This is a genomic window from Microbacterium gorillae (assembly GCF_000826185.2).
GTDB lineage: Bacteria > Actinomycetota > Actinomycetes > Actinomycetales > Microbacteriaceae > Microbacterium > Microbacterium gorillae.
Map to the genome: position 1 here is coordinate 508,759 of NZ_LN648875.1, position 56,295 is coordinate 565,053.

A 56,295-nucleotide genomic window follows, 5' to 3' on the forward strand; every position below is an offset into this window, starting at 1 on the left:
GGGCGCCCAGAATGGACGCCCTCATCGACCTCGCATGCGGTGTGACGTCAGTCCCGCGTGACGTCGAGCTCGACGACGGCCCAGGACAGCGCGGGCAGGCGAACGGAGAGGGTCTCCCCCTCCACGGTGACCTCGCGCAGCGGCGTCAGACCGACGCGGTCGGCGTCTGCCCCGACGCTGGTCAGGAAGCGGTCGGCGCCCTCAGGGATCGTCAGCACCTCGGCGCGGACCACCTGTCCGGGCTGGAGTCCGCGCACGGCGACGGTCACATCGGCCGCCTCATCGAGGCCGCGGTTGACGAGGAACAGCGCCACGCGACCGGTCTCGTCGTCGTACGTGCCCGCGGCGTCCACCGTGTCAACGTCGCCGAAGCGGTTGGTCTCGTGGCGATCGCTGGACACCGCGAGCCGCAGGATCTCGCCACGCGCGAGCTCGGACATGCGCGCGAACGGCCAGAAGATGCTCTGCCGCCAGGCCGCACCGCCCTCCTCGGTGAGGATCGGGGCGATCACGTTCACGAGCTGAGCCTGATTGGCGATCGCCACGCGATCGCCGTGACGCAGCAGGGAGTTCAACAGCGTCCCGACGACCACGGCGTCGGTGACGTTGTAGTGGTCTTCGATGACGCGCGGGTGCTCGTACCACCCGCCACGGGCCTCGATCGTGCTCGGCATGTCATCCCCGTCACGCCGGGCGTACCAGACGTTCCACTCATCGAAGGAGAGGTTGATGCGCTTGCTGTGCTTACCGCGAGCGCGCACCGCGTCGGCGGTCGCCACGACCGACTCGATGAAGTGGTCCATGTCCACGGCCGAAGCGAGGAAGCTCGCCGCATCGCCCTCGGTCTCCTCGTAGTACGCGTGCAACGAGATGTAGTCCACGACGTCGTACGTGTGACCGAGGACCGTGCTCTCCCACTCGCCGAAGGTCGGCATACCGCTGTTCGAGCTGCCGCAGGCGACCAGTTCGATCGACGGGTCGACCAGACGCATGGCCTTGCCCGCCTCCTGCGCGAGACGGCCGTACTCGTCGGCCGTCTTGTGCCCGATCTGCCACGGACCGTCCATCTCGTTGCCGAGGCACCAGAGCTTGATGTCGAAGGGCTCCTCCGCGCCGTTGCTGCGGCGCAGGTCGCTGTAGTAGGTGCCACCGGGGTGATTGGCGTATTCCACCAGCGCACGGGCGGCGTCCACCCCGCGGGTGCCGAGGTTGATCGCTTCCATGATCTCCACGCCGGCCTGCTTCGCCCAGCCGGCGAACTCGTGCAGTCCGAAGGCGTTGGTCTCGAGTGTGTGCCACGCGCCGTCCAGGCGCCGGGGACGCTCGGCGACGGGGCCGACACCGTCCTCCCAGCGGTACCCGGAGACGAAGTTCCCGCCCGGGTAGCGCACGACGGTCACGCCCATCTCCGACACGAGCTCCAGGACGTCACGGCGGAAGCCGTTCTCATCCGCGCTCGGGTGGCCGGGTTCGTAGATCCCGGTGTAGACGCAGCGCCCCATGTGCTCCACGAACGAACCGAAGATTCGTCGCGGGACGGGACCGGCGGTGAAATCGCGGTCGAGGGTGATGGTCGCGCGGGTCATGGAACTCCTCGTCAGATGGTCGGTCGACTGCCGTCGCAACGTTCGGCTCGACCGCGCCGTTGCAACACCTGCGGACGAGATTACATCGTTGGAATACAAAAGCAAGAAATCGCACCGCGAACGTTCGGCGCTCCCCGACACGGGCCGGTCCGTTACCCCCTCGCACCCCGGAGAGGGCGGACTCTAGCCCTATCGGGGGCAAGAAATCTAGTGTTGCCCGTCCTCTGCGCGATGCTACGGTTACCACGTTGTAATGGGCCTGCGCCCACACATCCGTCCGCGGACATTCCGCTCGGCCCCACGCCGCGCGGAGGATGCGGCTTTCGTGACGAGGAGGTCAGCGAAACGATGAACGACCGCACACCAGGTCTGACCCGAAGAGGGTTCCTCGCCGCCGCCCTCGGCGCGGCGACCGTCCCCTTGCTGGCCGGCTGCTCCGCAGGTCCCGTCGCGGCGGGACTGTTCGGCAGTTCGCTGTCCGAAGAGACGTTGGTCTTCTGGAACCTCTTCGCCGGCGGCGACGGCGCCCGCCTCCAGATCATGCTGGACAAGTACGTCGCTGAGCACGGACCCAATTCGCTGCAGGCGACGACGTTCGCCTGGGGCAACCCGTACTACACCAAGGTGACGCTGGCGACGGTGGGCAACAAGCCACCCGATGTCGCGGTCGCCCACCTCACCCGCGCGAAGCCTCTGGCCGCGGGTGGTCTGCTCGAGACGATCACCGACGCCGATCTGTCCTCCGTGGGCCTGTCCGCGTCGGACTTCGCGAAGCGCCCCTGGGACACGCAGGTGACGGACGGCAAGAACATCGCCATTCCGTTCGACACGCACCCCTTCGTGATGTTCTTCAACACGGACGTGTGCGAGAAGGCCGGCCTGATCGAGTCAGGCGGCAAGCTGAAGACCATCAAGGGCGTCGACGAGTTCGAAGCGGCGCTCGCGGCGATCAGCGCGGTGACCGGCGGCGTGGCCATCACCAGCGCCAACGTCGGCGGCGAGACCGCGACGCCGTGGCGTCTGTTCTGGTCGCTCTACAACCAGCACGCCGACGCCACCCCCTTCCTCTCCGACAACGGTGCCAAGCTCACGGTCAACAAGGACGTCTTCCTGTCCCTGATGGATCGCATCCAGACCTGGGTGAAGAACGGGTGGCTGAACAAGGGCCTGGACTACGCCACCTCGGAGTCCTACATGTTCACCGGCAAGGCCGGTCTGTACCTCCAGGGTGAGTGGGAGATCACCACGGCCCAGTCGATCAAGGACCTGCGCTTCGGCATGGTGCAGATCCCCACGATCTTCGACAAGCCGGCGAACCTCGCCGACTCCCACGCGTTCATCCTGCCGCGCATGGAACGCACACCGGAACAGCGTCTGCGAGCGATGACGTTCATCAAGTCGATGCTGGACCAGAGCATGACCTGGGCTGAGGGCGGCCACATCCCGGCCTACCTGCCGATCGCGGAAAGCAGCGCGTACAAGGCGCTCGAACCGCAGGCCGACTACGCCTCGGCGGCGGACGCGGCCGTCTACGACGACCCGGCCTGGTACGGCGGATCGGGCTCCACGTTCGAAGGCATCGTGGGCGCGCAACTCGGGCTCGTTCAGCAGCTCTCCCAGTCTCCGCAGCAAGCGCTGACGGCGATCACCGATCAACTCGGGGTGTATCTGAACACCCCCAGTCCGCTCTGATATCGGAGGTACAAGGACGTGACCACCGCAACCCTCGTCGTCCCGCGCACCACGCGCAAACGGGCCGAGTCTTCTCTCCGATCCGGGCGCAGCGCCGGCTCTGAATCCCGCGGCGCCTGGTGGTTCCTGGCACCGTTCGGAATCTTCTACCTGGCCTTCCTGCTCGGCCCGACCATCTACATGATGGTCATGAGCTTCTTCAACACCTCGACGGTGCGCGCCGGCCTCGGCTCGTTCGCGGGGTTCGCCAACTACGCCGAGATGCTCGGACGTGCGGAGTTCTGGAGCTCGCTGTGGCACACGCTGCAGTTCACGCTCTACACCACCCCGCCCCTGGTGATCCTCGCGTTCGTGTTCGCCGTCCTGACCAACCGGATGCGGCGCGGACAGTGGTTCTTCCGCCTCGCCTTCTTCCTGCCGTACATCCTGCCGTCGGCGACGATCTCCCTCATCTGGGTGTTCATCTTCACGCCGACGACCGGACTGTGGGCGACCGTCGAGTCCTGGCTCGGTCTCACGCCGGGTGCGGGCATCCTGTCGGACCCGAACACGGCGATGATCGGCATCGCGCTGGCCACGCTGTGGTGGACGATCGGATTCAACTTCGTCCTCTACCTCGCCGGCCTGCAGGAGATCCCGCGGGAACTGTACGAGGCCGCCGCCGTCGACGGCGCCAGCACGTGGCAGCAGGTGCGCCACATCACCATCCCGCTGCTCGGACGCACCACCACGATGGTCGTGCTGCTGCAGATCATCGCGAGCCTGAAGATCTTCGACCAGGTCTACCTGATGACCGGCGGCGGGCCGGGCATCTCCACGCAGGTGACGCTCGGACTCGTCACGAACACCGCGTTCACCGATAACCGCCTCGGTGCGGCCTCGGCGGCGAGCGTCCTGCTGTTCATCGTGATCGTGATCATCGCCGTGATCCGCCAGCTCCTCGAGCGGCGCACGGCACGACGGGAGGCCTGAGATGACCGCCACCGAGACCGTCACCGCCCCGCGCGGATCGCGCCTGAGGACCGGTGTCAGCGGGGCCGCCCCCGCCGCGCGGCCGCGCAAGCCGGTCAACAGCCGCACGTTCAACATCGTCGCCGGAATCGTCCTGGGCGTTTTCGCGGTCCTGTGGTTGATCCCGAGCATCTTCGCGCTGAAGACCTCACTCACCGACAACGGCACTGCCGCCATCGGTGCCGACGCGATCCTCCGGGACTGGAATCCGACGCTGTACTCGTACATCGAGCTGCTCGGCGGCAGCGACATCTGGAACTGGTACGTCGCGAGCGGCATCACCGCGGTGATCACGTCCGTCCTCACCGTCCTGCTGGCTTCGATGGCGGCGTACGCGCTGTCGCGAATGCGCTTCCGAGGCTCGAACGTCGCGATGCTGCTCATCATCCTCGGGATCATGATCCCGGGTCAGGTGCTGATCGTCCCGATCTTCCAGCTGCTGAACGCGATGAACCTGTTGAACACCTACTGGGCCGTGATCTTCCCGCAGGTGCCGGCCGTGATCGCCGTGTTCATCTTCAAGCAGTTCTTCGACGGCATCCCGCGGGAGCTCGAAGAGGCCGCGGTGATCGACGGCGCGAGCCGCTGGCGGATCTACTGGTCGCTGATCATGCCGCTGTCCAAGCCCGTGATCGCGGCTGTGACGATCCTCACCTTCGTCGGCGTGTGGAACAACCTGCTACTGCCCCTGTTCGTCCTGTCCAACCCGGACCTCATGACGATCCCGGTCGGACTGGCGACGGTGCAGGGCTCGTTCGGCCAGCGCTACGCCGACATCCAGGCGGGCGCGATCCTGGCCGCGCTGCCCCTGGTCATCCTGTATCTGATCTTCCAGCGTCAGATCGTGGAAGGCGTCACCGGCAGCGGCCTGAAGGGCTGAGCCGAAGCAGAAGGCGGGCGTCGCATGCGGCGCCCGCCTTCGTCATGCTCGCCGAGTGCTGGCCCGGACGACGATGCGGTGTTCGACAGGGATCACGACCGGTGCGTCCTCGGCGCCGTACGGTGCGGAGATGCGCCGCGCCAGTCGTTCCAGGGCCGCCGCTGCGAAGCGCGGTTTGTCGAAGGAGACCGTGGTCAATGGCGGCGACGCGTACTCCCCGTCGGCGACGTCGTCGAACCCGCTGACCGAAACGCCCTGGGGCACCGAAATGCCGCGTCGCGACAACTCGCTGAGAACCCCGATCGCGAGCGAGTCGGTGAAGCAGAAGATGGCGTCCGGGGTCCGGGACGAATCGAGGAAGGCTCTGACGGCGACCGCTCCGCCGTGCGGGGTCCAGTCATCGCAGGCGATCTCCAGCACCGGATCGTGGACGAGGCCGGCCGCGGCCAGCGCGCGCCGGTACCCCCGAGCGCGGAGCACGGAGGTCATGAATTCGGTGTCCGCACTGGTGCCGACCACGGCGATGCGCTCATGACCGGCCTCGATCAGGTAGGTCGTCATGTCGAACGCCGCCTGCTCGGAGTCCACGCACACCTGATCGAACACCTGGTGCGCGACCTCCCCGATCACGACCGTCGGCGGCATCTGGTCCAGCGCCTCGGTCAGCGGCAGTTCGTCGACGACGGTCGGGTTGAGGATCAGCCCGTCGACCATGCGAGCGCGGGCACGGCTCAGCAGGCTGGCCTCACGATCCGGCCGGCCGCCGCTCTCCTCGATCTGCACACCCCACCCTCGCTCGTGGGCTGCTTCGACGAAGTGGTGAGCCATCTCGGCCGAATACGGCGTGGACAGATCCGGAAGAGCGAGCGCGATCACACCGGACCGGCCACTGCGCAACCGGCGAGCGCTGAGATTGGGCACGTAGTCCAACTCCGCGACCGCGCGCTCCACGCGCTCCCGAACGGGGGCACTGACGCCGACGAGACCGGAGAGCACATTCGAGACCGTCTTCGGCGACACCCCGGCGCGAGCCGCGACGTCCTTGACGGTTGCACTCATCGTTCCTCCTCGAATCCTCAGCCTACCGGCGGCTTCCTGACCCGGGACGGAGCGCGGGGCGGACCGGAACGTCAGGGCGGGGCGGGCGTGTGACGAGCACGCACCGCCCCGCGGTCGGCGCTCGCGGAAGGCGAACCGCCGGGCGATCCGGCTGGGGACCGGACCGCGGTCTGAGAAGGAGGGAGTGGTGGGGCCCATCGGGCGGGCCCCACGTTCGGCGACGTCTCGCCATCCCTCGCACCGGCTGCTGCGGTATCCCCACGATCCGCATACGGTGTCACTGGAGAGACGGGCACGACACCGTTCTATGACGCGGTTTCACGGATTTTCCTCAATTTTTTTCGTGCGCCTGCCGTAACGTCCGCGCAATAAGCTCTTGACCAGGCATTTCGTCTCACGCCGGACGAGGCGACCGAAACGAGGCCGGACTTCCGGTCACATTCCGCGCGTGACAGTCTGAGCCCATGAAGACCTGGATCGTGCGATTCGTCTCCCTGTACGTCTTCGACGTGCTCGTGCTGCTGGTCATCGGCTGGACGATGCCGGCTGTGCGCGTCGGGTGGCACGCCCTGTGGGCAGCGGTGATCCTCACCGCTGCGACCGTGTGGGTCAAACCCGCCATCGGCGGTTGGTTCCGCTCCCTCGCCGAGCGCGGCGGCTCCACGCGCAGCACGGGAGCGCGAAAAGTGACGGAGTACGCGATCGTCTTCGTCGTCGCCCTCGTCGTCTGGGTCCTCACGGTGCTGCTGTCCGGTGTAGACGTCCGCGGATGGTTCTGGGGTTACATCCTGCCGCCGGTGATTCTGCTGATCGCATGGTTGATCTATGACGTCATCGACGACGCGGTGGAGAAGCGCACCGGGGAGGTGTACGACCGTGCCGCCGCTCGACTCGGGGGCGCCGGGTCGACACCGGCAGCCACCTCGGAGCAGCCCACCCCGCAGCAGCGGACCGCGCAGGCCGAGGGCCGGCGCGAACTGAACGACGGCCTCACCGACGAGGAACGCAAGATGTTCGACGACCTGAGTTGAGCCGAGCTGAACTCGTCTGACCTGACCTGACCTGGCCTGACCCGACCCGACCGGAACTGAACTGGTCTGAACTGAGCCGACCTTCGCCGATTCAACCGGCGACGGATGGACGCTCCCCTTCGCCACCCGTCGCCGGAGTCTTCTTCACGCGTCCGAGACGCTGACGTGCGGTGTTGCGTCCGGCGCCGATCTTGACGTGCGCGGTGGCGCGAGCCAGCCCGAACAGCGGCATGTCGCCGTACACCGACTCCGCGTCGCGCACCGGCACCTGGTACGTCTCGTGATAGATCCCCACGTCGCCGGACCCGCTGAACAACTTCATGTACTCGCGCCAGGGGCCGAGGTGCGGCGCGTCCCGATCTGCCGCGAACGCCTGGATGTGTTCAGGCGAGCGCCAGTACGAGACGAGGATGGTGGTTCGCCCGAGCCACTGGTGATAGCCGAGCATGCCGGCCTCCGGATTGCGCGCGAGGTGGGCGAGGCACTTCGGCATCGTGGCCGCGACGCGCAGCACGCGCGGCAGCTTCCACCATCGGTTGGCGCGCATGCCGATGAGGAAGACGGTGACGGTCTCGGTGTCAGGATCGGCGGTGTACCGCCCCGGGAAGACGTCCGACATGATCACTCCTATTCGTAACGCTGTTACGCAACAACGTTACGGTATAGTTTCGCCTATGGCAAGACCCGCGATCTACGACGACGCCCTGCGCGAGAGGCTCCTCGAGGCCACAGCCGAGCTCGTGGACCGACACGGACCGGACGCGGTGTCGTTGCGCGAGGTGGCGCGGGCCGCCGGCACGTCCACCTCCGCGATCTACGCGCTGTTCGGCAACAAGGACGCTCTTCTGACCGCCGTCATCACGGATGCGTTCGCGTCCTTCACCGCCGCGCAGGCCGCAGCCGAGCCCGCCGGGTTGCGCCAGCTCGGCGTCGCCTACCGCGCGTGGGCACTGGCGCACCCGACGCGGTACCGCCTCATGTTCGGCGGGACGCTCTCGTCCGTCGTGCCCGCCGATCACGCGGCGGACGAATCCCGGAGCCCGCTCGAACGCGCGGTGGCCGCCCTGATGCCGGACGCGACGGCGGACGAGCGCGCCATCGAGGTGACCGCCATCTGGTCCCAGGTGCACGGTGCGGTGAGCCTCCAGTTCACCGACCTGCCCCTGTCACCGCAGAGCTGGGATGCGGCCTACGAGGTGATCCTCGACAGCGTCACCGCGCGGCTGCACGCCTGACCGCGATCACTCGGCGGTGTGCGCGGAGCGCAAGCAGAGCGCCACCAGCACGGCCAGCGCGCTCGCCCCCGCGACCACCCAGAACAGCACCGTGAATCCCCCGAGGCCGGCGGCCGACGCGATCAGCAGCGCCGCGACCGGGCCGCCGAAGGCGGAGCCCGCCGTGCGCACGACGCCGTTGACACCGAGCAGTCCGCCGATCTCGCCGGCCGGCGCGGAGACCGCGATCAGGTCACTGACGACGGCGAAACCGATGCCGTTTCCGAAACTCAGCACGCAGTAGAACACCATCATCCACAGCAGCGACTGCGCGGTGAACACCATGCCCAGTCCGCCGACGGCCATCAGACCCATCGCGAGCGCCGCGACGTACGGCGAGCGCATCCGGCGCAGCAGCAGCGGGGCGACGCGACCGCCGGCGAACACCGCGACGGCGGTCGGGAACAGGACGAGTCCGGCCGTCTGCGAGTCCAGGCCCGGGCCGACCGGGGACTGCGCGATCAGGAGGTACGGCACCCCCACGTAGAGCAGGTAGGGAACGAACCCGAGGAACAGCGCGATGACGTTCGAGAGCAGGATGGCCGGACGAGCGAGCACCGGGAAATCCAACAGCGGCCGAGCCACCCGACGCTCGACGACGACCAGCGTGATGAGCGCCAGGACCGCGACGATGGCCACGCCGGCGACCAGCGGAGACCCGATCCCCCACGACGACGCCTGCGACACGATCAGCAGCACCGCGCTCAGGAACAGCGCGAGCAGGCCGATGCCCGCGAAGTCCACGCGCGCGACGACCTCCGGGCGAACGCCATCGCGCGGGACGACGAGCGCGACCGCGACCGCGGCGGCGACACCGACGCCGGCTCCGAACCAGAACAGCGTCTGCCACGGGGCGTACTGGACGATCACGCCACCGAGAACGAGTGCGACACCGGCACCGAGGCCGAGCGTTCCGCTCAGGAGACCGACCGCGGCCTGCCGCCGCCGCCCCTCGAGCTTCCGCCCCGCGATCGCGAGCGCCAGCGGCAGTGTCGCCGTGGACGCTCCCTGCAGGACGCGGCCGGCCAGGAGGACGGTGAACGACGGCGCTGCCGCGGAGACGACGGCACCGAGGCTGAAGACCGCGAGCGCCGCGATCAGGACGCGGCGGTGTCCGAAACGATCGCCGAACGATCCGAGGACCGGCGCGGCGATGGCACCGCTGAGCAGGAATGCGGTCAGCACCCATCCGCCGCCGACACCGTCGACGCCGAGGCGCTCCTGCAGCACCGGGAGTGCCGGGATGATCATCGTCTGCAGCAGCGAGAAGGCCAGAACAGCCAGGACGAGGACCGGCACGAGCCCCCGGTGCGCGGGGGTGCCCGCCGTGGGTGTCGTATCGGTGGGTGAGGGTGCGAGGGCCATGCATTCTCCTATCGGAACGGAGTGTTCCGTTCCGATAGTATCCCATCGCTGGTAGCGTCGGGTCATGGCCACTCCTTCCTCCCCCGAGGTGCCGGCGACGGCGCTGCCCGGACGCGCCCGAGAGGCGCGCGAGAATGACGTCGCACTCCTGCGCGCGGCGCGGGAGGTGTTCGCCGCGGAGGGATACGACGCCCCGATGAGCGCCGTGGCCGCCCGCGCGGGAATCGGCGTCGGCGGCATCTACCGCCGGTATGCGAACAAGGAGGAGCTCGTGCAGCGGGTCCGGGGCTATGCCCTCGAGGAGCTCACCGCGACAGCGAACGAGGTCGCCGCCTCCGCCGCGGGGCCGGACGGTGCGCTGGCCGCGTTCCTGCGCCGCCACCTGACGATCGCGGGTGCGATGGTCACGTCCGCGCTCAGTGCGCGGTCAGACTTCACCGCGGAGCTCGCCGCACTCTCCGACGGACTGCGCGACGCCCTGGAGCACCTGCTCGTACCGGACCGCGCGCGTGGCCTGGTGCCGGAGGACTTCGGCCCGGGTGATGTCATGGCGGCGATCGTGCACCTGCGCGCGCCTGTGTCCGCGAATCACCACCGCGACCGCATCATGCACCAGCGGCAGCTCGAATTCTTCCTCCGCGGACTGCGTGCGGCCGTCACGGATCCGGTCACGGAGGGTGCCGCCACCAGTTGGGACGACTGGATGGCTCTGCACATCCGACCGGAGGCGTGAGCCGACGGGCCGGATGCCTCCCCCTCGGCTGCATCCACCGAAATCGAGAACGGCCCGCGCAGCATCAGTCTGCGCGGGCCGTTCTCGGCGGAGGTGATCAGGCGGCGGCGCGCTCGGCGGCCTCCACCACGTTGGTCAGCAGCAGTGCGACGGTCATCGGACCGACACCGCCGGGGTTCGGCGAGATCCAGCCGGCGACCTCGGCCACGTCCGGGGCGATGTCGCCGTAGACCTTCGACCTGCCGGTCTCGGGGTCGTCCTCGCGGGTGACGCCGACGTCCAGCACGGCGGCCCCGGGCTTGACGTCCTCGGCGCGGACCAGGTGCTTGACGCCCGCCGCACCGACGATGACGTCGGCCTGGCGGAGGTACGCGGGGAGATCCACGGTGCCGGTGTGCGTCAGCGTCACGGTCGCGTTGATCGCGCGGCGCGTGAGCAACAGACCGATGGACCGGCCGATCGTCACGCCACGGCCGACGACGACCACGTGCTTGCCCTTCAGGTCATAGTCGTTGCGCTGGAGCAGCTCGATCACGGCCCGCGGTGTGCACGGCAACGGGGTGTCGATCGGTCCGTTGACGTTCAGCACGAGCCGGCCGAGGTTGGTCGGGTGCAGCCCGTCCGCGTCCTTGGCCGGGTCGATGCGCTCGAGGATCGCGTCGGTGTCGATGTGCTTCGGCAGCGGCAGCTGCACGATGTAGCCGTGGCAGGTGTCGTCGGCGTTCAGCGCGTCGATCCCCGCCTCGACGTCGGCCTGCGTGGCGTCCCCGGGCAGCTCGACCTGGATCGAGTTCATCCCGATCGCCTCGGACTGCCGGTGCTTCATGCCGACGTAGAGCTGCGAGGCCGGGTCAGCGCCGACGAGCACCGTGGCGATGCCGGGCGTGATCCCGCGGGCCTTCAGGGCCGCGACACGCTCGGTCAGTTCCGCCTTGATCGCCGCCGAGGTCGCCTTGCCGTCCAGAATCTGTGCGGTCATCGGCCGGTCCTCACTGCTGCAGGTCGGTGTACAGCGGGTACGCCGCCGTCAGCTTCGAGATGCGCGCGTCGAGAGCGGCGACGTCGGCGTCCGGCAGTAGGGCCAGCGCGATGACGTCGGCGACCTCGGTGAAGGCCTCGTCGTCGAAACCGCGGGTGGCGAGCGCCGACGTGCCGATGCGGAGCCCCGAGGTCACCATCGGCGGACGCGGGTCGTTCGGCACGGCGTTGCGGTTGACCGTGATGTGCACCTCGTGCAGGCGGTCCTCGCCCTGCTTGCCGTCGATCTCGGCGTTGCGGAGGTCCACCAGCACGAGGTGGACGTCGGTGCCGCCGGAGCGGACCGCGATGCCGGCGTTGCGCACGTCATCCTGCTGCAGGCGGTCGGCGAGGATCTGCGCGCCGCGGAGCGTGCGCTCCTGGCGGTCCTTGAATTCCGGCGTCGCAGCGAGCTTGAACGCGGTCGCCTTCGCGGCGATCACGTGCATGAGCGGCCCACCCTGCTGGCCCGGGAAGACGGCGGTGTTGAGCTTCTTGGCCAGGTCCGCGTCGTTGGTCAGGATGAGACCGGAGCGCGGGCCGCCGAGGGTCTTGTGCACGGTCGAGGAGACGACGTGCGCGTACGGGACCGGGCTCGGGTGGACGCCGGCGGCGACGAGTCCGGCGAAGTGCGCCATGTCGACCCACAGGTACGCGCCGACCTCGTCCGCGATCTCACGGAACTTGGCGAAGTCGATGTGACGCGGGTACGCCGACCAACCGGCGATGATGACCTTCGGCTTGTGCTCGAGGGCGAGGCGGCGGACCTCGTCCATGTCGATCAGCGACGTCTCCTCGTTCACGCCGTACGCGACGATGTCGTACAGGCGACCGGAGAAGTTGATCTTCATGCCGTGCGTGAGGTGGCCGCCCTGGTCGAGGGCGAGACCGAGCAGCGTGTCACCGGGGCGCGCGATGGCGTGCAGGACGGCGGCGTTCGCGGTCGCACCGGAGTGCGGCTGAACGTTGGCGAACTCGGCGCCGAACAGGCTCTTGGCGCGGTCGATGGCGAGTTCCTCGGCCACGTCGACCTCTTCGCAACCGCCGTAGTAGCGGCGTCCCGGGTAGCCCTCGGCGTACTTGTTCGTCAGAACCGATCCCTGCGACTGCAGGACCGAGACGGGGACGATGTTCTCGGACGCGATCATCTCGAGATAGTCGCGCTGACGCCCGAGCTCGCGCTCGAGGACCTGAGCGATCTCCGGGTCGACCTCGGAGAGGGGCGCGTTGAAGTAGGAATCGGTCACGGCATTGCCTCCACAGCGGTTCTTGCGGGATTGCGTCGACCCAGGCGCGCGGTCGAATGCGTGAGGTCGCTTCCCGGTGGTGACCCACCTCGTACGCCAGTCGCGACACTGCGAGTGTACCCGAGCCCTCACCCTCCCCCGATTTCGGACGTCGCAGTGCGACCGCGGTTTTGTTAGGTTTCCTTACATGGTCATCGGCGACACCACGCTGCCCCTCGTTCCCTACCCCGTCCAGGCGCGCGCCGGCGCGCCCGTCCGGCTGACCGATCGGGCGCGCGTCGTCGCTGAACCCGCTCTGCTGGACGAGGCGAGACTGCTCGCCCTCGATCTGTCCGCGCGCACCGGATTCGGCTTCGAGATCGTCGCCGACCCGGACCCCACCCCGGGGGATGTCGCCCTGCGGCGTCTCGGCAGCACGCCCGGCGACGCTTACCACCTCACCACTGCGGACGGCGTCGTCCGCATCGAGGCGCCGGATGACGCGGGCGTCTTCTGGGGGACTCGAACGCTTCTGCAACTGCTCGATCACGACGCGGACGGGTGGTTCTTCCACGGCGCCGAGATCGAGGATGCGCCCCGCTTCGCGTACCGCGGCGCGATGCTCGACGTCGCGCGCCACTTCTTCTCCGTCCGCGACGTGTGCCACTACATCGACCTCGTCGCCGCACTGAAGATCAACGTCCTGCACCTGCACCTCACCGACGACCAGGGCTGGCGCCTCGAGATCGAGGGCTACCCGCGCCTCACCGCGGACGCGGCTCGCAGCGCGGCCGGGGGCGACGCGGGCGGGTTCTACACGCAGGACGACTACCGCGAGATCGTCGCCTACGCCGCCCGCCGCCACATCACCGTCGTCCCGGAGATCGATACGCCGGGGCATACCCACGCCGTGACGGTCGCGCAGCCCGAGTTCACCGAGCCGACGGTGATCAGCGACGACCTGCGCGCGCAGTCCGTCGAGCTCGGCCAGGACCTCCCGGTGCACGGCCGCCCGTACACCGGCTGGGGCGTGGGCTTCTCGTCGCTGAAGACCGGGGATCCCGGCACCGACGCCTTCCTCGATGACGTGTTCCGGCAGGTCGCCGCCCTCACTCCGGGACCGTGGCTGCACTTCGGCGGCGACGAGTGCCTCGGGACGTCCGCGGAGGACTTCGCGGCGTTCACCGCCCGCGCCGCCGCAGCGGTCGTCGGCGTCGGCAAAACCCCGATCGCCTGGCACGAGGCCGGCAAAGCGGCCGAGCTGCCGCCCGGATCGATCGGCCAGTACTGGGGATTCCTCGAGCCCGACCCCGCCCAGGCCGAGGAGGCGCGCGCGTTCGTCGCCGCCGGTGGAGCTGTCGTCCTCTCCCCCTCCGATGCCGCCTACCTGGATATGAAGTACGACGAGGACTTCCCGCTCGGACTGACGTGGGCGAACGGGCCGACCAGCGTCCGCGCATCGTACGAGTGGGACCCGGCCACCGTCATCGCGGGAGTCTCGGACGCCGACATCCTCGGCATCGAGGCACCGCTGTGGACGGAGACGGTGCGCACGATCGCGGACGTCGAGACGATGGCCCTGCCTCGACTGGCGGGCATCGCCGACATCGCCTGGTCGCCCCGCGATGCCGATACCCGGACGTGGGAGTCGGTCCGCGGGCGGATCGCACGACTCGCACCGGCGTGGCACGCTGGGTCGGTCCGATTCCATCCGAGCGAGGAGATCCCGTGGACGCAGGCGTGAGGACGCTGATCCACTCCGTCGACATCATCGACTCCGGCACCCGACTGCCGAACGCCTGGGCGCTGCTGTCGCCGGACGGCATCGTCGCCACGGGGCAGACCACGCCCTGGCAGGACGTCGTCGGTCCGCACGACACGGTCATCGACGCCGCCGCGGTCGCCGGGCCCGGTGCCATCCTCACACCGGGCTTCATCGACATCCACGGTCACGGTGGGGCGGGCCGGTCCTACGACGACGGTCCGGACGCGATCCGGGCCGCACGCGCGGTGCACCGCCGCCACGGCACCACCCGCGCCGTCATCTCCCTCGTCACAGACACCCTGGACCGCCTCGCCGAACGCGTCGCGATGGTGGCCGACCTGACGGGCACCGACCGCGACATCCTCGGCTCGCATTTGGAGGGTCCGTTCCTGGACGTCAGCCACAAGGGTGCGCACGACCCCGAACTGCTGCGAGCGCCCGAGCACGACGCGGTGGAACGCCTCCTGGCCGCCGGACGCGGCACGGTCGCGCAGATCACGCTCGCCCCCGAGCTGCCCGGCGGCCTCGACGCGGTGCGCACGGCGGTCCGTCACGGCGCGATCGCCGCGGTGGGACACACCGACGCTGACGCCGACATGGCCGGCGAGGCCTTCGACGCCGGCGCGACCTTGCTCACGCACGCGTTCAACGCCATGCCCGGCATCCACCACCGCGCTCCCGGTCCGGTGGTCGCCGCGGCCTCAGATCCTCGGGTGCGACTGGAACTGATCGCGGACGGCGTGCACGTCGATCTCGACCTCATCCGGATGATGTTCGCGTCCGCTCCAGGCCGGATCGTGCTGGTGACGGACGCCATGGCGGCGGCCGGGTCCGGCGACGGCGCGTACATCCTCGGCGCGCTGGCGGTCACGGTGCGGGACGGCATCGCTCGGCTCACCGCGGGCGACTCGATCGCCGGGTCCACGCTCACTCAGGATCAGGCGCTGCGCAACGTCGTCGCGGTCGGTGTGCCGGTGGAGGCCGCCGTGGACGCCCTGACGCGCACACCGGCGACGCTGCTGGGCCACGAGGACCGCCTCGGTCGACTCCGTCAGGGCTTCGCCGCCGACGCCGTTCTGCTGGACCGAGACCTCGTCGTCCGCGGAGTCTGGGCGGACGGCGAGCGCGTGAGCTCATGAGCGTGGCGGGCTACGGCGATCGGCACTGCCGGGCGCTGCACGGGCTGGACGTGGCGGCGGCGGCAAGGCAGAATATCCGGATGGTTCCCCGACCCGACGGGGTTCCCGTTCTGCCCGATGAAAGTCTCTCCCGTTGACCCCTGACGAGCACGCGCCCCACGCTGATGCCGATCTCGTCGCGCGCACGCGTGACGGCGATACCGGCGCGTTCGCCGAGCTGTGGGCCCGGCACTACCGATCCGGCATCACGGTCGCACGATCGATCACGAACAAGATCGACGCCGACGACCTGGTGCAGGAGGCGTACACCCGCATCTTCCAGGTGATCCAGCGCGGCGGAGGTCCGACCGGATCGTTCCGCGCGTACCTGTTCTCCAGCATCCGCAACGCGGCGGCCAGCTGGGGACGTGCGCACCCCGAGGCCGTGATCGACGAGCTCGAGACGGTGCCTGACCCGGACACCACCGAGCAGGCCGTTGATGAGGCGCTCGATCACGGGCTGACGCACACGGCCTTCCGCAGCCTGCCCACGCGTTGGCAGGAGGTGCTCTGGTACACCGAGATCGAGGCGATGAAGCCGGCCCAGGTCGCACCGCTGCTCGGCATGAAGCCGAACGCCGTGGCCCAGCTCGCCAACCGTGCCCGCGAGGGCCTGCGCGAGGCCTGGATCTCCGCGCATCTCGCGAGCCTCGACGACGGTTCCCTGTGCCAGTGGACGGTGGAGAGACTCGCGTCGTACGCGCGCGGCACGATCAGCCCGCGTGACCGCCAGAAGGTGGACGACCACCTCGGCGATTGCGCACGCTGCACGATCGTGGCCGGGGAAGCGTCCCACGTCTCCCAGCGTCTTGCGCTCGTTCTTCTGCCCCTCACCATCGGGGCCGTCGGAGCCGCCGGCTATCTCGCCACGCTCCAGGGCGGGGGCACGGCGGTCGTCGCTCTGGCCGCCGGCGCGGCGCCGATCATGCCCAGCGCCGTGGTCGCCGGTGGCGACACGGCGAGCGGGTTCGCCTCCCTCGGTCTCGCGGGATCCGGCACCACCGGCGGGGCCGCTCCGGCCCCGGGCGCCGGGGGCGCAACCGGTGGCGCCTCGACCGCCACCGGAATCGCCACCGTGATCGGAATCGCGGCGGCCGGAGTCCTGGTCGCGGGCGCCGCGGTCGCCGGTACGGTGATGGCCCAGCAGTCCGCTCCGAACGCCGCGTTCAGCGCCGGCAACGCCCAGGGGCAGTCCGACTCCCTGGCCGCTGAGGTGGACGGCTCCGCCCTCACCCCGCTGGCGGCGACGCCGTCACCGTCGCCGAGCGATCTGCCCCGCGATCTCACGCCGAGCCCCACTCCCTCGCCTCAGCCGACCGTGACCACGCGTTCGATTCCCGTGCCCACGACACCGGTGACCGCCCCGTCCCCGGCACCATCGGTCCCGGTGGAACCGGTCCTGCCGCCCGCTCCGTCGCCTGTCGACCCCTCACCGGAGCCGACGGCCACACCGTGGCCCACGCCCGAGCCCTGGCCGACGCCGGACCCCACGCCGACGCCGGGCCCGACGCCGTCCCCGCGGCCGACGCCCACACCGAGCCCCACTGCTTCGCCCGATCCGACGCCCACGCCCACGCCTACACCTACACCTACACCGACACCGACACCGACACCGACACCGACCGTCACTCCCACGCCGACGCCGACACCGACACTCACTCCCACGCCGACACCGACGGCCGACCCGACGCCGACACCAACGACACCGACACCGACACCGACACCGACCGTCACTCCCACGCCGACGCCGACACCGACACTCACTCCCACGCCGACACCGACGGTCGAACCGACGCCGACACCGACGGTCGAACCCACGCCCGAGCCCACGGCAACTCCCGATCCCACGCCTGAGCCGACGCCAACGCCGGACCCCACGCCGACCCCGGAGCCGACGCCCACGGTCGAGCCCACACCAGAGCCGACGCCCGAGCCCACGGCGGAGCCGGAACCTGAGCTGACAGCTCCTTCCGTCCTCCGTGTCGGGGCGGGCCCCGAGGTGGACGGGCAGCGCACCATCGTCGCCCTCCTACGAGTGCCCGACGGCGCCACGGTCGTCCACGCGATCCTGGACGGCACGACGGTCGCGACCGGGCAGGTTCCGGGCTTCGACGTGGGAGCCGTGAGCCTGACGCTCACGGTCAGCCAGTACGACGACTCCCTCCTGGCTTTCGCCGCCGGGCGCGACGATGAGGTCGGAGCGCTCACCGAGGCCCGCTCACCGCGCAGCTGGGTCGAGGGCTGAGCGGGCGACCGTAGACTGGAGGCATGTCCGCCTCCCCCTCCTCGACCGCAGCGACCCCCGAGCCCGGTACCCGCGCACCGCTGACCGCGCTGGAGATCGTCCGCACGCTCGTGATCATCGTCGCGCTGGTCACTTTCGCGCTGTGGGGATTCCTGGGCTTCGAGTTCCCCTGGAACCTCGTCGCGGGCATCGGCACCCCCGTCGTCGTGCTGCTGCTGTGGGCTCTGTTCGTCTCTCCCCGCGCGGTCGTTCACGTCCACCCGTTCGTCCGGGTGCTGATCGAGCTGCTGATCTTCGCCGGCGCGACCATCGCCTGGTGGAGCATGGGACAGACCTGGATCGGACTCGCCTACGCCGTGGTCGCGGTCGCGACCGGGGTGATCACCGGACGGCGCTCCCTGTCGTGACCGACGTCGTCGAGATGCTCCGCGCCGAACTCGGCGAGCGTGTCGACACCTCTCCGGCCGCACGCGCGGCCGCACGGACAGACCGGTCCGGCCAGCGCAGTGCCGGCGATCCGATCGCCGTCGTGCACGCCACCGATGTGTCGGACGTGCAGGCCACCATGCGCATCGCCTCGGCCACCGGCACGCCGGTCGTCCCACGCGGTGCCGGCACCGGCCTCGCCGGGGGCGCCAACTCCGACGTGGGCGAGATCTCGCTCTCGCTGGCGGGGATGACGCGAATCCACGAGATCGCGCCGGATGACCTTCTCGCCGTCGTCGAGCCGGGCATCCTGAACGCCGACCTCAACACCGCTCTCGCCGAACACGGTGTGTGGTGGGCTCCGGACCCGGCCAGTCGCGCGATCTCCACGGTCGGCGGGAACATCGCCACCGGCGCCGGCGGGCTGCTGTGCGCGAAGTACGGCGTGGTCCGTGATGCGGTCCTCGGGGTGGATGTGGTGCTCGCCGACGGTGAACTCGTGCGATTCGGGCACCGCACCGTCAAGGGCGTCACGGGGCTCGACCTCACGGCACTGATGATCGGCTCCGAGGGGACGCTCGGCGTCATCGTCGGGGCGACGCTCAAGCTGCGTCGACTTCCCACCGGCATCGTCCACTCGATCGCCGCCGTGTTCAGTGACGTCCGCGCCGCCGCCGCAGGGACCGCTGCCGTGACGGCCGCCGGGCTCTCCCCCGCGATCATGGAGCTCATGGACGCCACCAGCCTGCGCGCGGTGCACGCGCTGCTCGATCTGCCCGCGCCGGCCGCCGGAAGCGTGCAGGTGACGGCCCAGACCGACGGTCCGGACGCGGCCGAGGAGGCCCGCCGCATCGGTGAGATCCTCGCCTCCGCCGGTGCCTCCGTCGAGGTGTCCGACGACCCGGACCGTGCCGAGGAGCTGCTGGTGATCCGCCGCAGCATGCATCCGGCCATGGAGTCCCTCGGCACGGCGCTCATCGAGGATGTCTCCGTACCGCGATCGGCGATGCCGGACATGTTCGACGCGATCGCCCGCATCGAACGCGAGCACGGCCTGGTGATCCCGGTCGTCGCGCACGCCGGGGACGGCAACCTGCACCCGAACTTCATCTGCGACGGACCGGACATCCCACCCGAGGTCTGGCGCGCGGCCGACGAGATGTTCCGAGTCGCTCTCGCCCTGGGCGGCACCCTCACCGGCGAGCACGGTGTCGGCGTCCTGAAGGCGCACTGGCTGCGCGAGGAACTCGGCGACCGGCAGTGGGAGCTGCAGCGCGGCATCAAGACGCTGTTCGACCCGCAGAACATCCTCAATCCCGGAAAGGTCTTCGTGTGACCCCTGAGATCCGCGTGAGCGCCGTGCTGGTCACCGACCCGGACGGGCGCGCGCTCGTGGTCCGCAAAGCGGGCACCGAGCGGTTCATGCAGCCGGGCGGCAAGCCGGAGCCCGGCGAGAGCGCCGATGTGACGGCCGCGCGCGAGCTGAACGAGGAGCTCGGCATCGAAGCGCCCGTGACGGCCTTCCGCCCGCTCGGCGAGCACCGCGCCGCCGCCGCCAACGAACCCGGACACGTCGTCGTGGCGGACGCCTTCGCCCTGTCGCTGGATGCCGTCGCCGCTGCAGCGGTGACCGCGCAGGCCGAGATCGCGGAGCTGCGGTGGATCTCCCCGGCCGATGTGGCCACGACACCGCTCGCGCCCCTGTCCACTGACGTGCTGCTGCCCCTGCTGCCGGACTTCCGCTGATTCAGTCGACGGGCCCCGAGCGGAACACCTCGGTCGTGCGCTCGGCCGGCATCCTCAGCGCGAGCAGGATGGCGACCGCAGCGATGACCAGGACCGCGATCGGTGCGATCAGTCCGAGGAACGAGGCGACCCCGGAGACAGCCAGCAACCCGCCCTGATCGGGGCCGGCGAACCGCAGCAGAAGCTGCACGAGGATCACGGCGGCCGCGTTCGCGAGCACCGCCCACAGCACGAGAGGTCGCGCCCATGACGGGATCCCGCGAGCGTTTCTGCGGATGGCGAACCCGGCCGCAACGGCCAGGATCAGTCCGACGACGCCGACGACCTGGTCAGCCAGGACGACCGGTGAGCCCCAGCGCAGCAGCTCCTCATCACCCGATGCCCCGAGGATCGTCGGTAGGACCCCGGCCGTGACCACGCGCGCGAGCACCATCACGGCCCAGGCGATCATCACGGCAACGGCGCCCTTCTGGCGCTCCACGACGCTCTCCGATCGGCCCAGTCCGACGGCCGCGACGACGATCGCGGCCGCCATCAGCACCGCGCCGACGACCCCCGGCGCGATCCCGGCGAGGGACGACCCCAGCGCCGGAACGAGAACGGAGAGCGCGAGGAGGATCCCCGTCGTCAGAAGTGTCCGCGACTGCACCGTCATGTCCGCCACGCTACCGCCCTCCCCGTCCGGTTCCTCGCTCCCCGTCCCGGACTCCCGGGCTCAGAGGCCCTGCCAGGCGGGCTTGTTCGCGAGGGCGTAGCGGTAGTAGTCGGCGTGCTTCAGGCGCGAGGCCGCGGCCTCATCCACGACGACGGTGACGTGCGGGTGCAGCTGGATCGCCGACCCCGGGCACTCCGACGACACCGGACCCTCGACGGCGCCCGCGACAGCCTCGGCCTTGCTCTCCCCGAACGCGAGCAGCACCAGGTGCCTCGCGCGCTGGATCGTCCCCAGCCCCTGCGTGATGCAGTGCATCGGGACCTGTGAGATGTCGCCGTCGAAGAAGCGGGCGTTGTCCACGCGGGTGCGCTCGGTGAGCGTCTTCACCCGCGTGCGTGACGCGAACGACGAGCCGGGCTCGTTGAATCCGATGTGCCCCGTCGAACCGATGCCGAGGATCTGCAGGTCCACCCCGCCGGCTGCCTCGATGGCGGCCTCATAGTCCTCGCCGGCGTGCGCGATCGTCTCCAGTGCCCCGTTGGGCGTGTGGATGCGGTCCGGGTTCAGCCCGAGCGGCTCGACGACCTCCCGCGTGATGACACTGCGGTAGCTCTCCGGGTGCGCCGGGTCGAGGCCGACGTACTCGTCCAGCGCGAAACCCTGCACGCGGGAGAGGTCGACGTCCGCGACGGCGGGCACGAGCGCTTCGTAGACGGGCAGCGGGGTCGATCCGGTCGCCAGCCCCAGCACGTAGTCCGGGTTGGCGACGATCTGCCGGACGATCTCGGCCGCGACGAGGCGCCCGGCCTCATCCTTGTCCGCGACGATGACCACTTCAGCCATGCGTGAGGGCTCCTTCTCTGTGCTGATCGGCGCCGATCGGTGCGGCGCTGAGAACGGCCGTCGGTGAGCCCGGCGGCCGCGTTCCCATCCTCCCACCCGGACGGGCGGAGCGCGGAACCGGAGGACGCCGCCTCAGCCCTTCACCGCGCCGGACACCATCCCGCTGGTCATCCGTCCCTGCACGAGCAGGAAGAACACCGCCACGGGCAGCGCGATCAGGGTCGAGGACGCCATCACGGCGCCCCAGTTGGTCGCTTCCGTCGCGGACTGGAACGAGTTCAGCCAGGGCGGCAGCGTGAGGCTCTTGGACTCCAGCAGCAGCATCGCCATCGTGAACTCGTTCCACGACTGGATGAACGCGAAGATGCCGGTGGAGACCAGGCCCGGCGCGAGCAGCGGGAAGGTGACCTTCCAGAACGCCTGGGTCCGCGTGCAGCCGTCGATCATGGCGGCCTCTTCGAGATCCGCCGGGACTCCGGCGACGAATCCGCGCAGGGTCCAGATCGTGAACGGCACCACCGCAGCGATGTTCACGATCGCGAGCCCGAGAAGGTTCTTCAGGTGCAGGTCGTCCATCATCGCGAAGATCGTGAACATCATGGCTTCGCCGGGCACCATCTGGACGATCAGCACGGTGACGATGAACCCCCACCGCCCGCGGAAGTGGAAGCGGGCGATGGCGATCGAGGCCAGGAACGCGATCAGCAGCGTGACGATGACGACCGGGATCGTCACCGTGAGCGAGGACAGCAGCGCGTGCACGAAGTCGGTCTGACCGTCCGCGGCCGGCTTCGTCCACGCGGCGATGTAGTTGCGCCAGGTGAATTCGACCGGGAACGCGCTCGGCGTCCGGCTGATGATCTTGTTGGACGGCGTGAACGACATGTTCACCATCCAGTAGACCGGGAACACGCTGAAGACGAAGACGATCACGGCCACGACGTTCAGCACGACCCGGGTGCTGCGCCGACGCGGCTGGTTGGTCGTGTCGACGTGCTTCGGCGGCTTTCCCTCTCGCGCGGCGCGAGGCGTGGGAGCGGTGATCGTGGTCGGATCAAGGGTCGTGGAGGTCACTTCTCCTCCTCCTTCAGCGTCGAGCGGATGTAACCCCACGAGATCAGCATCAGGATGATCACCATCAGCACACCGATCGCGCCGGTCATGCCGAAGTCGTCGGCCCCGAGGCGGAACATGTAGGTGCCGAGCACGTTGGTCTCACTCGGCGTTCCACCTCGGCCCTGCAGGGCGAACACCTGGGTGAAGATCCGCATGTTCCAGATCACCTGCAGGATGAAGACGACCATCACCACGGGGCGGAGGTACGGGAAGATCACCAGGCGGAAGCGGGCGAAGCCGCCCGCACCGTCCAGCGACGCGGCCTCGAGCACCTCGCCGGGCACCTGCCCGAGGGCGGCGTAGATCGTGAACGCCACGAACGGAATACCCATCCAGACCACGATGATCGTCAGCACCGTGAAGAACGAGAACGGGTTCATCAGCCAGGAGTGGTTGGTGAAGTCCTCAGATCGCGTCGCCCAGTTCAGCACCGCGTTGATCACGCCGTACTGCGTGTCGAAGATCCAGCTGAACACGACCGTGGAGGACAGCGGCGGCATGGACCAGGCCAGCAGCAGACCGACCGCGACCAGCAGTCGGAATCCCCGCGACAGTCGGGTCATCAGGATCGCGATGAGGGTTCCGCCGAGCATGATCAGTCCGGTCATCACCGCCATCAGCAGGAGGCTCCGCAGCAGCACGATCGGGAAGTCGCTGGAGGTGAGGACCCGGACGTAGTTGTCGAACCAGACGAAGTTCGCCGGGATGTCCAGCATCTTGTTCTTGATCGTGACGTCGGTGAACGAGTTCGTCACCATGGTCACGCCGGGGTAGCCGACCATCACCGCCAGCAGCACGATCGCGGGAGCCAGCAGCGCCCACGCCGTCCGCGCGTCACGGCGGCGCCGACGCCGCTCGTTCGGGGTCAGTTCTCGTGAGGACCGGCGCCGTCCCGCAGCGGGGGCCGAACGCTCCTCATCGATCTCGGCGACGCTCATGGCGCACCGCTCCTTTCGAGGACGGACGGGGCCCCGGCGACACCGGGGCCCCTCCGCGTCACTTGTTGAGGATCGCTTCGATGTCGGAGTCGAGCTTGGTGGCGACCGTCTTGACGTCCTCACCCTTGGCGATCTTCACCAGAGCATCCGGGATGACCAGGGCCTTCTCGACCTCGGCCCAGTTGGCCGACGCGGGGACGGCGCGCGACGCGGCGGTGGCCTTCGCGGCCTCCTGGGTGATCTGGTCATCCGGGAGGAACTGGGCCTGCGAGGTCAGCGCCGGGATCAGGCCGTTGCCGGCCATGATCTTCTGGTAGCCGTCCGAGAGCATGATCGCCAGCGCCTTCTGCGCCATCGCCTTGTTCTGGGACTTCGTCGCGATCGCGACCGACGAGCCACCGGCGAACACCGGAGCGGCCTCCCCGGCGGTCATGCCGGGCAGTGCGAACGCCTGCAGGTCCTTGCCGTAGGTGTCCGGGCAGCCCGGGTTATCGGCATCGGCGGCGGCCAGGATCGACCACTTCACCCACGACGGGGCGGAGAGGAATCCGGTCTCACCGGCGCAGAACGGGATCTGCGGGTCGGTCTCGTTCGAATCCGCCGGGGCGACGTTGGCGTTCGTGTAGACGTCCTGGAGCATCTTTAGGCCCTTGAGGCTCTTCTCGGACGAGAACTGCGCGTCCCACTTGTCGCCGTCCTTCACGGCGACCTCGCCACCGTTGGCCCAGACGAACGCCAGCGCGTTGTACCAGTCCTTGCCCGGCGCCCAGATGCCCGAGCGCGTGGCCGTCTTCATCGCCTTTCCGTCCGCGACGTAGTCGGTCAGCGTCGCCGGAACGGTGCCCTTGAACACCTCGGGCGAGTAGAACACGATGCGCGAGCCGGCGTAGTAGGGCACCGCGTAGGTCTTGCCGTCGACCGAGCCGAGGTCGACGAACGACTTCAGCAGCTTGTCGCCACCGAGGTCGGACACCTGGTCGGTGATATCGGCGAACATGCCCTTGTCGATGAAGCCCTGCGCCTGGGTGTTCCCCACCTCGACGACATCGGGGGCGTCATTCGAGCTCAGCGCGGCGACGTAGGCCTCGTTCGTGTCCGCCCACGTCTTCTCGACGATCTTCAGGGTCCAGCCCTTGTTCTCCTTGGCGAACGTGTCGGTGAGGTACGTGCGCGCCTCATCGGGGGTGTCCGTGCCGACGAGCCAGACGGTGAGCTCCCCCGTCGCCGCGGGCGTCTCATCCTTGCCACCGGCAGCACCGCCGGTGGAGCATCCCGCGAGAGCGAGTGCGGCGGCGCCGAAGACGGCGACGGCTCCGAGCTTTCGGTTCATGTCATTTCCTTTGCTTGTGTGGTGGGGTCGACGGGCGGACCCGTCTGATCGGAGTGTCGGGGACTACGACACACCGAGTCGTTCGGAGAGCACCATCACGGCGGCGCCGCGCAGCACGATGTCCGAACCGTGTTCGGTCATCCGCACGCGCACCCCGTCATGGAACTGGGCGAGCGTGCGGTGACGCAGGGTCTCGAGGGCCGAGTCCGCGAACGGACCCTCGAGCAGATCACGGGGGCCGGAGAGCGTGACCTCCGGCAGGTCCAGGGCGCCCACGATCGGGGCGAGGGCGATGCCGAGCCGTTCACCCGCATCGCGCAGCACGGTGTCGCGATCACCGCTGTCGGAGATGCGGCGGCGCAGGCCGGGAACCGCGACCCAGGCCTCGAGGCAGCCGTCTCTGCCGCACACGCAGGGCGGCCCGCCGTCAGTACCGACGGTGACATGACCGATCTCGCCGGCGGCGAAATGCCGTCCGATGACCGGCTCCCCGCCGATGATCAGACCGGCACCGACGCCGAGGCCGATCTTGACCAGCATGCAGTCGCCCTCCGCGGCGCCCAGCGTGCATTCGGCCAGGACCGCGGCGTTCGCGTCGTTCGCGACCACCACGGGCAGGCCGAGTTCGGCGGACAGCACGTCCCGCAGCGGGACATCCGCCCACCCGTAGTTCGGAGCGGTGAGCACTCCCCCGTCGGCGCCGACCACGCCCGGAGAGCCGACGCCCACGCCGAGCACGGGACGCGTGGCCGCGGCGACCAGTTCGCGAGCGAGCCGGATCACGAGCGCCAGCGCGGCGTCGGCGTCCCCGGAGGCGGGCTCGGGCACCTCGCGGCGGACCAGCACCTCACCGTCCAGGTTCAGCACGGCGCCGGTGAACGGGCTGGAGCCGGAGAGGTCCATGCCGATGATCTGATGCTCGTCACGGGCGAGATCGACGAGGATCGCCGGTTTGCCCGGTCCGCCGGAGGATTCGCGTACCCCCTTCTCCAGGACGAAACCGTCGGAGATGAGCTCGGCGACGAGGTCGGAGATGGTCACTCGCGTGAGGCCGGTGCCCCGGGACAGATCGGCCCGGCTCATCGTCCCCTCATGGAAGAGCGTCTGCAGCACGAGCGAACGATTGTGGCCTCGGGCGTGCTCCGGCAGCACCTTGCCGTGCGCACGCAACGACCCGCCGCCTCCCCGACGGGAGGATGCGCCGGCGGGTGTCCCGCCGGACCGAGAAGAGCGACCCTGCGCTTCCGATGCTGCCATGATGTTTGTTAGTAGACCTTACGAACAAAAGATCTGGCAAGCGTTCGCGGACGAATTCTCCGCCGGGTTACCGGTTCGTTATCGCCGGGGGCCGCCCGAGCGCCTCCGCGATCGCGCGGGCAAATCGGGATCGATTCGTGATGTGATCCCGGGGACCTTCCCGGTTCGCGCTTCTAGCATTGTCTGTGACCACGACTCAGGGGGACCAGGCATGAACAACGACGACACGCGCGACGTCACTGCGTCGTCTGCCGCCGACGACGCCGCGCCGCTCGCGGTGTGGGCGCCGCAGGACGAGCAGCGCAAGAAGCGACGTCGCTGGCCGTGGATCGTCGCCATTCCCGCGGTCGGGCTCATCGCCGGCCTCGCGATCACGTCGACCGTGCTGATCGCACCGGGCGTGAGCGCCGCCGGCGTCCCCATCGGTGGGCTCACGCGCGAGGCGGCTGCGAAGACCATCTCCGACAAGCTCGCGAACACCGTCGTGACGGTCAAGACGCCCGAGGGGTCCGTCAACCTCACGGGCACCGATCTCGGCGCGTCGATCGACGCCGGCACGCTCGCGGATGACGCGCACAAGAACTTCCCGCTGTGGAACCTGACCGGCTGGAGCGACGAGGAGGTCAAGGGTCTGGTCGCTCTGGACGAGGGCACCGCGGCCGAGGCGCTCAAGAAGGCGACGCCGACCTCCTACACGGATCCGGTCGAGGCGACGGTGAAGTTCGACGGCAAGGCCTTCGTCGCGACCGCGTCTGCAAACGGCACGGGCATCCCGCTGGAGCCGGTGCGCGAGGCGCTGCAGAAGGCGCTCGCGTCGGATGAGAAGAAGGTCACGCTCGCCGTCGAGACCGCCCCCATCGAGCCGACCCTCACGACCGCCGAGGTCAAGGGCGCCGTGGACAAGCTGAACGGCATCGTCTCGACGATCGGGTTCTACGTCGGCGACGAGCGCACGGTCCCGGTCGACCCGGGCACGGCCGCGTCCTGGCTGAACTACAAGATCGCCGATGACGGCACCCTCACGATCGCCGCCGACGAGGCCGCGATCGCGAAGGTCGTCCCGTCGTTGAAGCAGGCCATCGATCGCCCGGCGAAGGATGGCAAGGTCATCACCGACTCCTACGGCGAGGTCCTGCAGACGCTGGAGGAGGGCCAGGACGGTCGCACGATCGGGGACACCTCGAAGGTGGCGGCCACGTTCGCCGCCCAGCTGGCCGAGGGCAACGCGAAGTACGAACTGCCCGTCGCGGTCGTGAAGGCCAAGACCACGACTCTCGAGCGCTCGATCGATGTGAACCTGTCGACACAGACGGTCACCGTCTACGAGAACGGCCAGGTGGTTCGCTCGATGCTCGCCTCAACCGGCACCTCGGCGCACCCGACACACACCGGCGAGTTCCGCGTCAACTCGCATGTGTGGGAGCAGAACATGGGCTCCTGCGACAGCCAGGGCAAATTCGTTCCCGGCGGCACGTTCGATTACTGCACCGCCAATGTGAAGACCGTCATGTACTTCAACGGCGACGAGGGCTTCCACGGCACCTGGTGGCACAGCAACTTCGGCACCCCGATGAGCCACGGCTGCGTGAACCTCTCCGAGCCCGACGCCTACTGGCTGTACGAGTGGACGCCGGAAGGCACCCAGGTCAGCGTGCACTACTGATCCGGCGTTCGGAGGGAGCCCGTCGCATCGCGACGGGCTCCCTCCGTTTCGGGGCACGGGCGGCGAATCCTCTCGCGATCGACCGGCCCGAACGACTCTTGTTTTCCCTGGTCACGACCAGAATCAGGACGGCCTCGAAACACGACCGGCACCGGATGTTCACACGTGACCCGCGCAACTGCGCGCGGTTACGGCTAGCCTGTCGCTATGACCGACCTGCGACTCGAAGAGCTCAGTGCCGCGACGATCGTCGCCGTGAACAACCTGTCCCTCAAGCCCGGGCAGCAGCAGTACCTGGCGCCGGTGTCCTATGACCTCGCGACGACGGTGATGAACCCGCAGACGACGTGGCAGCGCGTCGTGCTGGACGGCGATGAGGTCGTCGGCTTCGTGAGCGCCAACTTCGACCCGGACTCACCGGAGGAGCACTTCCGCTCCGTGCTCTGGCGGATCAACGTGGATGCGGACGACCAGGGCCGAGGCGTGGGCCGGTTCGCCGTCGCGCAGCTGCTGGCCGTCGCGCAGTCCAAGGGTTTCGACCACGTCGATGTGATCTATGAGGCGGGCCCGGACGGCCCGGAACGCTTCTTCACCCGGGTCGGTTTCGCCCCGGTGGCCGAGACGGAGTACGGCGAGGTCATCGCGACCGTCTCGGTCTGAGACGCTCCCCACAACCGCACTTCCGGCGCTCGGAAAGCGTTGAAGGCGAGAGCGACCGTTCGGTCGCTCTCGCCTTCGGCCGTTCAGAAGCGCTCGGCGAGCCAGTGCGCCTGCCGGATCCACTGCTGCGTCTGTCCGCCTTCGTGGCCGTTGAACTCGTAGATCTCGAGCTCACGGTCGGCGACCTCGAGATGGTTGTACGCGGCGAAGACGCTGGAGGGCAGCACCGTGGCGTCCATCATCGCGACGGAGAACAGCGCCGGTGCGGTGATGCGCTTGGCGAAGTTCACGCCGTCCATGTACGACAGGGTGCGAAAGACGGTGTCGGTCTGGTCGCGGTGCGCGGCGAGGTAGGTGACGATCTCCGTGAACGGCGGGTTCGGGGTCAGCTGCACGGACCGACGGAAGTGGCACAGGAACGGGACGTCCGGCATCACGGCTCGCACGCCGGGGTGCAGCGCGGCGACCGCGATCGCCGTCCCCCCGCCCTGACTGCCTCCGGTGACGGCGACGCGATCGCGGTCGATCCCGTCGAGTTCGAGGACCGTGTCGACCGCGCGCACACCGTCGGTGAACAGGCGCCGGTAGTAGTACGTGTCCGGGTCGGTGATCCCCCGCGTCATGTAACCCGGAGTCGCCGGGCCGGAACCGTGCGGGTCCGGGGTGTCTCCCCCGGTGCCCCAGTGCGAGCCCTGGCCGCGCGTGTCCATGAGCACGTGCACGTAGCCGGCCGCCGCCCACGCCAGCCGCTCGCCCGGAAGGCCGCGGCCACCGCCGTAGCCGATGAATTCGACCACCACCGGCAGCGGGCCGCTCGTGCGGGGACGCGTGACCCAGGCCCGGATCAGATCACCGCCGAAGCCGGAGAACGTCAGATCGGAGATCTCGAATGCGGTGATCGGTGAATCCACCGGCCGGAGCACCGGCGGAGTGGCCAGCGCGCGCGCCTCACCGATCGTCCGGGTCCAGAAGGCGTCGAAGTCGTCGGGTTCGGCCACCTCGGGCCGGTAGTCGCGCAGTTCGTCCGAGGTGAGGTCGCTGAGGGGCATGCCCCGAGCCTATTGCCGAGACACCCTCAAGCGCGCGAGACACCCATGCAGTGCATGCGTGTCTCGCGCGCTGGGTGTCTCGCGCTCAGACCAGGGTCTCGCGCCACGCGCGGTGCAGCTGGGCGAACTTGCCGGTGCCGGCGATCAGGGCCGCCGGAGCGTCGTCCTCGATGATGCGGCCGTGCTCCATCACGAGCACGCGGTCAGCGATGGCCACGGTGGACAGGCGGTGGGCGATGATGATCGCGGTCCGGTCCGCCAGCAGGGTCTCCAAGGCGTTCTGGATCTGCCGCTCGCTGGGCATGTCCAGCGAGGCGGTCGCCTCGTCGAGGATCAGCACCGCAGGATCGGCCAGGAACGCCCGGGCGAACGAGATCAGCTGACGCTGCCCAGCGGACACCCGCCCTCCGCGCTTGTTCACGTCGGTGTCGTAGCCGTCCGGCAGCGCCCGGATGAACGCGTCCGCGCCGACCGCGCGCGCGGCCGCCTCGATCTCTCCGAGCGTCGCCTCCGGCTTGCCGAGGGCGATGTTGTCCGCGATCGTGCCGCTGAACAGGTAGGCCTCCTGCGTCACCATGACGATTGCGCGGCGCAGGTCCTTCGGGTGCATGGACCGCAGGTCCACGCCGTCGAGCGTGACGGCGCCCTCGCTGGGGTCGTAGAACCGCGAGACCAGCTTGGCCAGCGTCGACTTGCCGGCACCGGTGGTGCCGACCAGCGCGACGGTCTGCCCCGCCGGGATCTCCAGGGAGAAATCCGGCAGGATGATGCGGTCGTCGGCGTACCCGAACGTGACGTCATCGAAACGGAGGTGCCCGCGGGCCTCCCACAGATCGATCGGCTTCGTCGGGTCCGGAACCGTCGGCTCCTCCTCCAGCACGCCCGAGACCTTCTCCAGCGCCGCCGTGGCGGACTGGAAGGAGTTCATGAACATCGCCACGTCCTGCAGCGGACCGAAGAAGTTGCGGACGTACAGCACGGCGGCCAGCAGCGCACCGACCTCGATCGCGCCGGACGAGACCCGAAGTCCACCGACGAGGACGACCACGCCGAGCGTCGCCGCGGCGATCGCCATCAGCGCCGGGTCGAACGTGCCGAACAGCCGGAAGACCTTGCGGTTGGCGTCGCGGTGGTCCCCGGCGAGCCGCTGGAACTCCACGTCGTTGGTGTCCTCGGTCCGGAACGCCTTGACGGCGCGGATGCCCGTCATGGTCTCCACGAACTTCACGATGACCTTCGCGCTGACCACGCGGGTCTCCCGGAACACCGTCTGGGAACGGGCGAAGAACCAGCGCATCAGGAAGAACAGCGGGATGCCCGCCGCGACGAGGACCAGCCCGGACTGCCAGTCCACGAGGAACAGCATGATGAACGTGAACCCGGCGTACAGGACGCCGGAGACGAGCTGGTTCAGGCCGCCGTCCAGCAGCTCACGGATCGAGTCGAGGTCGCTGGTCTGGCGCGAGATGATGCGACCGGACGTGTAGGACTCGTGGAACTCGAGGCTGAGCTTCTGCGTGTGCAGGAAGATCCGCTTGCGCAGGTCCAGCATGATGGCCTGCGTCAGCTTGGCCGCCAGGACGGCGTACCACCCGATCAGGGCCGCACCACCGATGCCGACGACGATGTACACGATGACGACGCCGAACGTCGGCATCCAGTCGGCGCGCTTGAGCACCGCCGGGAGTGCGGTGTCGATGCCCCACGCGATCAGGGCCGGAGCGATCACCTGCATGATCGTGGACGCCACGATCACCACGCCGGTCAGCACGATCAGCCAGCGCATCGGCCGGATCAGCGACGCCAGCAAGCGCATCGAGCGGCGCCGGATGGCCCGGCTCTCCGCCTTGGTGTAGTCGAGGCGCTCTTCGCCCTTGGTTCCGACGACGGTGCTCATCGGCCCGCCTCCGCTTCCTGCTTGTCGCGAGCTTCGTTCTCGAGGCTCGAGATGACGTATCGATAGTGCTCGCTGGTGGCGAGCAGATCGCTGTGGGTACCGACCGCGGTGACCCGGCCGGCCTCCAGCAGCGCGACGCGGTCCGCCAGCGCCACGGTGGACGGACGGTGCGCGACGATCAGCGCCGTGGTGTTCGCGAGGACCTCGCGCAGCGCCGCCTCCACGAGCGCCTCGGTGTCCACATCCAGCGCCGAGAGGGGGTCGTCGAGGACCAGCACGGAGGGAGCGGCGGCCACGGCTCGAGCGAGCGCGAGCCGCTGACGCTGACCACCGGACAGGCTCATGCCCTCTTCGCCGATCACCGTCTCGGTGCCCTCCGGCAGATCGTCCACGAAGCCGGCCTGCGCGATCTGGAGCGCCTCGCGCAGGACGCGCTCCCCCTCCGGCCCGTGCGGATCCAGTTCCGGTCGACCCAACAGGACGTTGGTGCGTACGGACGCGGAGAACAGCGTGGCGTCCTCGAACGCCATCGCGATGTGCCGGCGGAGGTCGGTCAACCGCATCTCGCGCACATCGACTCCGTCCAGCGTCACCGCACCACCGGTGACGTCGTACAGGCGCGTCGGCAGCGTGGTCAGCGTGGTCTTGCCGGAACCGGTCAGGCCGACGAGCGCCATCGTCTCGCCCGGCTCCAGCTCCAGGTCGATGCCGTTCAGCAGGTCCGCCTCGTGAGCGCCGGCGTCCTGGTACCGGAAGTGCGCGCCGCGGAACGCCAGGCGCCCACGGGAGGTGGGCATGGCGACGGCGTCCGGGGCGTCGGTGATGGTGTCGATCTCGTCGAACACCTCGAACACGCGGTCCGTCGCGGTCCGGGCGTCCAGTAGGAAGGAGAACAGGAACCCGATCGACTCGATCGGCCAGCGCAGCACGGTGGCCATCGCGAAGAACGCGAACAGTTCGGCGACGCTCATCTGCCCCTGCGAGGCGAGCCAGATGCCGGCCAGCAGACACAGCCCGAAGGCGATCGCCGGCATCAGCACGAGCCAGAACCAGATGCTGCCGTCGGCGCGCGCCTTCTTGATCTCGGTCTCGCGCAGCGTCTCAGCCTGGCGGGTGAACTTCGACAGCGCGAACTTGCCGCGACCGAACGCCTTCAGCACGCGGATGCCGTGGACGCTCTCCTCGACGCTCGTGGCGAGATCACCGGCCTGGTCCTGCGACAGCCGGGACAGAATGCCGTACTTCTGGTCGAACAGGTAGCCCTGGACCCACAGCGGGAGGGAGGTCACCAGGAAGATCACGCCGAGCAGCCAGTGCCAGCGGAACAGCAGCCCGGTGCCGATGATGATCGTGAGGATGTTCACCAGCAGCAGGATGAGGCCGAACGCGAGCCAGCGGCGGATCAGACCGATGTCCTGCATCATGCGGCTGAGCAGCTGGCCGGACTGCCACCGGTCGTGGAAGGCGACCGGCAGTCGCTGGAGCTTGGCGTAGAAGTCCGTGCGCATGCCGTACTCGACGGTCATGGACGGGTTCAGCACGAACCAGCGGCGCAGCCACACCATCGCCGCCTCACCGAGGCCGAGCAGCAGCACGAGGCCGGCGCCCAGGACGATCGGCCAGGTCTCGCGCTGCGCGATGGGACCGGCGACGACCCATTCCAGGGCGATCGGGATGAGCAGGGAGATGATCGCGCCGACGAGCGCGCTGAGCGCCCCCAGCGCGAGGCGGCCGGAGACGGGCCGGACGTAGGGCATCAGGCGCAGCAGAGCGCGCGGAGTGGACAGTCGGACGGTCTCGGAAGACGGTGCGGAAGAGTGCATGATCCTTGTGGGATGTGAGAGATGTGACCGGAAACGCGTCAGCACGCAAGGGGCTGACGATCAGAGATGCCGCCGGGGGCGGCGCCGTGGGCTACCCCGCGAGGGTGCCCGGGAGCCCGAGCGTCCACACCGCGGCGGGACGGAAGGCGGGCGTGTCAACGGCGATTCGTGTCATGGCGGCCTCCTGAGCTCGGGGTGTCGCGACGGTCGACGCGACAGCCCTCCAGCCTATGCCTGGGCGAACTCTGAACGCAAGGGTCGATTTCCCGGTGCCCAGCGGACCGGCGCGTCAGCGGTGGGTCGTCTCCTCGCCGGAGAGACGCTGGGCGAGCCAGATCGGCACGATCGAGACGACCACGAGGACCACGGCGATCACCGCCACGATCGGCGCCTGATTCGGACGGAACATGTTGTCCAGGATGAACCGCGGCAGCGTCGTCACCCCGGACCCGACTGTGAAGGTCGTCACGATGATCTCGTCGAAACTGAGCGCGAAGGCCAGCAGGCCGCCGGCGAGGAGGGCGGAGCGCAACTGCGGGAAGGTCACCAGTCGGAACGTGGTCCAGATCCCGGCGCCGAGGTCTGCGGAGGCCTCCTCGAGGTTCGTCCCGGTCCGGCGCAGGCGTGCGACCACGTTGTTGAACACCGTCACGATGCAGAACGTCGCGTGGGCGATGACGACGGTCCAGATCGACAGCGGAATGCCGAGGATGGTGCGGAAGAAGTTGTTCAGTGCGATACCCGTGATGATGCCCGGCAATGCGATCGGCAGGATCACCAGGAGTGAGACCACATCCCGTCCGAAGAAGGAGAACCGCTGCAGGGCGATCGAGATGAGGGTGCCGAGCACCAGGGCGATGGCGGTGGCGATGACAGCTACGAGCACGCTCGTGCCGATCGCCCCCAGCGCGCCCTCGTTCGTGAAGGCCCTCCCCCACCACTCCAGCGTGAAGCCGGTGGGCGGCCAGGACAGCGACGCCGACGTCGAGAACGAGTTGATCATCACGATCACCAGCGGCAGGTAGACCACCACCAGGATGACCCCGGTGAGAACGGCGAGGGTGACGCGGGCACTGCGGCTCAGTCGCATGACGGCTCCTACAGGTTCTCCAGCGCACCGGTGCGCTTGACCAGCGCCAGGTAGCCGAAGATGATGACGATCGGGATGAGTGCGATCGCGGACGCGAGCGGCAGGTTGTTGGCGGCACCGACGTTCGTGTACACGAGGTTGCCGAGCATCTGGCTGGCGCCACCGACGATGTTGACCGTGATGTAGTCACCGAGCGAGAGCGAGAAGCTGAAGATCGATCCGGCGACGATCGCCGGGAACACCAGGGGCAGAACCACCGAGCGCATCGTGCGCCAGGTCTTGCCGCCGAGATCCGCGGACGCCTCCAGCAGCGAGTCCGGAACTCGTTCGAACCCGGCATGGATCGGCAGGATCACGTACGGCAGCCAGAGGTAGGACAGCGTGATGACGGTCGCGGCGACGCCGTAGCCCGGGGTGTGCATGCCGAGCGGAGAGATGAGCCATTCCAGCACACCGTCCTTGCTCAGCACCGATCGCCACGCGTAGGCCTTGACGAGGTAGCTGGCCCACAGCGGCATCAGCACCGCGATCAGGAGCAGTCGCTGCGTTCGCGGGGAGGCGACCTTGGCCATGTAGAACGCGATCGGCACCGCGATCGCCACATCGATCACGGTCACCAGCAGGGCGATGCCGAGGGTCCGCAACGTGACCGTCTGGTAGAGCGATCCCGTGATGACCGTGACGATGTTGTCCAGGGTCCACTCGGTGCGGATCTGTCCGGTGAAGGAGTCAACCTGCCAGAACGCGGTGATCAGCAGCAGCACCAGCGCGACGATGTACACCACGACGAGCCAGAACAGCGGCGCGCTCAGCAGCAGGGCCAGGCGGGTCCGGCGGTGCGTGGTGAGGAAGGATGAGACGCGCCGCGCCGGTGTGTCCTTCGGCATCGGGACGGCGACGGTCCTCGGCTGCGCGGTCATGCGGGTCCTTTCCGTGATCGGGGGCGGTATCGGTCCGCCCCCGATCGTTGGGGGTCTTGTCAGCCCTTGATCTCGGACCAGGCCGCGGTCCACTTGGCGTAGTCGACGCACGTCACGTCGGTGCGCCCGTCCAGGCACTTCGCGATCGGGGTGGTCCAGTACCAGATCTTGGACGCGTATTCGGCGTCGCCCGCGTGGTACGCCTCACAGTCGTCTCGGAAGTCGCACGCCTTCTGGCTGGAGGGCGCCTCACCGAAGTACGCGGTGGCGGCGGCGTTGGCCTCCGGGCTGGCGATGTAGTTCAGCCAGGCATAGGCGCAGTTCGGATCCTTCGCCTTCGAGGAGATCATCCAGGTGTCGGACCAACCGGTGGCGCCCTCGTCCGGCAGCACCACGGCCGTCTTGGCCCCCTCGGCCTCGAGCGAGTTCTGGATCACCTGCCAGGTCGTGCCGACGACCGAGTCGCCGCTCTGGAACGACTGGATCTCCTTCAGGTAGTCGCCCCAGTACTCGCCGACGTTCGCACGCTGCGCCTTCAGCAGCTTCACCGCGGCATCGAACTGGTCCTGATCCAGCGCGTACGGGTTCGTGATCTTCAGGTCCGGCTGGTGGGCCATCAGGTACACGGCGGCGTCGGCGATGTAGATCGGCGAGTCGTACGCGGTGACCTTGCCCTTGTAATCGCTCGCCTTGTCGAAGACGAGATCCCACGAGGTCGGCGCCGTCTTGACGACGTCCGTGTTGTACAGCAGCAGGTTGGCGCCGTATCCGTGCGGGACGCCGTAGCTCTTGCCGTCGACGGAGTTCCACGGCTTGTCCTTGAGGAAGTCGTACAGGCCGGCGTAGTTCGGAATGAGGTCGGTGTTCACCGCGGTGACGTCCCCGGCCGCGATCAGGCGCAGCGTCGCGTCACCCGAGGCGGCCACGACGTCGTAGTCACCGGTCTTGACGAGGTTGATGGCCTCATCGGAGGTGCCGTAGGACTTCGACTCCACGGTGCAGCCGGTGGACTTCTCGAACGGGGTGACCCAGTCCACCTTCGGGTCGTTGCTGCCGTCCTCCACGTAGCCCGGCCACGCGAGGATCGAGACGGACCCCTCGTTCTCGCCGAGCTTCGTCGGCAGTTCGCTGCCGGCGTCGCCGCCGCCGCCGGATGAGGTTCCGCAGCCGCTGAGGGCCAGGACGGCACCGCTGACCGCGGCCAGGACGGCGACGGTGCGGAGCTTGGAGGTGGTGCTCATGGTGTTCCTCTCGTTGCTGTGAGCAGGGGTGGTGCGTGGCGTCAGTCGACCGGGGTGAGCGCGACGACATCGGCGTCGTGCCAGCTCACGTGGACGTGATCGCCGCGCTCGGCGCGGACGCCGCGATCCCGATCGTTCGGTTCGAGAACGATCATGCGGGCCCCGGAATCCAGGTCCACCACGCGACGGATGCCGCTGCCGATGTAGATCGTCTCGCTCACCACGCCCGGAGCCGATCGCATCCCGACTCGCTCGTCGGGTTCGGCGCTCAGACGCAGCTTCTCGGGGCGGATGGAGTGCTCCCCCGCATGCCCCAGCAGCCGTTCGGACAGCTGGGCGTCGAACAGGTTCGAGGTGCCGACGAAGTCCGCGACGAAGCGGGAGGCGGGGTGCTCGTAGAGCTCTCGGGGTGTGCCGAGCTGCTCGATGCGCCCGGCGTTGAACACCGCGATGCGATCGGAGAGCGTGAGCGCTTCCTCCTGGTCATGCGTGACGAAGATGAACGTGATGCCGAGATCGCGCTGGATCTGCTTGAGCTCCACCTGCATCTGCTCGCGCAGCTTCAGATCGAGGGCCCCCAGCGGCTCATCCAGCAGCAGCGCCTTCGGCTCCACGACGGTGGCGCGTGCCAGCGCCACTCGTTGCCGCTGGCCGCCGCTGAGCTGGGAAGGCTTGCGGTCGGCCAGCGACTCGAGTCGCACCGCGGCCAAAGCGGCCCGGGCCCTCTCGAGTCGCGCCGCCCTCCCCAGTCCGCGAACCCGAAGGCCGTATGCGACGTTCTCCAGCACCGTCATGTGCGGGAAGAGCGCGTAGTCCTGGAACACCGTGTTGACGTCCCGATCGAACGGCGCCTTCTCCGTCACGTCCGATCCGAACAGTTCGACCGTGCCGGAGGTGGGCTGTTCGAACCCGGCGATCAGACGGAGCACCGTCGTCTTGCCCGAGCCCGACGGGCCCAGCATGGAGAAGAACTCTCCGGCGACGATGTCGAGGTCGACGTGATCGACGGCGGTGACACTGCCGAATTCTCGGGTCAGTCCGCGCAGGCGGATCGCCGGTGCTGCTTCGGTCATCAGAGCTCCCTTGCTGGTTCAGGAACTTAATCATGTGGACCCATATGTTTGCAAGGTCTTTCCGTGTAACGTTCTCGTGACGGCGCCGGAACTGCAGTGTTCACCGCCGCGAGGAGGACCCATGCGCAGTGCGACCGGACACCGCGATGCCGCGCGGTCGGTCGTGTTCGCTCCCCTGGACGAGGGCGGTCGCGCCGTCATCGTGGAGCGGCGTCTGGCGGACGCGATCACCACCGGCGTCCTCTCCGACGGAGAGCGGCTGCCCAGCGAAGCCGAGCTCGCGCGCTCCCTGGGCGTCGCGGTCGTCACCGCGCGCGAGGCGCTCGAAGGCCTCCGCGGCCGCGGCCTCGTCCAGACCCGCCGCGGCCGGGAGGGCGGGAGCTTCGTCACTTACGACGTCCACAGCGCGGCGGATCGGTTGGAACAGCGCCTGCAGGAGCACTCACGCGTCCAACTGCGCGACATCGCCCTGCACGTCGGGGCGATCGCCGGCACCGCTGCCGAAGTCGCCGCCGATCGCGCCAGCGATGACGACCTCGCCACTCTCACGGAACTGGTGCGGGATGCCGACCGCTCCACGCCCGGTTCGGCACGACGCACGGTGGGGCAGTTCCAGCTGGAGGTGGCGGCGGTCAGCCAGAGCCCCCGGCTGGTCCGGGAATCGGTGCGGCTGCAGGCGGAGGCGGGTCCCCTCCTCTGGCTCTGCCTGCGTGAGCCGGAGTACCGTGACCGCAGCGCCACCGCGCAATCCACGATCACCGCAGCGATCCGCGACGCCGACCCGGCAGCGGCACGCGCGGCCACCCTCGAGCACATCGGTGAGGCCCTGGACTGGCTCATCGAACACCGCTACGCCACCCCGACCACCTGACCGGTTCACCTGCGCGAAGGAGCACAGTCGATGAGCACCACCCTCAGCGTCACCCCCACCGCCGCCCCCCCCGCCATCGCCGCGACGATCGCCCGACTCACGGCCGAGGCGGAACCGTGGCTGCAGGCCGTCCAGGAGCACTTCACCACCACGCCGGCGCCGACCACGGCCGAGCTGGACCCGTTCGTGCAGGACTTCAGCCTCCCCGCCCTGACCGATCCCGATGGGCTTCTCACCGGAGCCGGCTTCGTGGCGACCCCCGGGGTGCTCGCCGACTCGCCGTGGCACCTCGCCTGGTGGCTGCGTCGGCCGCACGGCCCGGAACGGCTCGCGTTCGTCGCCGATCCGCGCAGTGAGATGTTCCGCGACTACACGATGCTGGAATGGTGGCGGCTGCCGGCGCGGAGCGGGCGGCCGCACCTGACCGGCCCGTACGTCGACTACGTCTGCACCGACGACTACACCGTGACCTACACCGCGCCCGTGTACGTGAACGGGGAGCTCGTGGGTGTCGTCGGGTGGGACTCGCTCGTGGACCGGCTGGAACGCGAACTGCTGCCGACGATGCGCGCGGTCCACGGCGTGGCCACCGTCATCAACTCCTCCGGCCGGGTCGTGACCTCGACGGACACCCGCCGCGACCCCGGATCCATGCTGCGTCTCCCGGGACTCAGCGCCCTGCGCGATGTCCTGGCCTCGCCCGACACGGACATCACCGCGCAGGTGCTCGCGCCGGGCGTGCAGGTGCTCACGTGCGGCGATGCGGAACTGATACTGGTCATCGAGAGCTGACGGGATTGTTCCGGCGGCACCTCTGTCGTCGACGGTGTCCCGCTCGGCCGCCTCGGGGATCCCGCGACCGACATCGCGCCGGTCGTCGCGTTCCTCGCCTCGGACGACTCGCGCTATGTCACGGGTCAGACGATCATGACCGACGGCGGTTCCACGATCAGCGCCTGAAACCGGATCACGCGGCTTCGCGCGCGAGCAACGAGCGCTTGACCTCGACGCCCCACGCGAAGCCGCCCATCGTGCCGTCGCCGCGCAGCACGCGATGGCACGGCACGAACAGTGCGACCGCGTTGCGCGCGCACACGGAAGCGGCCGCCCGCACGGCTGTGGGGGAACCCATTTCGGCGGCGAACTCCGCGTAGGACAGCGGGGCGCCGGGAGCGATCCGCCGCAACGCGTCCCAGCCGGTGTGCTGCATCGCCGTGCCCCGCTGGTGCACCGGAACGGACGCGACCCGGGTGACGTCTCCGGCGTAGAACGCCCGGACGGCCGCGGCGGCGTCCGTCGCACCGGCGGCCACGTCGGCGGGGCGATCCTCCGGGTGCAGGCGGCCCAGGAGGTCATCGAGCTCGGCCGTCCAGCCGGAGGCGATCACGGCGCCGTCCGCATCCGAAAGGATGCCGAAGGGGCCATCGGGGGTGTCGACGAATTCGACGATCGCGGTCATGATTCACCTTTCGAAACGACGCCCTCCGGCGTCTCGGACAGGACGCGCCACAGGTGCGCGGTGGCATAGGAGCGCCAGGGAGCCACCCGCCGCATCCACGCGGTGAGCTCCGCCGGCTCGGCGGGGAGCCCGATCCGCGCGGCGCCCTGCCGCACGGCGACGTCGCCGGGCAGAAACACGTCCGGGTCTCCGACGACGCGCATGCGCACGTAGCCAGCCGTCCATGGACCGACCCCGCGCAGTGCCAGCAGGCGCTCGCGCAGATCTGCGGAGTCGTCTCCGCTGGAGAGGGACAGTTCCCCGGACGCGAGCGCGGCGGCGGCTTGAACGATCGCGCGGATCCGGGCCTGTGGGCCGCGGAGGATCTCCGCCCCGTGCTCGGCGATGGCGGCCGGAGTCGGGAACAGGAGCGTCGGCCCGTCGGCGTGACCGGAGACATCGGTGCGTTCGCCGAGCTCGGCGACCAGGCGCGTCAGATGCGTACGCGCGGCCGCGACGGAGATCTGTTGGCCGACCATCGCACGGATCAGCATCTCCGCCGGATCGGCCGTCCCGGGTACGCGTATGCCGGGAACGGCATGAACCCGCGAGGCCAGCTCCGGAGCGGCCCGCAGCGCCTCGTCGACGGCGGCCGGGTCCGCGTCGAGATCGAACATGCGCCGGGCGCGCGCGACGACGGTGGGCAGATCTCCCAGGCTCGTCAGACGTGCGGACAGCCGCAACCGGGCACCGTCCGCGATGGCGACGCGGAACCAGACCGGGCCACCGGGCAGAAGCAGGGTGCGCTCGAACGACGTGTCCGTGCCGAATTCGCTGCCCGGCAGTGCCCGCTCGCGCATCCACACGAACGTGCCGGCGGGATCGTACGGTTCACGGTATGGCAGCAGGAGTTCGATGGCCCCGGGCTCGGCGAGCTCGTGCGTACGGCGGCGCGCGCGCAGTTCCGTCGGGGTCATGCCGAACACCTCGCGGACGGTGTCGTTGAACTGCCGCACGCTGGCGAAGCCGGCCGAGAAGGCCACGTCCGCGCTCGGCAGGTCGGTGCCCACCAGCAGCATCCGCGCGGTGTGCGCGCGATGCGCGCGGGCCAGAGCGAGAGGACCTGCGCCGAGCTGTTCGGCCAGCACGCGCGTGAGATGGCGGGCGGAGTACCCGAGCCGCGCGGCGAGGCCGGGAACCCCCTCGCGCTCGATGACGCCGTCGGCGATCAAACGCATGGCGCGTCCGGCCACGTCCCCCCGCAGGTCCCACTCCGGCGACCCCGGGGCGGCCTCCGGCAGACACCGCTTGCACGCCCGGAAGCCGGCCTCGTGCGCGGCGGCGGACGTCGGATAGAACGACACGTTCTGCGGCTTCGGCGTGCGCGCCGGGCAGGACGGGCGGCAGTAGATCCCCGTGGTGTGCACCGCCGTGACGAACTGCCCGTCGAAGCGCACGTCGCGTGCGCTGATCGCGCGGTACCGCTCATCGAAGGTCACGTTCGGGCTCATGCCTCCATCCTGACACCGGCGATCGACTTCCACTGGCGGAAATCGGACATGGCCGTGACGGTCGTCCCCTACCGGGAGTCCGGGCGCCGACGTAGCGTGGCGCCATGACCACGCGTGAGTACGATCTGATCGTGATCGGCGCGGGACCCGTCGGCGAGAACGTCGCGGATCGCGCTGTCCAGGGCGGCCTGACCGCCGTCATCGTGGAGTCCGAACTGGTTGGCGGCGAGTGCTCCTACTGGGCGTGCATGCCGTCCAAGGCCATGCTCCGTCCCCCCGCCGCTCTGGTCGAGGCTCGAGCCGTCGCGGGAGCCGCCGAAGCGGTCACCGGCGGTGTCGACGTCGCCGCCGTGTTCCGCCGACGCGACGCCTTCACACACGATTGGTCGGACGAGTCGCAGGTGCAGTGGTTGGACTCGGCCGGGATCGACCTCGTTCGCGGGCACGGTCGGCTGACGGCCGAGCGCACCGTGACGGTCACGGCGGCGGACGGCACCGAGACACGACTGCTGGCGCGTCACGCCGTCGCCGTGTGCACCGGATCCGCGGCGGTCGTGCCCGAGATTCCCGGCCTGGCGGACATCGAGCCGTGGACGAGCCGCGAGGCGACGGCTGCGTCCGAGGTGCCGGAGTCGCTGATCGTGATCGGCGGCGGAGTGGTCGGGGTGGAGATGGCGACGCTGTACGCCGCGCTCGGCAGTGCGGTGACGGTTCTCGTCCGGTCCGGGCTGCTGCCGAAGAACGAACCGTTCGTCGGCGAGCGGATCCGGGCGAGCATGGAAGCGGCCGGCGTCACCGTCCGAACGGGCGAGACGGCCACCGCGGAGCGCACGAGCGAGGGCAAGCGTCTGACCCTCACCGACGGTGCGACGCTCACGGCGTCCGAGATCCTCGTGGCGACCGGGCGACGACCGCGCACGGACGATCTGGGTCTCGCGGTCGTCGGTGCACCGCGAGCGACGGATGGCGACTGGCTGACCGTGGATGACACGATGCGCGTCCTCGGAACCGACTGGCTCTACGCTGTCGGCGACGTGAACCACCGCGCCCTGCTGACACACCAGGGCAAGTACCAGGCGCGCGCGGCCGGTGACGTGATCGCCGCTCGGGCCCGAGGCCGCCAGGTCGACGACGCGGACTGGGGCACGCACGTGGCGACGGCCGATCACCGCGCGGTGCCGCAGGTGATCTTCTCCGATCCGCCGGTCGGCGCCATCGGGCTGACCGAGGCGGAGGCGGTCGCCGCCGGCCTCGAGATCCGAGTGCTGGATGTGGACCTCGGTGCCGTGGCCGGCGCCGCCACGTTCGCCGACGACTACCGCGGCACCGCGCGTGCGGTCGTGGACACTCGACGCCAGGTGCTGGTCGGCGCCACGTTCGTCGGTCCCGGGATCGAGGAGCTGGTGCACTCGGCCACGATCGCGGTGGTCGGCGAAGTGCCGCTGACTCGCCTCTGGCACGCCGTGCCGTCCTACCCCACGATCAGCGAAGTCTGGCTGCGGTGGTTGGAGGCCTTCGGCCGTCCGGAGTGATCAGTCGCGGAAGAACGGGATCGACGGGACGGCCCGGAACACGCGCCGAGAGCCCTGCACGGTCCCCATGATCATCATCACGAGGCCCCACACTCCGACGGCGAAGAACAGCAGCACGGGCAGGACGAACAGCGGTGACGGGTCACCGCTGGAGTCGGTGGTGAGACTTCCGACGAGCACCATGCAGACGACGACGCACGCCTGGTAGATCAGGTAGCTCAGGATGAAGTTCGCCGCCGCGTTCGCGTTGCCGATCGCGAGCGGAATGCCGGTGGCCCGGGCTGCGCCGCGCTGCACGAGAGCGACGATGACGGCGACGATCACGCCGACGTACGGGATGTAGGTCAGGAACAGCAGGCTCCAGTACTTCGCTCCGGACGGTGCCGGCGCGGGATAGCCGTACGCGGGAGTGCCGTACGCCGGGGCGCCGTACGCCGGAGCGTTGTACGCGGGAGCGTTGTACGCCGGAGCACCGTACGGGTCGGACGGAACCGGCGTGCCATACGCGGGGGCGCCATACGGGTCGGACGGAGCCGCCGGAGCATACGGGTCCGCGAACGTGGGCGTCGTGCCGGAGGGCGTCGGCGGCACGGTCGGGTCCGCGTCCGGGTACGAGAACGCACCGGCGGGCGGAGCCGGCGGAATGAGCCCGGGGTCGTTCGGCGTCGCGTGCGGGTCACCGGACACGGGAGCCTCACCCTGCTGACCGGGCACGTTCGACGGCTGTCCGCCGTCCGGCGCACCGAAACCGTACCGTTCGTTCTGATCCGACATCTCTCCCCCTCGTGGTGACGAGCACCAGCCTACGGGCCCCGGTCACCGCGACCGACCTAGGATGAGCCGGATGGACGATCTGCTGCGCTGGCTGACCCGCCTGCACGACGAATCCACGATGACCGGATGGGACTTCGGCAAGCTCGACGGCCGGCTGGATGCCGACGACCCACCGTGGGACTTCGACGCCGAGGTGCGGGCGGCGCTGCGCGACGCGACGGAGGCAGTGGATGTCGGGACGGGCGGGGGCGAGCGACTGATCGCGCATCTCGTCGCGGTGGGAGATGACCGCGGCCGCGTCCGCGCCACCGAGGGATGGCCCGAGAACGTCCCGGTCGCCCGGGCGAACCTCGCCTCCCACGGGATCGAGGTGCTCGCGTACGATCCGGAGGCCGGCGAGCGCTTTCCGCTGCCGGACGCGTCCGTGGACCTCCTCATCGCGCGTCACGAGGCGGTCGATGCGCCCGAGTTCGCGCGGGTGCTGCGCCCCGGCGGACGACTGCTCACCCAGCAGGTCGACGGCCGCGACGCCCAGGAGCTGCGGGAATGGTTCGGCGGCGAGTCGCTGTACCCGGAGGTGGAGCTCGGCGCGATGACCGCGGACCTCGCCGCCGCCGGCTTCGTGATCGACGCCGCCGACGACTGGACCGGACGGATCCGCTTCCGCGACGTCGGCACGCTCGTCGAGTACATCGCCATGGTGCCGTGGGACGTGCCGGACTTCAGCATCGCCGAGGCCGCCGATCAGCTGCACCGGCTCGCCGAGATCCGTCCCATCGAGGTCACCCAGCGCCGTTTCCGCATCACCGCCACGCAGCCGTGAACGACGCGGGGCGGCACGGAATCCGTGCCGCCCCGCGTTCGTCGCGCGTCAGTGGAAGAAGTGACGCTCGCCGGTGAAGAACATGGTGACGTTCGCGGCCTTCGCGGCGGCGATGACCTCCTCGTCACGGACCGAGCCACCCGGCTGCACGATCGCCGTGATGCCGGCGTCCAGCAGGACCTGCGGGCCGTCCGCGAACGGGAAGAACGCGTCCGAGGCTGCGGCGGACCCGGCAGCGCGATCACCGGCGCGTTCGACCGCGAGGCGGCACGAGTCGACGCGGTTGACCTGGCCCATGCCGATCCCCACGGTGGCGGAGTTCTTCGCCAGCACGATCGCGTTGCTCTTGACGGCTCGACCCGCCTTCCACGCGAAGATCAGGTTCTCCATCTCGGCTTCGTCCGGGCGCTCGCCGGTCACCAGCGTCCAGTTGTCGGCGACGGAGGCGATGTCATCCGGGAAGCGGTCGGCGTCCTGCAGCAGCAGACCACCGGAAACGAGACGCACGTCCATCGGCTCCTGCTGCCAGTCGGCCGGCAGCTGCAGCACGCGCAGGTTCTTCTTGCGCGAGAACAGCTCCAGCGCCTGCGGCTCGAAGGACGGCGCGACGATGACCTCGGTGAAGATGTCCTGCAGGTTCTCCGCCATCTTCAAGGTGACGGTGCCGTTCGCGGCGATCACGCCGCCGTAAGCCGAGACCGGGTCGCACTCGTGCGCGCGCTTGTGCGCGGACGCGATCGGGTCCAGCGCGTTCGGAGCGGCGACGGCGATTCCGCACGGGTTGGCGTGCTTGATGATCGCGACAGCCGGCTTGACCATGTCGAAGGCGGCGCGCAGTGCGGCGTCGGCGTCGACGTAGTTGTTGTAGGACATCTCCTTGCCCTGCAGCTGCGTCGCCTGCGCGATGCCGTGACCGCCCTGGCGCGTGTAGATCGCCGCGCGCTGGTGCGAGTTCTCGCCGTAGCGGAGGGTGCTGAGGCGCTGCGCCTCGATCGTGAGGTGCTCGGGCAGGTCGGTCGAGGACCCGAGCGTGCCGTCCGCGAACCACGCCGCGACGGCGGCGTCGTAGGACGCGGTGTGCGCGAACGCGCGTGCGGCGAGCTCGCGGCGCTGCCCGAGCGTCGTGCCCCCGGCCGCGACGGCCTCGATCACGGACGGGTAGGACGCCGGCGAGACGACGATGGCGACGTTGGCGTGGTTCTTCGCGGAGGCGCGGACCATCGCCGGGCCACCGATGTCGATCTGCTCGACCACGTCATCGCCCTGGGCGCCGGAGGCCACCGTCTCGACGAACGGGTAGAGGTTGACCACGACGAGCTCGAACGGTTCGATCTCGAGGTCGGCGAGCTGACGCTCATGATCCTCCAGGCGCAGGTCCGCCAGCAGCCCCGCGTGCACGGACGGGTGCAGCGTCTTCACGCGACCGTCCAGGGACTCCGGGAACCCGGTGACGCTCGACACGTCGGTGACCTCGTGGCCGGCATCGCGAATGGTGGCGGCGGTGGAACCGGTCGAGACGATCTCCACTCCCGCCGCGGCCAGGGCCGCAGCCAGCTCGAGGAGGCCGGACTTGTCGCTGACGGACACCAATGCTCGACGGATGGGGACGATGTCGCGCTCGCGGTAGTCGGCGGGGTCGTGTCGGGGGCCGGCCATGGTTCCTCTTTCCGTGGAAGGGTCAGGAGATCGGGACGGGAGCGGCCAGATCGAGATCGCCGGTCGCGATGCGCCGGACGGTCTCGATCAGCAGTTCACGTTCAACGGGCTTGATGCGCTCATGCAGACTCGCCTCGTCATCGTCCGGCAGGACGGGGACGCGACGCTGCGCGAGGATCGGTCCCGCATCGACGCCGTCGTCGACCACGATGACACTGGCGCCGGTCTGCTTCGCGCCGGCGGCGAGGGCGTCGCGAACGCCGTGCGCCCCCGGGAACTCGGGCAGGTACGCCGGGTGAGTGTTGATGATCCGCGGTGCGTATTCGGCCACGACCGGGGGCGGGAGCAGCTTCATCAGCCCGGACAGCACGACCAGATCGGGCTGCCACACGGCCAACTGCTCGGCGAGCTCGGCACCCCACGCGGCACGCTCGGCGGCACCGCGCCACGGCACCACGAAGCTCGGGATTCCGAACGCCTCGGCGTGAGCCAGCCCGTCCGCCTCCCGGTCCGCTCCGACGACGACGACCCGCGCCGGGAAGGAGGGTTCGGAGGCCGCCTCCAGCAGGGCTCGAAGATTCGATCCGGTACCGGAGATCAGGACGGCGAGCGTGAGCACCGGATCAGTCTAGCCGCGCTCAGGAGAGCGGCCGACCGGCCCCGGAGCCCCTTCACCACGCCACGAGCGACCCGATCGCACCGCCCGCGAGCAGGGTGAAGACAGTGACGAGGAGGGACGGGACGAAGAAGGAGTGATCGACCAGGCGGCGGCCGAGCTTGGTCGTGCCGGTGGTGTCAAAGCTCGCCGCGGCGATCTGCAGACCGTTCGTCGGCAGCAGGTAGATGCCGCCGAGCGCACCCACCCACAGTCCAGCGGTGAGACCGATCGGCAGTCCCGCCGCCAGGCCGATCGGCACGATCATCCGCGTCGCGGTGGACTGACTCGTGGTGAGCACGGCGACGGCGAAGATCGCCAGCGCCATCGTCCACGGCCACGCCGCGACGGCCGCGCTGAGGGTCGCCTCGACGGTGGCGGTGTGGGCGCGGAGGTAAGTGTCGATCATCCAGGCCAGCCCGAAGAACGCGATCGCCGCGACCATACCGCCGCGGAAGATCGTCATGCTCGGGATCGCCGTCACGTCCGGCCGCCCGATCAGCAGGATGACCGCCCCCGTGACGAGCATGATCAGCTGGATCATCGTGGCGGTGCCGACCTGATCCCCGTCCGCGTTCACCGGGCGCAGCACCGGGAACAGCCCGAAGACGACGACCGCCAGCACCCCGACGAAGTAGGCGATCGCGGACAGGCGGCCGCGCGTGGTCACGGCCGCGTTCACGCTGGCCAGCGCGGTCATCTCCACGCGCGCACCTGCGGTGTCGTGCGGTCGGAGGTCCGCCCCGCCGAGGCGACTGACGACGAGCGCGGTGGCGGTGACGCCGATGACGGCGGCGGGAATCGTCACCGACAGCAGCTGGAGCACCGACCAGCCGTGCGGCTGGCTGTCCATGATGGCGATCATCGCCGCCATCGCGGCGGACACCGGCGAGCAGGCCAATGCGACCGACGAGGCCACGACGGAGACGCTGATCGGTTTCGACGGTCGGACCCCGGCGCGCTCGGACACCTCCTGGATCACGGGGAGGAGCGAGAACAGGATGTTCGACGTTCCCGCGCCGATGCAGAACAACAGCGACACCAGCGGCGCCACCACCGTCACCGCCCGAGGCCGGCGCACGATGAGGCGGGCGGCCAGGGCGACCATCCAGTCGATGCCGCCCGCGGCCTGGACCGAGGACGTCGCGAGGATCACCGCGACGATGATCAGCAGCGCGTCGATCGGCGGCGAGCCGATCGGTTCCCCGAAGAGGAACACCAGGATGGCCGTACCGACCCCACCCCACAGCCCGATGCCGACGCCGCCCGTCCGGACCCCGACGATGATCGCGGCGAAGACGACAACGGTCTCCCCGACGAGCTTGACGATGTCCATGAGCCCCCAGCCCGCGCGCAGCCCCCCGCGCTGGGTTCATCATGGCGGGCGGCAGGCCCGGGCGACAGGGGGCTCAGGTGCGTTCGGTCAGGGGATCGCCGTGCTCCTCCGCCACCTCATCGCCGCGGAGGCCCCGCCCGACCCGCAGTCCCCCGGGGGGAGGAGCGGTGCGAGCCGTCTCGTCCGAGGAGTCGGTGTTCGGTCCCAGCCAGATCGTCAGGGCGGCATGCCGCTCAACGCGCGTGCCGGCGGGCGGATGCTGAGCGACCACCTGGAGCGCGCGATAGCGCACCGGCACGCGTCGTCCGGCGACGTCTCCCGCGGAGCCGACGGCGCGAATCGCACCCGTGGTCGTCGTGGCGCGCAACGGCGGACCGTCCTGGTCCGGCTGCACCACGACCAGTCCGGCGCTCAGGCCGACGCGTTCCGCGGCCCGGGGCGTCAGGCCGACGACGTCGGGCACCGTCACGGTGTCCACCCCGTCAGTATGCGCTCGGTCGGTCCGCTCCGGAAGAGTCAGCTTTCGGGGTGGTCCCGCGCGGGCCCGAGACCGTCCACGCGCTCCCGGGCGAGAGCGGACAGCACGCCGTCCGGGTCGTCATCGTGCTCGTCCGCAGCGTCGTCGTCGAACCGTCGGCCGTCGCCCGTCGAGAAGTCCTCAGCGCGGCGCGGGGACAGCAGCAGTACGCCGGCACCGATCAGCACCTCGATGCCGACCGCGAGCGCCACCCACCCGGGGTGGGGGCCGACCTCGGCCAGCCGTCCGGGCCCGAGGGACCCGCTCGCGAGCGACGCGGCGGCCGCGGCGACCCCGGCGGCGAGGCCCGAGACGGTGAGCAGCAGCACCAGGCGCGGCAGGAACGGCTCGTCGCGACCGATGACGTCCGCGTACCGTGAGCGCATCGACCATCCGGCCAGGGCGCCGGCGGCGATCGGCAGCAGGACGAGCGCCAGCAGCCAGACCGACCCGCCCTCGGGCACCAGGGCGAGCACGGGAACACCGGGCAGCACACCCAGGTGGGTGCCCGCCGGCGAGACCGCGGTTCCGACGCCGACCGTGAAGCCGGGGCCCGCGATCCACGCGAAGGCCCAGATGATGAGCGTCGGCAGATACGCCAACTGCGCGAGAGTGAGCAGGATCGCGCCCCACAGGTCCACCTGCGCGGACTGGTACAGCGCGATCATCTCTCCGCCGTGCAGCACGAGGGTGACGAGGACGCCGAGTGCGCCCAAGCCGATGAACGAGGCCAGCACGATGCCGAGGCCACGCGCCGCCAGCGCCGGAAGCTCGTTCCACACCACCGGAGATTCGTCGACCAGATCGTGCAGACGATCCACGATGCCGCCGTCGCCCTCCCGCCAGGCCTCGACGATCGCCGCGATCAGCAGGGGAACGGCGTACACGAGCGCAGGGAAGAGCGCTGCCTGCCAGGTCTCGGAGGCGACCACGGTCGAGCGCGAGGTGAGGTGGACCAGGGCCGCCAGCGCCGCGAACACCAGGGTTCCGGACACGACCCCCGTCACCCAGCCGCCGTTGCGGGCCGCCCGGGTGCCGGAACGCGCCGAGAACACGGCCACGCCGGCGGCGAAGGCCAGAGGCGCCAGCGACAGCGTGAAGTGCGCGGCGTCCTCGGAGATCCCGGTGAGCGTGAGCAGCGCCTGCGGGACGTGCACGTCGAACGGTACGAGGTGCCCGAGCTGCCAGATGGCGCCCGTCGTCGGCCACAGTGCGGCCCAGTCTCCGGCGAATCCGGTCGCCCAGAACAGTGCGAGCGGCGCCGCGATCACCGCGACGCCGACCGCGGCGGCGAGGAACGCGTCGAGCGCGGCGAGGAGGGCGATGACGATCCGGTGCATAGCGGGTTCGACCCTACCGGCGCGACCCCGGCGTTCCCCGCTCCCCCGCCGCGGGCGTTCGCGTCAGTCTCGGCGCTCCAGGACGAACACCGGAATGACGCGGTCCGTGCGCGCCTGGTAGTCGGCGTACGGCGGCCACGTCTCGAGCGCGCGCGCCCACCAGGCGTCGCGCTCGGCGCCGTGGACTTCGCGTGCGGTGTAGTCGTGCTTGCCGTCTCGGTCCTGCAGTTCGACGTGCGGCTCGGCAAGCACGTTGTGATACCAGGCCGGGTTCTCCGGGGTCCCGCCCTTGGACGCCACGATGGCGTACGCACCATCGTGCTCCACCCGCATCAGCGCGGTCTTCCGCAGCTTCCCGGAGCGAGCGCCGACCGTCGTCAGGACGATGATCGGACGCCCCTGCATCTCGTTGCCCTCGGCACCGCCCGTGCGCTCGAAGAGTTCCGCTTGGTTCCGCGCCCACGACGAGCTTCCCGGCTGGTAAATTCCTGAGAGTGGCATAGTGACCTCCGTTTCGGAGCGTAAGCCACCGACCCCCACCCCGTATACGCCCGAGGAGCCCCGTGGCCACGTCAGCGCCCGCTCAGTCCACGTCCGCACTGGACCGTTTCTTCCACATCACCGAACGAGGATCGAGCATCGGGACGGAGGTGCGCGGTGGCATCGTCACGTTCGTGACGATGGCCTACATCGTCATCCTGAACCCCCTCATCCTCAGCACCGAGGACGTCGCCGGCAACGTGCTGCCGCACGGTGCCGTCGCAGCCGCCACCGCTCTCACGGCCGGTGTCATGACGCTGCTGTTCGGCATCATCACCCGCCTGCCGTTCGCGTTCGCCGCCGGCCTCGGTATCAACGCCTTCCTGGCCTTCTCCGTCGTCGGTCAGGTCACCTGGCCCGAGGCGATGGCCCTCGTCGTCATCAACGGTGTCGTCATCGTGCTCCTGGCCGCCACCGGGCTGCGGAAGATGATCTTCGACGCCGTCCCGGTGCAGCTGAAGATCGCGATCACGGTCGGTATCGGACTGTTCATCGCGTTCATCGGCTTCGTCAACGCCGGCTTCGTCACCTCCACCCACAACGACTCGCCGCCGGTCGGCCTGGGTGTCGGCGGCTCCGTCACCACGCTCGCGACCATCCTGTTCGTCGTGACGATCCTCGCCGGCGGCATCCTCATCGCCCTTCGCGTGAAGGGCGCGATCCTCATCGCGCTCGTCGGCGGCACCGTCATCGCCGCGATCGCGAACCTGATCTGGCCGTCCGGGCTGTTCTCCTTCTCCGGCTCGATCGTGGGCCTGCCCGACCTCAGCCTGATCGGTGCCGTCAACTTCGGCTTCGACCTCGGCAAGGTCAGCATCGTCGCGCTCGTGATGATCGTCTTCACCCTCGTGTTCTCGAACTTCTTCGACGCCATGGGCACCATGACGGGCCTGGCGAAGGAAGCGAACCTGGCCGACGAGAAGGGCGACTTCCCGCGGATCAAGTCCGCGCTGGTGGTCGAGGGCGTCGGCGCCATCGTCGGTGGTGGCACGTCCTCGTCCTCGGCGACGGTGTTCGTGGAGTCCAGCGCCGGTATCGGTGAGGGTGCACGGACGGGCCTGGCGACCTCGGTCACCGGTGTGCTGTTCCTGCTGGCGATGTTCTTCACGCCGCTGACCTCGCTGGTGCCCGGCGCGGTGGCCTCCGCCGCCCTGGTCCTCGTCGGCGCCATGATGCTCTCGCAGATCAAGAACATCGACTTCAGTGACTTCCGCGTGCTGCTGCCCGTGTTCATGACCGTCACCGTGATGCCGATGACGTACTCGATCGCCAACGGCATCGGTGCGGGCTTCGTCACGTGGGTGATCGTGAACGCGTTCTCCGGAAAGGCGAAGACGATCCACCCGCTGCTGTGGGTCGTGGCCTTCGGCTTCGTGCTGTACTTCGCTCGCGGGCCGATCGAGGCGGCCTTCGGCGTCGCCTGATCCAGCGCCTCCGGCACAACGGGGTCTCGCCTGCGGGCGAGGCCCCGTTTCCTTTTCACAGAGGCCCGTGCTAGAACTGAACATGTTCAGAAATGGTCGAAAGGACACCCCATGACCGCTCGTTCCGGACGTGTTGTGATCGGCGGCGCGAGCGGCCTGATCGGCTCCTTCCTCGTCCCGCGCTACCGGGCGGCCGGACGCGAGGTCGTCACGATCGGGCGCGGCCGAGCGGATCTGCACTGGGACGACGCCGCCGGCATCGCGCGCGCGGTGGACGGCGCAGACCTGGTGATCGGTCTGGCCGGCAAGAGCGTGAGCTGCCGGTACACCCCGGCGAATCGCGCCGAGATCCTGCGCTCGCGCATCGAGACGACGGCTGCCCTGGCGGACGCGATCGCCGCCGCCGACGCGCCCCCGCCCGTCTGGCTGAACTCGTCCACCGCCACGATCTACCGGCACGCGATGGACCGGCCGCAGACGGAGTCCACCGGTGAACTCGGCACCGGCTTCTCCGTCGACATCGCGCGAGCGTGGGAGCGGGCCCTGTTCGCGCGGGACCTCCCCGGCACCCGCCGAGTCGCGCTGCGGACGGCGATCGTCCTCGGCTCGGGTGGCGGCGTCCTGCCGATGCTGCAGCGGCTCGCCCGCGTGGGGCTCGGCGGCGCGAACCATGACGGGTGGTGGCCGTCGCCGAGAGGGCGGGTCGCCGCCGGAACCGCGCACCGCCCCGGTTCACGCCGAGGCGAGCAGCACCTGAGCTGGGTCCGGATCGAGGACGTGGCGCGGGCGATCGACTTCCTCGAGGAGCACGACGACCCCTCTGGTCCGGTGAACATCGCGACGCCCACGCCGTCCGTCAACCACGAGTTCATGCGGCTGGTCCGTCGCGGAGTGGGCGCCCGAGTGGGCGTGCCGATGCCACGGTGGATGAGCGAGCTGGGTGCGATCATGCTGCGCACCGAGACCGAGCTCGTCCTGAAGTCCCGCTGGGTCCTGCCCGAGCGCCTCGAGGCCGCCGGCTTCCGCTTCGCACACACCGACCTGGCCACAGCCGTCCGCCCAATGTAAAGGACGCTTGACATGCGCGAACGGGCCGGGCATGCTGAGGGCATGACAAGCTCACTTGACACCACACCCGGTCCGGTGGAGCGCCGTCGCACGCGGCGCTTCCTGACGCAGTTCTTCGCCGCCTTCCTCGTGTACCTCCTGATCCTCGGGGCCGCACTGATCTGGGGAGACTGGGACGGCACCAGCCCCTGGCGCCTCATCTGGGTTCTCGCGCCGATCCTCCCGATCCTCGCGACGGCGGTGATGCTCGTCCGCTACGTCGCCCGGTCGGACGAGTACGAGATGCAGATGACGAGCCGGTCGCTCGCGATCGCTTTCGTGGTTACGATGCTCGCCGCCGTGGTCATCGGATTCCTCGGCTTCACCGGCATCACCGTGCCGGGCGTCGGCTGGTGGATCTACGGCATCGGCATGCTCACGTGGCTCATCGCGCGGGTCGTGCTGCAGTCCCGCGAGGCGCACGCCTGATGAAGAACGTGCTGCGCGAACTGCGCGGGGAAGCCGGACTCTCGCAGGGCGCGCTCGCCGACCGACTCGGAGTCTCGCGACAGACGGTGAACGCTCTGGAGACCGGGCGCTACGACCCCTCACTCGCCCTGGCGTTCACGATCGCCCGCGCGTTCGACCGATCCATCGAGGACATCTTCACGCCGGACGAGTGAGCCGCGCAGGTCTTCCGCGTCGGGCGACGCCCTGCGGCCCGGTATCGAGCCGCTCGGGTAGCCTCAGTGCATGCCCTCCCCCACCGCTGACTCGCCCTGGTTGACGCCCTCCCCGCGGGAGGTTGCCACGCTGCTCAGCGGTACGACCGCGCGGTGGTGGCTGTCCGGCGGCGTGGCGATGGACCACTGGCTGGGCGAGGCGATCCGGCCGCGGCCCAACACCGATGTCAGCACCACCGGGAAGGACCTCCCCCAGCTCGTTGCGGACCTGCCGCCGCACCTGTCCGCCTGGGTCGCCGCGAACGATTCGCTGGTCGCGTGGGCCGATGCCGACCAGGACAGCGAGCTGCATCCGGTCCGGCTCTACGACGAGAACGCCGACGCCTGGGCGCTGCAGGTGAACGTCGAGGACGGCATCGACCGGGCCTGGCTCTACCGCCGGGACCCGCGCCTGCAGCTGCCGTGGGACCGCGCCGTCCTGGACGTCGACGGCATCCCGACCGGCGCTCCCGAGGTGCAGCTGGTGTGGAAGGCCCTGCGTCCGCGTCCCGAGGACGAGGTCGACCACGACGCGATCCTGCCGAAGCTCTCGGAGGAGGCGGTCGCCTTCTACGAGACCGCGTTGCTGCGCATCCACCCGCACTCCACGTGGGCGATTCACGTCCGCTCCCCCTTCGCCCCCGCGAAAGCCTCCTGGAACAAGAAGAGACCCGACTGACCCTGCCGCGTGGCGTCCACGCGTCGCCGCTTCCTCTGGTGGTTGAGCTGGCGGAGCGGGACGAACCCCGTGAGGTGGATGGCGGACGGTGGGCGGAGTTCTCCGCCGGGGGTCATGTGCGTGCGGGGATCCGGGGGGTTTGGGTGTGGTCGTACCAGTCGGGGGCTTGGACTTCGGGTGCCCCGTTTTTGATGCGGATGTGCCAGCCGTTGGTGTTGATGTAGCGGTGGTGGTTCCAGCACAGCAGGACCCCGTTGTCGATGCTGGTCGGGCCGCCGTCTTTCCATTCGGTGACGTGGTGGAACTCGCACCAGCGGGCCGGGGTGTGGCATCCCGGAATGATGCATGTGTGATCCCGGGCGATGATCGCCCGACGCTGGGTGGCGTTGAAGATCCGGTCCGTGATCGTCGTCGCCAACACGCGTCCATTCGTCCCGGTGATGACGCGTTGTACGGCCCCCACGCAGGCGGTGTGGTTCGCGACGGTGATCGGGACGGGGACGTTGGTGCCGGTCGCGTCGGCACCCGTGACATGCGCCCACCCGGTGCCGGAGGCGAGGGATTCTTCGGTGACGTGGACGACGAGGGTGGGGGCGGCGCCGCCGATGATGGGGACGTCGGAGGATGCGGCGATGGTGAGGGCGGTGGCGAGGGCGTCGTGGGCGCGTTGCCCGATGGTGCGGTCATCGCTCAACGCCGGCTCGTGGGATTCCCGGAACCGGACACCCTTCTCTTTCCCGTGCGGGTTGTTGATCGCGTCGATGAGGGTCTGCAACTGCGCCGCGACGTCCGGTAGGAGCCGGCCTCGGATGGGGACGAGCCCGTCCTGGGCGGTACCGAAGTACAGGCCCCGCAGGCGGCGGGCGCGTTCGTCCTGGGGTTCGGCGCCGTCTTGATCCAGCGCGGTCGCCCACGCCCCGGCGTGCACCCGGAGTGTGTCGGTCATCACCGGCACCCGGCGTTGTGCGGTCACGGGGTTCGCGTCCGGGATCAGGGCACCCCAGTCCCCGAACTCCCCGACCTCGTCCCGCAGGACGATCTCCTCGCCCTCGCCCGTTGCGGTGACCTCGGCGAGAGCCTGATCGGCCAGGGCGAGGTGGTCGGCCGGGACCCGGTCCCGGATCGCGTCGAGCGCTCCGGTAGCGGCGGCGAGCCCGTCAGCCCCGATCCTCCCGGACAGCAGTGCGTCCCGCAGGGCCGGGAACCGGGCCGGCCGGCGGTCCCCGGTCATCCCGAGATCTTCCCGGACGAGTTTCCCGAGCCGGGACCAGTTCTTCACCGTGGTGGGGGCGGCGCCGGTGGTGCGTTGCATGAGCTCGTTCACGTTCCGACACCCACAGGACACATCGAACCGGTCCAGGCCCGCCCCGGCGGAGCGTTCCTCGGCCTCCGCCGTCGTGAGAATCAGCGCGGCCTGGGCGGTGCGGAGCAGGGCCCCGGCCGCGATCGCGAAGTCCAACAGTTCGGTCCGCGACGCGGTCGTGAGGTGGTTCCCCTGGAGCAGGGCGGTCACGGTCGCGGTGGCTTCCGCCATCACGTCCCGGGCCTGCTCCATCGAGGTTTCCATACCCCCGATTCTACCGCCCGGTACCCCCATGGAACGGGTGGAAAGGCCAGTTCAGTAGTGTTTTCCGCATCTAC

At 69.5% G+C, this 56,295-nt stretch carries 52 protein-coding genes, 1 pseudogene and 1 riboswitch; of the genes and pseudogenes, 24 read left to right on the forward strand and 29 right to left on the reverse strand.

Annotated elements, in window-relative coordinates; all coding sequences use genetic code 11:
• Positions 1-47 precede the first annotated feature (47 nt).
• The gene (gene arfA / locus BN1193_RS11905; RefSeq protein WP_040166607.1) at positions 48-1,586 is read right to left on the reverse strand and encodes an arabinosylfuranosidase ArfA; all 1,539 of its coding nucleotides are present in this window, start codon (positions 1,584-1,586) and stop codon (positions 48-50) included.
• Between the two features lie 348 nt (positions 1,587-1,934).
• Between arfA and BN1193_RS11910 the strand changes: the two genes are divergently transcribed.
• Genes BN1193_RS11910 through BN1193_RS11920 form a run of 3 tightly spaced genes read left to right on the forward strand, consistent with a single transcriptional unit; the run spans position 1,935 to position 5,169 of the window.
• A complete protein-coding gene (locus BN1193_RS11910; RefSeq protein WP_052460701.1) occupies positions 1,935-3,278 on the forward strand; it encodes an extracellular solute-binding protein in 1,344 nt (447 codons plus the stop codon).
• An 18-nt stretch (positions 3,279-3,296) separates the two neighbouring features.
• Positions 3,297-4,250 (forward strand): carbohydrate ABC transporter permease, encoded by a 954-nt coding sequence (locus tag BN1193_RS11915; protein WP_040166608.1) that lies wholly within the window; start codon positions 3,297-3,299, stop codon positions 4,248-4,250.
• A gap of 1 nt (position 4,251) precedes the next feature.
• Positions 4,252-5,169 carry a carbohydrate ABC transporter permease gene (locus BN1193_RS11920; protein ID WP_040166610.1) on the forward strand — a complete coding sequence of 306 codons (918 nt, stop codon included), beginning with the start codon at positions 4,252-4,254 and terminating at the stop codon, positions 5,167-5,169.
• 42 nt (positions 5,170-5,211) lie between these two features.
• Here the strand turns inward: BN1193_RS11920 and BN1193_RS11925 are convergent, their stop codons facing one another.
• Positions 5,212-6,228, reverse strand: a complete 1,017-nt coding sequence (locus tag BN1193_RS11925) for a LacI family DNA-binding transcriptional regulator (protein WP_040166611.1) — start codon at positions 6,226-6,228, stop codon at positions 5,212-5,214.
• A 464-nt stretch (positions 6,229-6,692) separates the two neighbouring features.
• On the opposite strand from BN1193_RS11925, the gene BN1193_RS11930 reads away from it, so the two are divergent.
• On the forward strand, positions 6,693-7,259 hold the full coding sequence (locus tag BN1193_RS11930) for a hypothetical protein (protein ID WP_040166612.1): 567 nt from the start codon (positions 6,693-6,695) through the stop codon (positions 7,257-7,259).
• 91 nt (positions 7,260-7,350) lie between these two features.
• Here the strand turns inward: BN1193_RS11930 and BN1193_RS11935 are convergent, their stop codons facing one another.
• Positions 7,351-7,878, reverse strand: a complete 528-nt coding sequence (locus tag BN1193_RS11935; RefSeq protein ID WP_052460702.1) for a DUF4188 domain-containing protein — start codon at positions 7,876-7,878, stop codon at positions 7,351-7,353.
• Positions 7,879-7,933: 55 nt separating this feature from the next.
• On the opposite strand from BN1193_RS11935, the gene BN1193_RS11940 reads away from it, so the two are divergent.
• Positions 7,934-8,494, forward strand: a complete 561-nt coding sequence (locus BN1193_RS11940) for a TetR/AcrR family transcriptional regulator (RefSeq protein ID WP_040166613.1) — start codon at positions 7,934-7,936, stop codon at positions 8,492-8,494.
• Positions 8,495-8,500: 6 nt separating this feature from the next.
• Here BN1193_RS11940 and BN1193_RS11945 read toward each other — a convergent pair whose 3' ends face one another.
• Positions 8,501-9,898: an MFS transporter gene (locus BN1193_RS11945; RefSeq protein ID WP_195907857.1), complete on the reverse strand. Its 1,398-nt coding sequence runs from the start codon at positions 9,896-9,898 to the stop codon at positions 8,501-8,503.
• A gap of 64 nt (positions 9,899-9,962) precedes the next feature.
• Between BN1193_RS11945 and BN1193_RS11950 the strand changes: the two genes are divergently transcribed.
• Positions 9,963-10,631, forward strand: coding sequence for a TetR/AcrR family transcriptional regulator (locus BN1193_RS11950; protein ID WP_052460703.1), 669 nt, complete (start codon positions 9,963-9,965; stop codon positions 10,629-10,631).
• 97 nt (positions 10,632-10,728) lie between these two features.
• On the opposite strand, the gene BN1193_RS11955 is transcribed toward BN1193_RS11950, so the two are convergent.
• Together BN1193_RS11955 and glyA are read right to left on the reverse strand one after the other, a co-directional pair.
• A complete protein-coding gene (locus tag BN1193_RS11955) occupies positions 10,729-11,610 on the reverse strand; it encodes a bifunctional methylenetetrahydrofolate dehydrogenase/methenyltetrahydrofolate cyclohydrolase (RefSeq protein WP_040166614.1) in 882 nt (293 codons plus the stop codon).
• A gap of 10 nt (positions 11,611-11,620) precedes the next feature.
• Entirely contained in the window at positions 11,621-12,895 is a 1,275-nt protein-coding gene (gene glyA / locus BN1193_RS11960; RefSeq protein WP_040166615.1) for a serine hydroxymethyltransferase, read from the reverse strand.
• 31 nt (positions 12,896-12,926) lie between these two features.
• Positions 12,927-13,009, reverse strand: a riboswitch (ZMP/ZTP riboswitch).
• A gap of 73 nt (positions 13,010-13,082) precedes the next feature.
• On the opposite strand from glyA, the gene BN1193_RS11965 reads away from it, so the two are divergent.
• From BN1193_RS11965 to BN1193_RS11990, 6 genes are all read left to right on the forward strand, one after another.
• Complete coding sequence (locus BN1193_RS11965) at positions 13,083-14,618, forward strand: beta-N-acetylhexosaminidase (RefSeq protein ID WP_040166616.1); 1,536 nt, start codon at positions 13,083-13,085, stop codon at positions 14,616-14,618.
• A complete protein-coding gene (gene nagA / locus BN1193_RS11970) occupies positions 14,603-15,778 on the forward strand; it encodes an N-acetylglucosamine-6-phosphate deacetylase (RefSeq protein ID WP_040166617.1) in 1,176 nt (391 codons plus the stop codon). The genes BN1193_RS11965 and nagA overlap by 16 nt, the downstream gene beginning before the upstream one ends.
• Before the next feature lie 133 nt (positions 15,779-15,911).
• Positions 15,912-18,062, forward strand: coding sequence for a sigma-70 family RNA polymerase sigma factor (locus BN1193_RS18455; RefSeq protein WP_052460704.1), 2,151 nt, complete (start codon positions 15,912-15,914; stop codon positions 18,060-18,062).
• Between the two features lie 23 nt (positions 18,063-18,085).
• Positions 18,086-18,469 carry a YrdB family protein gene (locus BN1193_RS11980; protein ID WP_040166618.1) on the forward strand — a complete coding sequence of 128 codons (384 nt, stop codon included), beginning with the start codon at positions 18,086-18,088 and terminating at the stop codon, positions 18,467-18,469.
• Positions 18,470-18,483: 14 nt separating this feature from the next.
• Entirely contained in the window at positions 18,484-19,824 is a 1,341-nt protein-coding gene (locus tag BN1193_RS11985; protein WP_195907894.1) for an FAD-binding oxidoreductase, read from the forward strand.
• Positions 19,821-20,234 carry an NUDIX hydrolase gene (locus BN1193_RS11990; protein WP_040166620.1) on the forward strand — a complete coding sequence of 138 codons (414 nt, stop codon included), beginning with the start codon at positions 19,821-19,823 and terminating at the stop codon, positions 20,232-20,234. The genes BN1193_RS11985 and BN1193_RS11990 overlap by 4 nt, the downstream gene beginning before the upstream one ends.
• A gap of 1 nt (position 20,235) precedes the next feature.
• Here BN1193_RS11990 and BN1193_RS11995 read toward each other — a convergent pair whose 3' ends face one another.
• From BN1193_RS11995 to BN1193_RS12020, 6 genes are all read right to left on the reverse strand, one after another.
• A complete protein-coding gene (locus BN1193_RS11995; protein WP_141396681.1) occupies positions 20,236-20,889 on the reverse strand; it encodes a hypothetical protein in 654 nt (217 codons plus the stop codon).
• 60 nt (positions 20,890-20,949) lie between these two features.
• Entirely contained in the window at positions 20,950-21,732 is a 783-nt protein-coding gene (nagB, locus tag BN1193_RS12000) for a glucosamine-6-phosphate deaminase (protein ID WP_040166623.1), read from the reverse strand.
• 132 nt (positions 21,733-21,864) lie between these two features.
• Positions 21,865-22,806, reverse strand: a complete 942-nt coding sequence (locus BN1193_RS12005) for a carbohydrate ABC transporter permease (RefSeq protein WP_326845052.1) — start codon at positions 22,804-22,806, stop codon at positions 21,865-21,867.
• On the reverse strand, positions 22,803-23,786 hold the full coding sequence (locus BN1193_RS12010; protein ID WP_052460705.1) for a carbohydrate ABC transporter permease: 984 nt from the start codon (positions 23,784-23,786) through the stop codon (positions 22,803-22,805). The genes BN1193_RS12005 and BN1193_RS12010 overlap by 4 nt, the downstream gene beginning before the upstream one ends.
• A 58-nt stretch (positions 23,787-23,844) precedes the next feature.
• Positions 23,845-25,116, reverse strand: a complete 1,272-nt coding sequence (locus tag BN1193_RS12015; RefSeq protein WP_040166624.1) for an extracellular solute-binding protein — start codon at positions 25,114-25,116, stop codon at positions 23,845-23,847.
• A gap of 63 nt (positions 25,117-25,179) precedes the next feature.
• On the reverse strand, positions 25,180-26,373 hold the full coding sequence (locus BN1193_RS12020; protein ID WP_040166626.1) for an ROK family transcriptional regulator: 1,194 nt from the start codon (positions 26,371-26,373) through the stop codon (positions 25,180-25,182).
• A 211-nt stretch (positions 26,374-26,584) separates the two neighbouring features.
• On the opposite strand from BN1193_RS12020, the gene BN1193_RS12025 reads away from it, so the two are divergent.
• The gene (locus BN1193_RS12025) at positions 26,585-28,036 is read left to right on the forward strand and encodes a L,D-transpeptidase family protein (RefSeq protein WP_052460706.1); all 1,452 of its coding nucleotides are present in this window, start codon (positions 26,585-26,587) and stop codon (positions 28,034-28,036) included.
• Positions 28,037-28,243: 207 nt separating this feature from the next.
• Complete coding sequence (locus BN1193_RS12030) at positions 28,244-28,696, forward strand: GNAT family N-acetyltransferase (RefSeq protein ID WP_040166628.1); 453 nt, start codon at positions 28,244-28,246, stop codon at positions 28,694-28,696.
• Positions 28,697-28,779: 83 nt separating this feature from the next.
• Here BN1193_RS12030 and BN1193_RS12035 read toward each other — a convergent pair whose 3' ends face one another.
• From BN1193_RS12035 to BN1193_RS12065, 7 genes are all read right to left on the reverse strand, one after another.
• Positions 28,780-29,745: an acetylxylan esterase gene (locus BN1193_RS12035; protein WP_040166631.1), complete on the reverse strand. Its 966-nt coding sequence runs from the start codon at positions 29,743-29,745 to the stop codon at positions 28,780-28,782.
• A gap of 85 nt (positions 29,746-29,830) precedes the next feature.
• Positions 29,831-31,642, reverse strand: a complete 1,812-nt coding sequence (locus BN1193_RS12040) for an ABC transporter ATP-binding protein (RefSeq protein WP_040166633.1) — start codon at positions 31,640-31,642, stop codon at positions 29,831-29,833.
• A complete protein-coding gene (locus BN1193_RS12045) occupies positions 31,639-33,465 on the reverse strand; it encodes an ABC transporter ATP-binding protein (RefSeq protein WP_040166635.1) in 1,827 nt (608 codons plus the stop codon). Before BN1193_RS12045 ends, BN1193_RS12040 begins: the two co-directional genes overlap by 4 nt.
• Before the next feature lie 289 nt (positions 33,466-33,754).
• The gene (locus tag BN1193_RS12050) at positions 33,755-34,555 is read right to left on the reverse strand and encodes an ABC transporter permease (RefSeq protein WP_040166637.1); all 801 of its coding nucleotides are present in this window, start codon (positions 34,553-34,555) and stop codon (positions 33,755-33,757) included.
• A gap of 8 nt (positions 34,556-34,563) precedes the next feature.
• Positions 34,564-35,475: an ABC transporter permease gene (locus BN1193_RS12055; protein ID WP_230206492.1), complete on the reverse strand. Its 912-nt coding sequence runs from the start codon at positions 35,473-35,475 to the stop codon at positions 34,564-34,566.
• A 59-nt stretch (positions 35,476-35,534) separates the two neighbouring features.
• Positions 35,535-36,716 (reverse strand): ABC transporter substrate-binding protein, encoded by a 1,182-nt coding sequence (locus tag BN1193_RS12060; protein WP_040166639.1) that lies wholly within the window; start codon positions 36,714-36,716, stop codon positions 35,535-35,537.
• A 41-nt stretch (positions 36,717-36,757) separates the two neighbouring features.
• Positions 36,758-37,789: an ABC transporter ATP-binding protein gene (locus tag BN1193_RS12065; protein ID WP_040166642.1), complete on the reverse strand. Its 1,032-nt coding sequence runs from the start codon at positions 37,787-37,789 to the stop codon at positions 36,758-36,760.
• Positions 37,790-37,910: 121 nt separating this feature from the next.
• Here BN1193_RS12065 and BN1193_RS12070 point away from each other — a divergent pair, with 121 nt between their 5' ends.
• The 3 genes and pseudogenes from BN1193_RS12070 to BN1193_RS12080 all read left to right on the forward strand — a co-directional run.
• Positions 37,911-38,660, forward strand: a complete 750-nt coding sequence (locus BN1193_RS12070; protein WP_040166644.1) for a FadR/GntR family transcriptional regulator — start codon at positions 37,911-37,913, stop codon at positions 38,658-38,660.
• A gap of 30 nt (positions 38,661-38,690) precedes the next feature.
• Positions 38,691-39,452 (forward strand): cache domain-containing protein, encoded by a 762-nt coding sequence (locus tag BN1193_RS12075; RefSeq protein WP_052460707.1) that lies wholly within the window; start codon positions 38,691-38,693, stop codon positions 39,450-39,452.
• A 39-nt stretch (positions 39,453-39,491) separates the two neighbouring features.
• A pseudogene (locus BN1193_RS12080) lies at positions 39,492-39,620 on the forward strand (SDR family oxidoreductase); the annotation flags it as partial.
• Between the two features lie 7 nt (positions 39,621-39,627).
• Here BN1193_RS12080 and BN1193_RS12085 read toward each other — a convergent pair.
• Both BN1193_RS12085 and BN1193_RS12090 read right to left on the reverse strand, forming a co-directional pair.
• Complete coding sequence (locus BN1193_RS12085; protein ID WP_040166647.1) at positions 39,628-40,119, reverse strand: methylated-DNA--[protein]-cysteine S-methyltransferase; 492 nt, start codon at positions 40,117-40,119, stop codon at positions 39,628-39,630.
• On the reverse strand, positions 40,116-41,609 hold the full coding sequence (locus tag BN1193_RS12090) for an Ada metal-binding domain-containing protein (RefSeq protein WP_040166649.1): 1,494 nt from the start codon (positions 41,607-41,609) through the stop codon (positions 40,116-40,118). Before BN1193_RS12090 ends, BN1193_RS12085 begins: the two co-directional genes overlap by 4 nt.
• 104 nt (positions 41,610-41,713) lie before the next feature.
• Here BN1193_RS12090 and BN1193_RS12095 point away from each other — a divergent pair, with 104 nt between their 5' ends.
• A complete protein-coding gene (locus tag BN1193_RS12095) occupies positions 41,714-43,141 on the forward strand; it encodes a dihydrolipoyl dehydrogenase family protein (RefSeq protein ID WP_040166651.1) in 1,428 nt (475 codons plus the stop codon).
• On the opposite strand, the gene BN1193_RS12100 is transcribed toward BN1193_RS12095, so the two are convergent.
• Positions 43,142-43,915 (reverse strand): DUF4870 domain-containing protein, encoded by a 774-nt coding sequence (locus BN1193_RS12100; RefSeq protein ID WP_040166654.1) that lies wholly within the window; start codon positions 43,913-43,915, stop codon positions 43,142-43,144. It lies immediately after the preceding gene.
• A gap of 70 nt (positions 43,916-43,985) precedes the next feature.
• Here BN1193_RS12100 and BN1193_RS12105 point away from each other — a divergent pair, with 70 nt between their 5' ends.
• Positions 43,986-44,738: a class I SAM-dependent methyltransferase gene (locus BN1193_RS12105; protein WP_040166656.1), complete on the forward strand. Its 753-nt coding sequence runs from the start codon at positions 43,986-43,988 to the stop codon at positions 44,736-44,738.
• A gap of 48 nt (positions 44,739-44,786) precedes the next feature.
• On the opposite strand, the gene purH is transcribed toward BN1193_RS12105, so the two are convergent.
• The 6 genes from purH to BN1193_RS12135 all read right to left on the reverse strand — a co-directional run bounded on the left by purH (position 44,787) and on the right by BN1193_RS12135 (position 50,743).
• The gene (purH, locus tag BN1193_RS12110) at positions 44,787-46,394 is read right to left on the reverse strand and encodes a bifunctional phosphoribosylaminoimidazolecarboxamide formyltransferase/IMP cyclohydrolase (protein ID WP_040166657.1); all 1,608 of its coding nucleotides are present in this window, start codon (positions 46,392-46,394) and stop codon (positions 44,787-44,789) included.
• A gap of 22 nt (positions 46,395-46,416) precedes the next feature.
• The gene (purN, locus tag BN1193_RS12115; protein ID WP_040166659.1) at positions 46,417-47,013 is read right to left on the reverse strand and encodes a phosphoribosylglycinamide formyltransferase; all 597 of its coding nucleotides are present in this window, start codon (positions 47,011-47,013) and stop codon (positions 46,417-46,419) included.
• Positions 47,014-47,065: 52 nt separating this feature from the next.
• The gene (locus BN1193_RS12120; protein ID WP_040166661.1) at positions 47,066-48,385 is read right to left on the reverse strand and encodes an anaerobic C4-dicarboxylate transporter family protein; all 1,320 of its coding nucleotides are present in this window, start codon (positions 48,383-48,385) and stop codon (positions 47,066-47,068) included.
• A gap of 73 nt (positions 48,386-48,458) precedes the next feature.
• Positions 48,459-48,863 (reverse strand): PASTA domain-containing protein, encoded by a 405-nt coding sequence (locus BN1193_RS12125; protein WP_052460708.1) that lies wholly within the window; start codon positions 48,861-48,863, stop codon positions 48,459-48,461.
• Positions 48,864-48,901: 38 nt separating this feature from the next.
• A complete protein-coding gene (locus tag BN1193_RS12130) occupies positions 48,902-50,242 on the reverse strand; it encodes a cell division protein PerM (protein ID WP_141396682.1) in 1,341 nt (446 codons plus the stop codon).
• A 63-nt stretch (positions 50,243-50,305) separates the two neighbouring features.
• Complete coding sequence (locus BN1193_RS12135) at positions 50,306-50,743, reverse strand: nitroreductase family deazaflavin-dependent oxidoreductase (protein WP_040166663.1); 438 nt, start codon at positions 50,741-50,743, stop codon at positions 50,306-50,308.
• A 62-nt stretch (positions 50,744-50,805) separates the two neighbouring features.
• On the opposite strand from BN1193_RS12135, the gene BN1193_RS12140 reads away from it, so the two are divergent.
• From BN1193_RS12140 to BN1193_RS12160, 5 genes are all read left to right on the forward strand, one after another.
• Positions 50,806-52,206, forward strand: coding sequence for an NCS2 family permease (locus tag BN1193_RS12140; RefSeq protein WP_230206493.1), 1,401 nt, complete (start codon positions 50,806-50,808; stop codon positions 52,204-52,206).
• 111 nt (positions 52,207-52,317) lie between these two features.
• Positions 52,318-53,274: an epimerase gene (locus tag BN1193_RS12145; RefSeq protein ID WP_040166666.1), complete on the forward strand. Its 957-nt coding sequence runs from the start codon at positions 52,318-52,320 to the stop codon at positions 53,272-53,274.
• A 42-nt stretch (positions 53,275-53,316) separates the two neighbouring features.
• The gene (locus BN1193_RS12150; RefSeq protein WP_141396683.1) at positions 53,317-53,742 is read left to right on the forward strand and encodes a hypothetical protein; all 426 of its coding nucleotides are present in this window, start codon (positions 53,317-53,319) and stop codon (positions 53,740-53,742) included.
• On the forward strand, positions 53,742-53,936 hold the full coding sequence (locus BN1193_RS12155; protein ID WP_040166670.1) for a helix-turn-helix transcriptional regulator: 195 nt from the start codon (positions 53,742-53,744) through the stop codon (positions 53,934-53,936). The genes BN1193_RS12150 and BN1193_RS12155 overlap by 1 nt, the downstream gene beginning before the upstream one ends.
• 70 nt (positions 53,937-54,006) lie before the next feature.
• Positions 54,007-54,654 (forward strand): nucleotidyltransferase domain-containing protein, encoded by a 648-nt coding sequence (locus tag BN1193_RS12160; RefSeq protein ID WP_040166672.1) that lies wholly within the window; start codon positions 54,007-54,009, stop codon positions 54,652-54,654.
• Positions 54,655-54,766: 112 nt separating this feature from the next.
• Here the strand turns inward: BN1193_RS12160 and BN1193_RS12165 are convergent, their stop codons facing one another.
• The gene (locus BN1193_RS12165; RefSeq protein WP_195907858.1) at positions 54,767-56,221 is read right to left on the reverse strand and encodes an HNH endonuclease signature motif containing protein; all 1,455 of its coding nucleotides are present in this window, start codon (positions 56,219-56,221) and stop codon (positions 54,767-54,769) included.
• Positions 56,222-56,295 lie beyond the last annotated feature (74 nt).

What these genes read in the sequence shown, in the direction of transcription:
- BN1193_RS12015 (WP_040166624.1), bottom strand. Translation starts at nt 25,116, where the DNA reads ATGAACCGAAAGCTCGGAGCCGTCGCCGTCTTCGGCGCCGCCGCACTC.
- BN1193_RS11980 (WP_040166618.1), top strand. Translation starts at nt 18,086, where the DNA reads ATGTCCGCCTCCCCCTCCTCGACCGCAGCGACCCCCGAGCCCGGTACC.
- BN1193_RS11965 (WP_040166616.1), top strand. Translation starts at nt 13,083, where the DNA reads ATGGTCATCGGCGACACCACGCTGCCCCTCGTTCCCTACCCCGTCCAG.
- BN1193_RS12165 (WP_195907858.1), bottom strand. Translation starts at nt 56,221, where the DNA reads ATGGAAACCTCGATGGAGCAGGCCCGGGACGTGATGGCGGAAGCCACC.
- BN1193_RS12085 (WP_040166647.1), bottom strand. Translation starts at nt 40,119, where the DNA reads ATGACCGCGATCGTCGAATTCGTCGACACCCCCGATGGCCCCTTCGGC.
- purH (WP_040166657.1), bottom strand. Translation starts at nt 46,394, where the DNA reads ATGGCCGGCCCCCGACACGACCCCGCCGACTACCGCGAGCGCGACATC.
- BN1193_RS12075 (WP_052460707.1), top strand. Translation starts at nt 38,691, where the DNA reads ATGAGCACCACCCTCAGCGTCACCCCCACCGCCGCCCCCCCCGCCATC.
- BN1193_RS11955 (WP_040166614.1), bottom strand. Translation starts at nt 11,610, where the DNA reads ATGACCGCACAGATTCTGGACGGCAAGGCGACCTCGGCGGCGATCAAG.
- BN1193_RS12105 (WP_040166656.1), top strand. Translation starts at nt 43,986, where the DNA reads ATGGACGATCTGCTGCGCTGGCTGACCCGCCTGCACGACGAATCCACG.
- BN1193_RS11935 (WP_052460702.1), bottom strand. Translation starts at nt 7,878, where the DNA reads ATGTCGGACGTCTTCCCGGGGCGGTACACCGCCGATCCTGACACCGAG.
- BN1193_RS12150 (WP_141396683.1), top strand. Translation starts at nt 53,317, where the DNA reads ATGACAAGCTCACTTGACACCACACCCGGTCCGGTGGAGCGCCGTCGC.
- BN1193_RS12090 (WP_040166649.1), bottom strand. Translation starts at nt 41,609, where the DNA reads ATGAGCCCGAACGTGACCTTCGATGAGCGGTACCGCGCGATCAGCGCA.
- BN1193_RS12070 (WP_040166644.1), top strand. Translation starts at nt 37,911, where the DNA reads ATGCGCAGTGCGACCGGACACCGCGATGCCGCGCGGTCGGTCGTGTTC.
- BN1193_RS12040 (WP_040166633.1), bottom strand. Translation starts at nt 31,642, where the DNA reads ATGAGCACCGTCGTCGGAACCAAGGGCGAAGAGCGCCTCGACTACACC.
- BN1193_RS12120 (WP_040166661.1), bottom strand. Translation starts at nt 48,385, where the DNA reads ATGGACATCGTCAAGCTCGTCGGGGAGACCGTTGTCGTCTTCGCCGCG.
- BN1193_RS12160 (WP_040166672.1), top strand. Translation starts at nt 54,007, where the DNA reads ATGCCCTCCCCCACCGCTGACTCGCCCTGGTTGACGCCCTCCCCGCGG.
- BN1193_RS11925 (WP_040166611.1), bottom strand. Translation starts at nt 6,228, where the DNA reads ATGAGTGCAACCGTCAAGGACGTCGCGGCTCGCGCCGGGGTGTCGCCG.
- BN1193_RS11920 (WP_040166610.1), top strand. Translation starts at nt 4,252, where the DNA reads ATGACCGCCACCGAGACCGTCACCGCCCCGCGCGGATCGCGCCTGAGG.
- BN1193_RS12055 (WP_230206492.1), bottom strand. Translation starts at nt 35,475, where the DNA reads ATGACCGCGCAGCCGAGGACCGTCGCCGTCCCGATGCCGAAGGACACA.
- BN1193_RS12100 (WP_040166654.1), bottom strand. Translation starts at nt 43,915, where the DNA reads ATGTCGGATCAGAACGAACGGTACGGTTTCGGTGCGCCGGACGGCGGA.
- BN1193_RS11995 (WP_141396681.1), bottom strand. Translation starts at nt 20,889, where the DNA reads ATGACGGTGCAGTCGCGGACACTTCTGACGACGGGGATCCTCCTCGCG.
- BN1193_RS11910 (WP_052460701.1), top strand. Translation starts at nt 1,935, where the DNA reads ATGAACGACCGCACACCAGGTCTGACCCGAAGAGGGTTCCTCGCCGCC.
- BN1193_RS12065 (WP_040166642.1), bottom strand. Translation starts at nt 37,789, where the DNA reads ATGACCGAAGCAGCACCGGCGATCCGCCTGCGCGGACTGACCCGAGAA.
- BN1193_RS12010 (WP_052460705.1), bottom strand. Translation starts at nt 23,786, where the DNA reads ATGAGCGTCGCCGAGATCGATGAGGAGCGTTCGGCCCCCGCTGCGGGA.
- BN1193_RS11985 (WP_195907894.1), top strand. Translation starts at nt 18,484, where the DNA reads ATGCTCCGCGCCGAACTCGGCGAGCGTGTCGACACCTCTCCGGCCGCA.
- BN1193_RS12155 (WP_040166670.1), top strand. Translation starts at nt 53,742, where the DNA reads ATGAAGAACGTGCTGCGCGAACTGCGCGGGGAAGCCGGACTCTCGCAG.
- arfA (WP_040166607.1), bottom strand. Translation starts at nt 1,586, where the DNA reads ATGACCCGCGCGACCATCACCCTCGACCGCGATTTCACCGCCGGTCCC.
- BN1193_RS12130 (WP_141396682.1), bottom strand. Translation starts at nt 50,242, where the DNA reads ATGCACCGGATCGTCATCGCCCTCCTCGCCGCGCTCGACGCGTTCCTC.
- BN1193_RS12045 (WP_040166635.1), bottom strand. Translation starts at nt 33,465, where the DNA reads ATGCACTCTTCCGCACCGTCTTCCGAGACCGTCCGACTGTCCACTCCG.
- BN1193_RS12025 (WP_052460706.1), top strand. Translation starts at nt 26,585, where the DNA reads ATGAACAACGACGACACGCGCGACGTCACTGCGTCGTCTGCCGCCGAC.
- BN1193_RS11945 (WP_195907857.1), bottom strand. Translation starts at nt 9,898, where the DNA reads ATGGCCCTCGCACCCTCACCCACCGATACGACACCCACGGCGGGCACC.
- BN1193_RS12050 (WP_040166637.1), bottom strand. Translation starts at nt 34,555, where the DNA reads ATGCGACTGAGCCGCAGTGCCCGCGTCACCCTCGCCGTTCTCACCGGG.
- BN1193_RS12095 (WP_040166651.1), top strand. Translation starts at nt 41,714, where the DNA reads ATGACCACGCGTGAGTACGATCTGATCGTGATCGGCGCGGGACCCGTC.
- BN1193_RS12020 (WP_040166626.1), bottom strand. Translation starts at nt 26,373, where the DNA reads ATGGCAGCATCGGAAGCGCAGGGTCGCTCTTCTCGGTCCGGCGGGACA.
- BN1193_RS12145 (WP_040166666.1), top strand. Translation starts at nt 52,318, where the DNA reads ATGACCGCTCGTTCCGGACGTGTTGTGATCGGCGGCGCGAGCGGCCTG.
- BN1193_RS11950 (WP_052460703.1), top strand. Translation starts at nt 9,963, where the DNA reads ATGGCCACTCCTTCCTCCCCCGAGGTGCCGGCGACGGCGCTGCCCGGA.
- BN1193_RS12135 (WP_040166663.1), bottom strand. Translation starts at nt 50,743, where the DNA reads ATGCCACTCTCAGGAATTTACCAGCCGGGAAGCTCGTCGTGGGCGCGG.
- BN1193_RS11930 (WP_040166612.1), top strand. Translation starts at nt 6,693, where the DNA reads ATGAAGACCTGGATCGTGCGATTCGTCTCCCTGTACGTCTTCGACGTG.
- BN1193_RS12030 (WP_040166628.1), top strand. Translation starts at nt 28,244, where the DNA reads ATGACCGACCTGCGACTCGAAGAGCTCAGTGCCGCGACGATCGTCGCC.
- nagB (WP_040166623.1), bottom strand. Translation starts at nt 21,732, where the DNA reads ATGGCTGAAGTGGTCATCGTCGCGGACAAGGATGAGGCCGGGCGCCTC.
- BN1193_RS11940 (WP_040166613.1), top strand. Translation starts at nt 7,934, where the DNA reads ATGGCAAGACCCGCGATCTACGACGACGCCCTGCGCGAGAGGCTCCTC.
- BN1193_RS12060 (WP_040166639.1), bottom strand. Translation starts at nt 36,716, where the DNA reads ATGAGCACCACCTCCAAGCTCCGCACCGTCGCCGTCCTGGCCGCGGTC.
- BN1193_RS12035 (WP_040166631.1), bottom strand. Translation starts at nt 29,745, where the DNA reads ATGCCCCTCAGCGACCTCACCTCGGACGAACTGCGCGACTACCGGCCC.